Source organism: Bradyrhizobium sp. CW1 (assembly GCF_023100665.1).
Taxonomy (GTDB): Bacteria; Pseudomonadota; Alphaproteobacteria; order Rhizobiales; family Xanthobacteraceae; genus Bradyrhizobium; species Bradyrhizobium canariense_D.
The window spans coordinates 3,364,009-3,418,671 of sequence record NZ_CP064684.1; the positions used below are offsets into that span (position 1 = coordinate 3,364,009).

General features: G+C 63.2%; 60 protein-coding genes, 1 tRNA gene and 2 pseudogenes (2 of these 63 cut by a window edge). 58 read left to right on the top strand and 5 right to left on the bottom strand.

The window, feature by feature from the left end:
- A protein-coding gene (locus IVB54_RS16375) for a serine hydrolase domain-containing protein (protein WP_018456441.1) crosses the window boundary here: on the bottom strand, window positions 1-366 show its beginning. 870 nt of this gene lie to the left of the window's left edge; 366 of the gene's 1,236 nt are visible here — the first part of the coding sequence; its start codon is at window positions 364-366; its stop codon lies off the left edge, out of view.
- Between the two features lie 162 nt (window positions 367-528).
- Here IVB54_RS16375 and IVB54_RS16380 point away from each other — a divergent pair.
- From IVB54_RS16380 to IVB54_RS16440, 13 genes are all read left to right on the top strand, one after another.
- A tRNA-Trp gene (locus IVB54_RS16380) sits at window positions 529-604 on the top strand.
- A 233-nt stretch (window positions 605-837) separates the two neighbouring features.
- Window positions 838-1,065, top strand: a complete 228-nt coding sequence (locus tag IVB54_RS16385) for a hypothetical protein (protein ID WP_198293367.1) — start codon at window positions 838-840, stop codon at window positions 1,063-1,065.
- Window positions 1,066-1,681: 616 nt separating this feature from the next.
- Window positions 1,682-1,873, top strand: coding sequence for a preprotein translocase subunit SecE (secE, locus tag IVB54_RS16390; protein ID WP_007602984.1), 192 nt, complete (start codon window positions 1,682-1,684; stop codon window positions 1,871-1,873).
- Window positions 1,873-2,427, top strand: a complete 555-nt coding sequence (gene nusG / locus IVB54_RS16395; protein WP_007602985.1) for a transcription termination/antitermination protein NusG — start codon at window positions 1,873-1,875, stop codon at window positions 2,425-2,427. Before secE ends, nusG begins: the two co-directional genes overlap by 1 nt.
- Window positions 2,428-2,557: 130 nt before the next feature.
- Window positions 2,558-2,986 (top strand): 50S ribosomal protein L11, encoded by a 429-nt coding sequence (rplK, locus tag IVB54_RS16400; protein ID WP_018456444.1) that lies wholly within the window; start codon window positions 2,558-2,560, stop codon window positions 2,984-2,986.
- A 6-nt stretch (window positions 2,987-2,992) separates the two neighbouring features.
- Complete coding sequence (gene rplA / locus IVB54_RS16405) at window positions 2,993-3,685, top strand: 50S ribosomal protein L1 (RefSeq protein ID WP_007602988.1); 693 nt, start codon at window positions 2,993-2,995, stop codon at window positions 3,683-3,685.
- Window positions 3,686-3,775: 90 nt separating this feature from the next.
- Window positions 3,776-4,723 (top strand): 2-hydroxyacid dehydrogenase, encoded by a 948-nt coding sequence (locus IVB54_RS16410; RefSeq protein ID WP_018456445.1) that lies wholly within the window; start codon window positions 3,776-3,778, stop codon window positions 4,721-4,723.
- A gap of 576 nt (window positions 4,724-5,299) precedes the next feature.
- On the top strand, window positions 5,300-5,818 hold the full coding sequence (gene rplJ, locus IVB54_RS16415; protein WP_027567495.1) for a 50S ribosomal protein L10: 519 nt from the start codon (window positions 5,300-5,302) through the stop codon (window positions 5,816-5,818).
- 54 nt (window positions 5,819-5,872) lie between these two features.
- Window positions 5,873-6,250, top strand: a complete 378-nt coding sequence (rplL, locus tag IVB54_RS16420) for a 50S ribosomal protein L7/L12 (protein WP_007602994.1) — start codon at window positions 5,873-5,875, stop codon at window positions 6,248-6,250.
- Window positions 6,251-6,732: 482 nt separating this feature from the next.
- Complete coding sequence (gene rpoB / locus IVB54_RS16425) at window positions 6,733-10,848, top strand: DNA-directed RNA polymerase subunit beta (protein ID WP_018456447.1); 4,116 nt, start codon at window positions 6,733-6,735, stop codon at window positions 10,846-10,848.
- A gap of 128 nt (window positions 10,849-10,976) precedes the next feature.
- Window positions 10,977-15,173, top strand: coding sequence for a DNA-directed RNA polymerase subunit beta' (gene rpoC, locus IVB54_RS16430; protein WP_026233179.1), 4,197 nt, complete (start codon window positions 10,977-10,979; stop codon window positions 15,171-15,173).
- A 191-nt stretch (window positions 15,174-15,364) separates the two neighbouring features.
- The gene (locus IVB54_RS16435; protein WP_018456449.1) at window positions 15,365-17,425 is read left to right on the top strand and encodes an FAD-dependent oxidoreductase; all 2,061 of its coding nucleotides are present in this window, start codon (window positions 15,365-15,367) and stop codon (window positions 17,423-17,425) included.
- Between the two features lie 132 nt (window positions 17,426-17,557).
- Window positions 17,558-19,579 carry an ABC transporter ATP-binding protein gene (locus tag IVB54_RS16440; protein ID WP_247777369.1) on the top strand — a complete coding sequence of 674 codons (2,022 nt, stop codon included), beginning with the start codon at window positions 17,558-17,560 and terminating at the stop codon, window positions 19,577-19,579.
- On the opposite strand, the gene IVB54_RS16445 is transcribed toward IVB54_RS16440, so the two are convergent.
- Window positions 19,507-20,745 (bottom strand): NAD(P)/FAD-dependent oxidoreductase, encoded by a 1,239-nt coding sequence (locus IVB54_RS16445; RefSeq protein WP_247370498.1) that lies wholly within the window; start codon window positions 20,743-20,745, stop codon window positions 19,507-19,509. The two genes, IVB54_RS16440 and IVB54_RS16445, sit on opposite strands and share 73 nt — an antisense overlap.
- Window positions 20,746-21,384: 639 nt before the next feature.
- Here IVB54_RS16445 and rpsL point away from each other — a divergent pair.
- The 33 genes and pseudogenes from rpsL (at window position 21,385) to IVB54_RS16610 (ending at window position 41,934) form a co-directional block, all read left to right on the top strand.
- Window positions 21,385-21,756 (top strand): 30S ribosomal protein S12, encoded by a 372-nt coding sequence (gene rpsL / locus IVB54_RS16450; protein WP_007603006.1) that lies wholly within the window; start codon window positions 21,385-21,387, stop codon window positions 21,754-21,756.
- A gap of 15 nt (window positions 21,757-21,771) precedes the next feature.
- Entirely contained in the window at window positions 21,772-22,242 is a 471-nt protein-coding gene (gene rpsG / locus IVB54_RS16455) for a 30S ribosomal protein S7 (RefSeq protein WP_007603009.1), read from the top strand.
- 30 nt (window positions 22,243-22,272) lie between these two features.
- Window positions 22,273-24,345, top strand: a complete 2,073-nt coding sequence (gene fusA / locus IVB54_RS16460) for an elongation factor G (RefSeq protein ID WP_026233180.1) — start codon at window positions 22,273-22,275, stop codon at window positions 24,343-24,345.
- A 40-nt stretch (window positions 24,346-24,385) separates the two neighbouring features.
- Window positions 24,386-25,576: an elongation factor Tu gene (gene tuf, locus IVB54_RS16465; RefSeq protein WP_018456453.1), complete on the top strand. Its 1,191-nt coding sequence runs from the start codon at window positions 24,386-24,388 to the stop codon at window positions 25,574-25,576.
- A gap of 82 nt (window positions 25,577-25,658) precedes the next feature.
- Complete coding sequence (gene rpsJ / locus IVB54_RS16470) at window positions 25,659-25,967, top strand: 30S ribosomal protein S10 (RefSeq protein ID WP_002712302.1); 309 nt, start codon at window positions 25,659-25,661, stop codon at window positions 25,965-25,967.
- 53 nt (window positions 25,968-26,020) lie between these two features.
- A complete protein-coding gene (gene rplC / locus IVB54_RS16475) occupies window positions 26,021-26,734 on the top strand; it encodes a 50S ribosomal protein L3 (RefSeq protein WP_007603016.1) in 714 nt (237 codons plus the stop codon).
- Window position 26,735: 1 nt separating this feature from the next.
- A complete protein-coding gene (rplD, locus tag IVB54_RS16480) occupies window positions 26,736-27,356 on the top strand; it encodes a 50S ribosomal protein L4 (RefSeq protein WP_247336076.1) in 621 nt (206 codons plus the stop codon).
- Window positions 27,353-27,655: a 50S ribosomal protein L23 gene (locus tag IVB54_RS16485; RefSeq protein ID WP_007603019.1), complete on the top strand. Its 303-nt coding sequence runs from the start codon at window positions 27,353-27,355 to the stop codon at window positions 27,653-27,655. Before rplD ends, IVB54_RS16485 begins: the two co-directional genes overlap by 4 nt.
- A 12-nt stretch (window positions 27,656-27,667) precedes the next feature.
- A complete protein-coding gene (gene rplB, locus IVB54_RS16490; protein WP_007611609.1) occupies window positions 27,668-28,501 on the top strand; it encodes a 50S ribosomal protein L2 in 834 nt (277 codons plus the stop codon).
- Window positions 28,502-28,513: 12 nt separating this feature from the next.
- Window positions 28,514-28,792, top strand: a complete 279-nt coding sequence (rpsS, locus tag IVB54_RS16495) for a 30S ribosomal protein S19 (protein ID WP_007603021.1) — start codon at window positions 28,514-28,516, stop codon at window positions 28,790-28,792.
- 10 nt (window positions 28,793-28,802) lie between these two features.
- On the top strand, window positions 28,803-29,189 hold the full coding sequence (gene rplV, locus IVB54_RS16500) for a 50S ribosomal protein L22 (RefSeq protein ID WP_007603022.1): 387 nt from the start codon (window positions 28,803-28,805) through the stop codon (window positions 29,187-29,189).
- An 18-nt stretch (window positions 29,190-29,207) separates the two neighbouring features.
- On the top strand, window positions 29,208-29,933 hold the full coding sequence (gene rpsC / locus IVB54_RS16505; protein ID WP_007603023.1) for a 30S ribosomal protein S3: 726 nt from the start codon (window positions 29,208-29,210) through the stop codon (window positions 29,931-29,933).
- A gap of 32 nt (window positions 29,934-29,965) precedes the next feature.
- Window positions 29,966-30,379 (top strand): 50S ribosomal protein L16, encoded by a 414-nt coding sequence (rplP, locus tag IVB54_RS16510; RefSeq protein ID WP_007603024.1) that lies wholly within the window; start codon window positions 29,966-29,968, stop codon window positions 30,377-30,379.
- Between the two features lie 5 nt (window positions 30,380-30,384).
- A complete protein-coding gene (gene rpmC, locus IVB54_RS16515; protein ID WP_007603026.1) occupies window positions 30,385-30,591 on the top strand; it encodes a 50S ribosomal protein L29 in 207 nt (68 codons plus the stop codon).
- 13 nt (window positions 30,592-30,604) lie between these two features.
- Window positions 30,605-30,853, top strand: a complete 249-nt coding sequence (gene rpsQ, locus IVB54_RS16520) for a 30S ribosomal protein S17 (RefSeq protein WP_007603028.1) — start codon at window positions 30,605-30,607, stop codon at window positions 30,851-30,853.
- Between the two features lie 83 nt (window positions 30,854-30,936).
- The gene (gene rplN, locus IVB54_RS16525) at window positions 30,937-31,305 is read left to right on the top strand and encodes a 50S ribosomal protein L14 (protein ID WP_007603030.1); all 369 of its coding nucleotides are present in this window, start codon (window positions 30,937-30,939) and stop codon (window positions 31,303-31,305) included.
- Window positions 31,305-31,619: a 50S ribosomal protein L24 gene (rplX, locus tag IVB54_RS16530; protein WP_007603031.1), complete on the top strand. Its 315-nt coding sequence runs from the start codon at window positions 31,305-31,307 to the stop codon at window positions 31,617-31,619. Before rplN ends, rplX begins: the two co-directional genes overlap by 1 nt.
- On the top strand, window positions 31,612-32,169 hold the full coding sequence (gene rplE, locus IVB54_RS16535) for a 50S ribosomal protein L5 (RefSeq protein ID WP_007603032.1): 558 nt from the start codon (window positions 31,612-31,614) through the stop codon (window positions 32,167-32,169). The genes rplX and rplE overlap by 8 nt, the downstream gene beginning before the upstream one ends.
- Window positions 32,170-32,215: 46 nt before the next feature.
- Entirely contained in the window at window positions 32,216-32,521 is a 306-nt protein-coding gene (gene rpsN / locus IVB54_RS16540) for a 30S ribosomal protein S14 (RefSeq protein WP_007611604.1), read from the top strand.
- Between the two features lie 14 nt (window positions 32,522-32,535).
- Entirely contained in the window at window positions 32,536-32,934 is a 399-nt protein-coding gene (rpsH, locus tag IVB54_RS16545) for a 30S ribosomal protein S8 (protein ID WP_007603034.1), read from the top strand.
- Window positions 32,935-32,950: 16 nt separating this feature from the next.
- The gene (gene rplF / locus IVB54_RS16550) at window positions 32,951-33,484 is read left to right on the top strand and encodes a 50S ribosomal protein L6 (RefSeq protein ID WP_007603035.1); all 534 of its coding nucleotides are present in this window, start codon (window positions 32,951-32,953) and stop codon (window positions 33,482-33,484) included.
- Between the two features lie 11 nt (window positions 33,485-33,495).
- Window positions 33,496-33,858 carry a 50S ribosomal protein L18 gene (rplR, locus tag IVB54_RS16555; RefSeq protein ID WP_007603036.1) on the top strand — a complete coding sequence of 121 codons (363 nt, stop codon included), beginning with the start codon at window positions 33,496-33,498 and terminating at the stop codon, window positions 33,856-33,858.
- 47 nt (window positions 33,859-33,905) lie between these two features.
- Window positions 33,906-34,493 (top strand): 30S ribosomal protein S5, encoded by a 588-nt coding sequence (gene rpsE / locus IVB54_RS16560; RefSeq protein ID WP_007603037.1) that lies wholly within the window; start codon window positions 33,906-33,908, stop codon window positions 34,491-34,493.
- Window positions 34,494-34,518: 25 nt separating this feature from the next.
- A complete protein-coding gene (rpmD, locus tag IVB54_RS16565; RefSeq protein WP_018456457.1) occupies window positions 34,519-34,725 on the top strand; it encodes a 50S ribosomal protein L30 in 207 nt (68 codons plus the stop codon).
- 72 nt (window positions 34,726-34,797) lie between these two features.
- Entirely contained in the window at window positions 34,798-35,283 is a 486-nt protein-coding gene (gene rplO, locus IVB54_RS16570; protein WP_027518586.1) for a 50S ribosomal protein L15, read from the top strand.
- Window positions 35,284-35,435: 152 nt separating this feature from the next.
- Window positions 35,436-36,767, top strand: coding sequence for a preprotein translocase subunit SecY (gene secY, locus IVB54_RS16575; RefSeq protein ID WP_007611601.1), 1,332 nt, complete (start codon window positions 35,436-35,438; stop codon window positions 36,765-36,767).
- A gap of 264 nt (window positions 36,768-37,031) precedes the next feature.
- Window positions 37,032-37,925, top strand: coding sequence for an adenylate kinase (locus IVB54_RS16580; RefSeq protein WP_204511513.1), 894 nt, complete (start codon window positions 37,032-37,034; stop codon window positions 37,923-37,925).
- Window positions 37,926-38,111: 186 nt separating this feature from the next.
- Window positions 38,112-38,480: a 30S ribosomal protein S13 gene (rpsM, locus tag IVB54_RS16585; RefSeq protein ID WP_018456460.1), complete on the top strand. Its 369-nt coding sequence runs from the start codon at window positions 38,112-38,114 to the stop codon at window positions 38,478-38,480.
- Window positions 38,481-38,602: 122 nt separating this feature from the next.
- Window positions 38,603-38,992 carry a 30S ribosomal protein S11 gene (gene rpsK, locus IVB54_RS16590; protein WP_007603045.1) on the top strand — a complete coding sequence of 130 codons (390 nt, stop codon included), beginning with the start codon at window positions 38,603-38,605 and terminating at the stop codon, window positions 38,990-38,992.
- A 111-nt stretch (window positions 38,993-39,103) separates the two neighbouring features.
- On the top strand, window positions 39,104-40,135 hold the full coding sequence (locus IVB54_RS16595) for a DNA-directed RNA polymerase subunit alpha (protein WP_007603046.1): 1,032 nt from the start codon (window positions 39,104-39,106) through the stop codon (window positions 40,133-40,135).
- A 135-nt stretch (window positions 40,136-40,270) separates the two neighbouring features.
- Window positions 40,271-40,687 carry a 50S ribosomal protein L17 gene (gene rplQ / locus IVB54_RS16600; RefSeq protein WP_247362361.1) on the top strand — a complete coding sequence of 139 codons (417 nt, stop codon included), beginning with the start codon at window positions 40,271-40,273 and terminating at the stop codon, window positions 40,685-40,687.
- Window positions 40,688-40,846: 159 nt separating this feature from the next.
- Window positions 40,847-41,631, top strand: a pseudogene (locus tag IVB54_RS16605) (SDR family oxidoreductase).
- A 9-nt stretch (window positions 41,632-41,640) separates the two neighbouring features.
- On the top strand, window positions 41,641-41,934 hold the full coding sequence (locus IVB54_RS16610; protein ID WP_204511511.1) for a DUF1330 domain-containing protein: 294 nt from the start codon (window positions 41,641-41,643) through the stop codon (window positions 41,932-41,934).
- 31 nt (window positions 41,935-41,965) lie between these two features.
- Here the strand turns inward: IVB54_RS16610 and IVB54_RS16615 are convergent, their stop codons facing one another.
- On the bottom strand, window positions 41,966-42,979 hold the full coding sequence (locus IVB54_RS16615; RefSeq protein WP_247377504.1) for a zinc-binding alcohol dehydrogenase family protein: 1,014 nt from the start codon (window positions 42,977-42,979) through the stop codon (window positions 41,966-41,968).
- A gap of 81 nt (window positions 42,980-43,060) precedes the next feature.
- The gene (locus IVB54_RS16620; protein ID WP_247377506.1) at window positions 43,061-44,674 is read right to left on the bottom strand and encodes an OprO/OprP family phosphate-selective porin; all 1,614 of its coding nucleotides are present in this window, start codon (window positions 44,672-44,674) and stop codon (window positions 43,061-43,063) included.
- A gap of 310 nt (window positions 44,675-44,984) precedes the next feature.
- Between IVB54_RS16620 and IVB54_RS16625 the strand changes: the two genes are divergently transcribed.
- The 7 genes and pseudogenes from IVB54_RS16625 to IVB54_RS16650 all read left to right on the top strand — a co-directional run bounded on the left by IVB54_RS16625 (window position 44,985) and on the right by IVB54_RS16650 (window position 49,781).
- Window positions 44,985-46,391: a DegQ family serine endoprotease gene (locus IVB54_RS16625; RefSeq protein ID WP_247362368.1), complete on the top strand. Its 1,407-nt coding sequence runs from the start codon at window positions 44,985-44,987 to the stop codon at window positions 46,389-46,391.
- Entirely contained in the window at window positions 46,388-47,722 is a 1,335-nt protein-coding gene (locus IVB54_RS16630; protein WP_247362371.1) for a replication-associated recombination protein A, read from the top strand. Before IVB54_RS16625 ends, IVB54_RS16630 begins: the two co-directional genes overlap by 4 nt.
- Before the next feature lie 63 nt (window positions 47,723-47,785).
- Window positions 47,786-47,926 (top strand): annotated as a pseudogene (locus IVB54_RS41640) (type II toxin-antitoxin system RelE/ParE family toxin); the annotation flags it as partial.
- A gap of 58 nt (window positions 47,927-47,984) precedes the next feature.
- Window positions 47,985-48,134, top strand: a complete 150-nt coding sequence (locus IVB54_RS41645; protein ID WP_345946252.1) for a type II toxin-antitoxin system RelE/ParE family toxin — start codon at window positions 47,985-47,987, stop codon at window positions 48,132-48,134.
- Complete coding sequence (locus IVB54_RS16640) at window positions 48,134-48,424, top strand: helix-turn-helix domain-containing protein (protein WP_018456469.1); 291 nt, start codon at window positions 48,134-48,136, stop codon at window positions 48,422-48,424. The genes IVB54_RS41645 and IVB54_RS16640 overlap by 1 nt, the downstream gene beginning before the upstream one ends.
- Entirely contained in the window at window positions 48,421-48,570 is a 150-nt protein-coding gene (locus tag IVB54_RS16645) for a hypothetical protein (RefSeq protein ID WP_247392942.1), read from the top strand. Before IVB54_RS16640 ends, IVB54_RS16645 begins: the two co-directional genes overlap by 4 nt.
- Entirely contained in the window at window positions 48,567-49,781 is a 1,215-nt protein-coding gene (locus tag IVB54_RS16650; RefSeq protein ID WP_247362374.1) for an RluA family pseudouridine synthase, read from the top strand. Before IVB54_RS16645 ends, IVB54_RS16650 begins: the two co-directional genes overlap by 4 nt.
- 50 nt (window positions 49,782-49,831) lie before the next feature.
- Here the strand turns inward: IVB54_RS16650 and IVB54_RS16655 are convergent, their stop codons facing one another.
- A complete protein-coding gene (locus IVB54_RS16655; protein WP_247362377.1) occupies window positions 49,832-50,278 on the bottom strand; it encodes a hypothetical protein in 447 nt (148 codons plus the stop codon).
- Window positions 50,279-50,352: 74 nt separating this feature from the next.
- On the opposite strand from IVB54_RS16655, the gene IVB54_RS16660 reads away from it, so the two are divergent.
- The 5 genes from IVB54_RS16660 to IVB54_RS16680 all read left to right on the top strand — a co-directional run.
- A complete protein-coding gene (locus IVB54_RS16660; RefSeq protein ID WP_247362379.1) occupies window positions 50,353-51,147 on the top strand; it encodes an ATP12 family protein in 795 nt (264 codons plus the stop codon).
- Window positions 51,148-51,204: 57 nt separating this feature from the next.
- The gene (locus tag IVB54_RS16665) at window positions 51,205-52,803 is read left to right on the top strand and encodes a flagellar hook-length control protein FliK (RefSeq protein ID WP_247394772.1); all 1,599 of its coding nucleotides are present in this window, start codon (window positions 51,205-51,207) and stop codon (window positions 52,801-52,803) included.
- Window positions 52,800-53,060: an EscU/YscU/HrcU family type III secretion system export apparatus switch protein gene (locus IVB54_RS16670; RefSeq protein ID WP_085351295.1), complete on the top strand. Its 261-nt coding sequence runs from the start codon at window positions 52,800-52,802 to the stop codon at window positions 53,058-53,060. Before IVB54_RS16665 ends, IVB54_RS16670 begins: the two co-directional genes overlap by 4 nt.
- Before the next feature lie 69 nt (window positions 53,061-53,129).
- Window positions 53,130-53,948, top strand: a complete 819-nt coding sequence (locus tag IVB54_RS16675) for a penicillin-binding transpeptidase domain-containing protein (RefSeq protein ID WP_085364670.1) — start codon at window positions 53,130-53,132, stop codon at window positions 53,946-53,948.
- A gap of 62 nt (window positions 53,949-54,010) precedes the next feature.
- Window positions 54,011-54,663 carry the 5' portion of a carboxymuconolactone decarboxylase family protein gene (locus tag IVB54_RS16680; RefSeq protein WP_247362381.1) on the top strand. Its footprint extends 4 nt past the window's final position, so the window shows 653 of its 657 coding nt (coding positions 1-653); it begins with the start codon at window positions 54,011-54,013; the stop codon falls past the right edge of the window.

Genomic DNA, 54,663 nt, shown 5'->3' on the forward strand with positions numbered 1-54,663 from the left:
GATGAATTTCGCGACGGGGTCGGCAAGGAGCAGGTGGCCGTCCTCGACCAGCGTCATGACGCCGACCGACACGATCGGCTTGGTCATCGAGAAAATGCGGAAGATCGAATCATGCGCCATCGGCGCCGCGCCCGTCGGGCTCTGTTTCCCGAGCGCCTCAAACCATCCGACCTGACCGTGCCGTGCCACCAGCACGGTGACGCCCGGCACGGTTCCCTTGTCGATCTCGCGCTTGAAGGCGTCCGACATGGTCTCGAGGCGAGGGCGCGACAGCCCGAGCGTCTCGGGGCGGGATTCCGGCAGAGGCGGGGTCTTCGCGGCGATCGAGGGGCGAGGGGCGGCTGTCGCGGACGCTTGGGCAGTCATGGGTACTCCCGGTGCTTATTATTGTTCGGAGCGGACTGTGGCCCAGAAGGCGCGGCACAAACAAGCGAAGCCAGCGCGCTTCACCCTTGCAATCCGGCCTTGCAATCCGGCCGCCCCTTGTGCTTCAAAGCGGCCTGATCCGCGCGGCAACGCAGGGTCCGTAGGAGTGTAGCTCAATTGGTAGAGCACCGGTCTCCAAAACCGGGGGTCGCAGGTTCGAGCCCTGCCACTCCTGCCAACCAATCAAACACTTAACTGGGATGTGGGCGATTAGCCGTCGGCTGGATATTGCTGGATGGCGCAGCCCTAGCCGATGATCTGCCGTTTCCAGATCGCCTCCGAAGGGCGATGTCGGCCACGGAATCTGCGCCGGAAGCCACGGCGTCCTCTGCTCCACGATATCGGCGACGAATGCCTCGGCCTGACGCCGAAACGCCCAACCTTGCCGCGAGACAATTCCGTGGGTTGTCCTTGCTGATGGAGAACGACCTCCGCCTCCTGCTCGGCAAAAGGCGGTGGCAATTCGATGGTCAGCGCGCCCAGCTCGAACGCGTTGCTCAGCCCCTCGCGCCAGACGCCTTTGGATCCATTCGCGAGCTGCAGCGCGCAGGCGACGCCGTCGAGTCGAGTGTCACGGTCGCCGCGCCCGAGCTCTCGATGTTGCTTTCGGCGACTGCCGGCGGCGATCCGAGCACGTAGCGCGCGAGGTTGATGATATGGCTGAACACGTGTCGTAGCCGGCTCGCATCGTGCCCGGCAGTTCGGCGGCGGAATTGAAATTCCCGAACGTCGGCAAGACGTCCTGACGTTCGTATTAGTTGAAGAGCTTGTCCTCAGCCATGCCGCGACCCTGCGGCCGACTGGAGGCGGCTATTTCGCCGAGGGCGGAAAGTTCGTTGTGCCGTTGCCGAGCATTTCGACGATCGATCGGGCCGACTGACCTTGAGGGGGTCGCCAAAAGGGGCTGCAGGTGAGGGGGCCCCGGTGGTCTCGTTCTGCGAGGAACCGGCTGAGGCGCTGGGACTGCGCTTTGCAGGCGGCAGATAAGCCCTTGATCGGCCTGATCTCTGGTCGTTCGCCCGCGGAGGTCGTTTTGGGCGCGCGGGCCCTCTCTATCTTGACCTTTGGTCCCATCCGAAGTAGATACCGCGCACTCGCAGCCGGCCCGTTAGACGCGGATTTCCGGCGCGGCTTTGAATCCCCGAACAATCGAGCCCGATTTCCGGCTCATCCTTCGACGAGGGCTGGGCCAACGGCGGCTGTTCGGATCCCTGAAATTCATTCGCGTCTGTCGACGGACGTTGGACATCAAACGATGGCAGTCAGCCCGTTCAAGTTCTTGCAGGAAGTCCGCTCGGAGACCGCCAAGGTCACCTGGCCGACCCGCCGCGAGACCACGATCACCACCATCATGGTGTTCGTCATGGTCGCCGTGGCCTCGATCTTCTTCTTCGCCGCCGACCAGATCATCCGCGTCCTCATCACCTTCCTTCTGGGCATTCACTGATGGCAACAGCAACGGCTCAATTGTCTGACAAGCGCTGGTACATCGTCCACGCCTATTCGAACTTCGAGAAGAAGGTCGCCGAATCGATCCGCGAGCAGGCCAAGCAGCGCGGGCTCGAGGAGCTGTTCGAGCTGGTGCTGGTTCCGACCGAGAAGGTCACGGAAGTGCGCCGCGGCCGCAAGATCGACGCCGAGCGCAAGTTCTTCCCGGGCTACGTGCTGGTGAAGATGAAGCTGACCGACGAGGCGTTTCATCTGATCAAGAACACGCCGAAGGTGACCGGCTTCCTCGGCGCGGAAAACAAGCCGATGCCGATCTCGGAAGCCGAGGCCATGCGCATTCTGCACCAGGTGCAGGAGGGCGTGGAACGGCCGAAGGCGTCGGTGTCGTTCGAGATCGGCGAGAACGTGCGCGTGGCCGATGGCCCGTTTGCCTCGTTCTCGGGTGTGGTCGAGGAAATCGACGAGGCGCGCTCGCGCGTGAAGGTCGCGGTGTCGATCTTCGGCCGCGCCACGCCGGTCGAACTGGAATTCGGTCAGGTCGAGAAGGTCTGATCGGGTAGGCGTGAGGCTTCGGTCTCGCGTAACAAGAGGCCGTGGGAGGGAGAGGGCGGTCGCCAGCCGCCTCCGACCCAGACCACGAACCTGAAACCGCCGGCCCAGGCCGGCCCAACAGGAGTGATACATGGCAAAGAAAGTGACCGGATACCTGAAGCTTCAGGTCCCGGCCGGTGCGGCGAATCCTTCGCCCCCGATCGGTCCCGCGCTCGGTCAGCGCGGTCTCAACATCATGGAGTTCTGCAAGGCGTTCAACGCCCAGACCCAGAAGGAAGAGAAAAACACCCCGATTCCCGTCGTGATTACGATCTACGCCGATCGTTCCTTCACGTTCGAGATGAAGACGCCGCCGATGTCCTTCTTCCTCAAGCAGGCTGCCAAGATCCAGTCCGGCTCCAAGGCGCCGGGCCGTGACAAGGCGGGTGCGGTGACCAAAGCGCAGGTGCGCGAGATCGCCGAGAAGAAGATGAAGGATCTCAATTGCGATTCCATCGAAGCGGCCATGAAGATGGTCGAGGGCTCTGCCCGCTCGATGGGTCTGGAAGTGGCAGGGTAAGCGGTCATGGCAATCGGAAAACGTTTGAACAAAGCCCGCGAAGGTATTGATCGCGAAAAGCTTTACCCGCTCGCAGACGCCATCAAGATGGTCAAGGAACGCGCGAAAGCGAAGTTCGACGAGACCATCGAGGTCGCGATCAATCTCGGCGTCGATCCGCGTCACGCCGACCAGATGGTCCGCGGCGTTGTGACCCTGCCGAACGGCACCGGCCGTACGCTCCGCGTCGGCGTGTTCGCCCGCGGCGCCAAGGCCGACGAGGCCAAGGCTGCCGGAGCCGACGTCGTCGGCGCCGAGGACCTGGTCGAGAAGGTGCAGAACGGCACGATCGATTTCGATCGTTGTATTGCGACCCCCGACATGATGCCGCTGGTCGGTCGTCTCGGTAAGGTGCTGGGCCCGCGCGGCCTGATGCCGAACCCGAAGATCGGCACCGTGACCATGGACGTCACCGGCGCCGTGAAGGGCGCCAAGGGCGGCTCGGTCGAGTTCCGCGTCGAGAAGGCCGGCATCCTGCAGGCTGGCGTCGGCAAGGCCTCGTTCACCGAGGAAAAACTGGTCGAAAACATCAAGGCCTTGGCTGACGCTGTCTCCAAGGCCAAGCCGGCCGGTTCCAAGGGCACCTACATCCAGCGCGTTGCGGTGTCCTCGTCGATGGGCCCCGGCGTGAAGGTCGAGCCGGGCACCATTCTCGGCTAAGGTTTGCAAATGACATGAGGCGAGGGGCGGAATTGGGCAACCGATTCCGCCCCTCGTCGTTTGTGACGGCGTTCACCGGAAACAAGAACAATGACTGACAAGGTCCTGATCTACTCGCGCTTTCCCAAGACGATGATGGCGCGCTTCGCCGAGCGGTTCGAGCTGCTCGACACCGGCGGCAAGCCGGCGCGGGAGATGTTTTCGGCCGACGCGCTCGGCGATATCCGTGCAGTGCTCACCGCCGGCGGAACGCCGCTGGGCGCGGAGGCGATGGACCTGTTTCCCAAGCTCGGTGCCATCGTCTGCTACGGCACCGGCTATGACGGTGTTGACCTGAAGGCCGCTGCTGCCCGCAATATTGCGGTCGGACATAGCCCGGGTGCCAATGCGGCCTCCGTCGCCGACATCGCGATGACCCTGATGCTCGCGGCGACGCGGCGAATCCTGGTGGCCGACCAGTACGTCCGAAGCGGCGATTGGGCCGCGTCAAAGCCCTCGCCGATGATGCGCCCGCAGGCCGGGATGCCGGGCCGCCGCATCGGGGTCTACGGCATGGGCGAGATCGGCCGCAAGATCGCAGCGCGCTGCGCGTCCTTCGAGAGCGAGATCGGCTATTTCAGCCGCAGCAGGTACGATCTGCCCTATCAATATTTCCCGACCTTGGAGGCGCTGGCCGACTGGTGCAGCGTGCTGATGATCGCGGTCCGGGCAGGAGCCGAGACCCAGCATGCCGTCAGCGCCGATATCCTCAAGCGCCTCGGGGCGGACGGCTATGTCGTCAACATCTCCCGCGGCTCGGTGATCGATGAGAAAGCCCTGGTGCTGGCGCTCACCCAGAAGACCATCGCTGGAGCCGGTCTCGATGTCTATGACAAGGAACCGCACGCTCCTGACGCGCTGACGGCACTGCCCAACGTCGTGTTCTCCCCCCATATTGGCGGCCACACCCTGGAATCGCACGTCGCCATGCAGAACTGCGTGCTGGCGAACCTGACCGCGTTTTTCGAGGGCAAGAAGTTGCCTTACGCGGTCAAATGAGCGGAAACCGGCCCTTTTCGGCCATGGTTAAGCGCGAGCGGCAACGGATTGGAACTGGTGTGAATTTTGCTCTTGGCAAGCAGGCCCCGAGCGGTTAAAGAACCGCTTCCGGACGTGCCGGCCTCGGCTGGCGCGTTCGTGCACGCATTCCGAAAACAAGCGATGGAGATCATTCCTTTCAGGGCGTCCGTGAGGATTTGCTGGAAAGGGAGGGAAAACCGTCGGGTGTGGGGTGCGGGCAGAGGTCGGGCGGTTCGCCGGCTGACCTTGTCCTGTCCAAGACTGCAGGCGCCCGCGGGGAATTCCGATTTCTCAACGGCTTAATCGCATGGCCTGCATAGACGGGTGAAGACCGGATTTCACTTCGTGGCCACCTTAGGGTCGGTTGCGGAATGGGTTTGGTTCGGACCTCGACACGCCGTGGGCTCTAACGGGCTCTCGGAGGGCAGGCTTTGAATTGTCGTCTTGCCCGGCGTGTCCGATGGGTTTGGCCCTGAGGTTCAGGTTTGGGCGGGACGATGGGTGCAACCCGGCGGTCCCGCTTTCGCGATGACCGCCAACCGGAAAGAGCTTGCTGTGGAACGAGCGGCAAAAAAGGAAGCGGTCGAACAGCTCAATGGGGTCTTCAAGACCACGAGCGTCGCGGTCGTTGCCCAATATTCCGGCCTGACCGTTGCCCAGATGCAGAAGCTGCGCTCGCAGATGAAGCAGGCTGGCGCCTCGGTGAAGGTCTCGAAGAACCGTCTCGCCAAAATTGCTCTTGAAGGCACTGACGTCGTTGCCATCGGCCCCATGCTGAAGGGACCGACCGTGATCGCCACTTCGGACGATCCGGTAGCGGCGCCAAAGGTCGCCGTCGAATTCGCCAAGGCGAACGAAAAGTTCGTCATCATTGGCGGCTCGATGGGAACGACCGTCCTGAATGTCGACGGCGTGAAGGCACTTGCCTCGCTGCCGTCGCTTGACGAACTGCGCGCCAAGATCGTCGGCCTGCTTGTGGCCCCGGCGACCAAGATCGCTCAGCTCGCCAACGCGCCCGCGGGCAAGCTCGCGCGTGTCATTCAGGCTTATGCCTCAAAGGGCGAAGCGGCCTGACGCCCTTCGCAAAACTCAAACCCGAACCAGACTTACATTCAAGGAAACTGAACAATGGCTGACCTGCAGAAGATCGTTGACGACCTCTCGAGCCTCACCGTGCTCGAAGCTGCCGAACTCGCGAAGCTCCTCGAAGAGAAGTGGGGCGTTTCGGCTGCCGCGGCTGTCGCCGTGGCCGGCCCGGCTGGTGGTGGCGCCGCCGCCGCTCCGGCCGAAGAGAAAACCGAGTTCACGGTCGTTCTTGCCGCTGCCGGCGACAAGAAGATCGAGGTCATCAAGGAAGTCCGCGCCATCACCGGCCTGGGCCTGAAGGAAGCAAAGGACCTCGTCGAGGGCGCGCCGAAGCCTGTCAAGGAAGGCGTGAACAAGGACGAAGCCGAGAAGCTCAAGGCCCAGCTCGAGAAGGCTGGCGCGAAGGTCGAGCTCAAGTAAGCAGCGCTTACTGACACGAGATCCCGGTCAGCATCATCGCAACCGGGGTCTCGGTCCGCTCCCTGAAAGGGCGGGCCAGATGCAAAAGGCGTGCGACGGAACGACCCGACGCAGGCCGAACACGAAAAAGTGTGGGGATTTGAGGGTTTGTCCCTCGAATCTGCACTAATGTCGCCCCATATCGGGTCGGCAGCACGAAAGCGCGGTGGGCAGGGATGCCGCATTCCCTGTAAGCCGTTGGGAGAGCAAGCTATTTCGGGCTTTTGCAGTCCGTGAAGAGGTTGGTTGTGACGGGCGGGCGCGCTCCTGCGCCCCGCGCGTCGTTTTGCGTTTTGAAGGTCTGAAGAACAGATTCAGGACATTCCTACCTGAAACTGAGTCTCCGGCCCCCAAGACGGGTTCGAAAAATTCAACCCGGGGAGCGGCGGTCGCCGCGTTCCGGAGGGCGCGCCCAAATCGGGCGACGAAAATGAGAGGCCACGATGGCGCAGCAGACATTCACCGGTCGCAAACGCGTTCGCAAGTTCTTCGGACACATCAAGGAAGTCGCCGAGATGCCGAACCTCATCGAGGTTCAGAAGGCGTCCTATGACCAGTTCCTGATGGTCGACGAGCCCCAGGGCGGTCGATCGGACGAGGGCTTGCAGGCGGTGTTCCGCTCGGTGTTCCCGATCTCCGACTTCTCGGGCACCTCGATGCTGGAATTCGTCCGCTACGAGTTCGAGCCGCCGAAATACGACGTCGACGAGTGCCGCCAGCGCGGCATGACCTTCGCGGCCCCCCTCAAGGTGACGCTACGCCTCATCGTGTTCGATATCGACGAGGAAACCGGCGCGAAGTCGGTCAAGGACATCAAGGAGCAGGACGTCTACATGGGCGACATCCCGCTCATGACGATGAACGGCACCTTCATCGTCAACGGCACCGAGCGCGTCATCGTCTCGCAGATGCACCGTTCGCCGGGCGTGTTCTTCGACCACGACAAGGGCAAGACCCATTCGTCGGGCAAGCTGCTGTTCGCCGCTCGCGTGATCCCATATCGCGGCTCCTGGCTCGACATCGAGTTCGACGCCAAGGACATCGTCTATGCGCGTATCGACCGTCGCCGCAAGCTTCCGGTGACGTCGCTGATGTTCGCGCTTGGTCTCGACGGCGAGGCGATCCTCAGCACCTTCTACAAGAAGATCCAGTACAAGCGGATCAAGGAAGGCTGGCGCGTTCCGTTCGACGCCAATCGTTTCCGCGGCTACTCGACCATCAACGACCTGATCGACGCCGATACCGGCAAGGTCGTGCTCGAAGCCGGCAAGAAGCTCACCGTGCGCGGTGCGCGTCAGATGCAGGAGAAGGGGCTGAAGGCGCTGCGCCTCTCGGATGCTGAGCTCGTCGGCAACTACATCGCCGAGGACCTCGTCAATCCCAAGACCGGCGAGATCCACGCGGAAGCCGGTGAAGAGATCACCGACAAGTCGATCAAGGTTCTCAACGAGCACGGCTACAAGGAGCTGCCGCTGCTCGACATCGACCACGTCAATGTCGGCGCCTACATCCGCAACACCCTCGCGGCCGACAAGAACATGACGCGCGAGGACGCGCTGTTCGACATCTACCGCGTGATGCGTCCCGGCGAGCCGCCGACGCTGGATTCGGCGCAGGCAATGTTCCAGTCACTGTTCTTCGACGCCGAGCGCTACGACCTCTCGGCGGTCGGTCGCGTCAAGATGAACATGCGCCTCGACCTCGATGCGCCCGACACCCAACGCACGCTCCGCAAGGAAGACATCCTCTCCGTCATCAAGACGCTGGTGGATTTGCGCGACGGCAAGGGCGAGATCGACGACATCGACCATCTCGGCAATCGCCGTGTGCGTTCGGTCGGCGAGCTCATGGAGAACCAGTACCGCATCGGCTTGCTCCGCATGGAGCGCGCGATCAAGGAGCGCATGTCTTCGGTCGACATCGACACGGTCATGCCGCAGGACCTGATCAACGCCAAGCCGGCGGCCGCCGCCGTGCGCGAGTTCTTCGGCTCCTCGCAGCTCTCGCAGTTCATGGACCAGACCAACCCGCTGTCGGAGATCACCCACAAGCGCCGCCTGTCGGCACTTGGACCGGGCGGTCTGACCCGCGAGCGCGCCGGCTTCGAGGTCCGCGACGTGCATCCGACGCATTACGGCCGCATCTGCCCGATCGAGACGCCGGAAGGTCCGAACATCGGCCTGATCAACTCGCTCGCGACCTTCGCGCGCGTGAACAAGTACGGCTTCGTCGAGACGCCTTACCGCAAGGTCAAGGACGGCCGCGTCACCGACGAGGTCGTGTACCTCTCGGCGATGGAAGAGGGCCGCTACACGGTCGCGCAGGCCAACGTGCCGCTCGATCCGAAGGGCCGCTTCACCGAAGATCTCGTGGTCTGCCGTCACGCCGGCGAAGTCTTGCCGGTCACCCCGGACAAGGTCGACTACATGGACGTGTCGCCGAAGCAGCTCGTTTCGGTCGCGGCCGCGCTGATCCCGTTCCTCGAGAACGACGACGCCAACCGCGCGCTGATGGGCTCGAACATGCAGCGCCAGGCGGTGCCGCTGGTTCGCGCCGAAGCGCCGTTCGTCGGCACCGGCATGGAAGGCGTGGTTGCGCGTGACTCGGGTGCTGCGATCGCGGCGCGCCGTTCGGGCGTGATCGACCAGATCGACGCCACCCGCGTCGTGATCCGCGCCACGGAAGATCTCGATCCGACCAAGTCGGGCGTCGATATCTACCGGCTGATGAAGTACCAGCGCTCCAACCAGTCGACCTGCATCAACCAGCGTCCGCTGGTGAAGGTCGGCGACATTGTCAAGAAGGGCGACATCATCGCCGACGGTCCGTCGACCGATCTCGGCGAGCTCGCGCTCGGCCGGAACGTGCTCGTCGCGTTCATGCCGTGGAACGGCTACAACTTCGAAGACTCGATCCTGCTCTCCGAGCGGATCGTGAAGGAAGACGTGTTTACCTCAATTCATATCGAAGAATTCGAGGTAATGGCCCGCGACACCAAGCTCGGACCCGAGGAAATCACCCGCGACATTCCGAACGTCTCGGAAGAAGCGCTGAAGAACCTCGACGAAGCCGGCATCGTGTACATCGGCGCGGAAGTACGCGCCGGTGACATCCTGGTCGGCAAGATCACGCCGAAGGGCGAAAGCCCGATGACGCCGGAAGAAAAGCTCCTGCGCGCCATCTTCGGCGAGAAGGCTTCCGACGTCCGCGACACCTCGCTGCGCGTTCCTCCGGGCGTGCAGGGCACCATCGTCGAAGTGCGCGTGTTCAACCGGCACGGCGTCGACAAGGACGAGCGTGCGCTGGCGATCGAGCGGGAAGAGATCGAGCGTCTGGCCAAGGACCGCGACGACGAGCAGGCGATCCTGGACCGCAACGTCTACAACCGTCTTGCCGAGCTGCTCGAAGGACGGCAGGGCATCGCCGGTCCGAAGGGCTTCAAGAAGGACACCAAGATCACCCGTGCGGTGCTCGAGGAGTACCCGAAGTCGCAGTGGTGGCTGTTCGCTTCGCCGAACGACAAGCTGATGGCCGAGATCGAGGCCATGCGGAAGCAGTACGACGAGTCGAAGAAGGGGCTGGAACAGCGCTTCCTCGACAAGGTCGAAAAGCTTCAGCGCGGTGACGAATTGCCGCCCGGCGTGATGAAGATGGTCAAGGTCTTCGTCGCGGTGAAGCGCAAGATCCAGCCCGGCGACAAGATGGCCGGCCGCCACGGCAACAAGGGCGTGGTGTCGAAGATCGTGCCGATCGAGGACATGCCGTTCCTCGAAGACGGTACGCATGCCGACATCGTGCTCAATCCGCTCGGCGTGCCATCGCGCATGAACGTCGGACAGATCCTCGAGACCCATCTCGGCTGGGCCTGTGCCGGCCTCGGCAAGCGTATCGGCCAGACGGTCGATGCCTATTTGTCGAAGCAGGACATCCGGCCGCTGAAGGAAACCTTGAAGAAGGTCTACGGCGAGGACGAGACGATCAAGTCGCTCAACGACAACGAGTTGATCGAGCTCGGCCACAATCTGAGCCGCGGCGTTCCGATCGCGACGCCGGTGTTCGACGGCGCCAAGGAAGCCGACATCGAGGAGATGCTGAAGCTTGCCGGTCTGGACGCTTCGGGCCAGTCGACCGTCTATGACGGCCGCACCGGCGACGCCTTCGACCGCAAGGTGACGGTGGGCTACATCTACATGCTCAAGCTGCACCATCTCGTCGACGACAAGATCCACGCGCGTTCGATCGGTCCGTACTCGCTCGTTACCCAGCAGCCGCTGGGCGGCAAGGCGCAGTTCGGCGGTCAGCGCTTCGGCGAAATGGAAGTGTGGGCGCTCGAGGCTTACGGCGCGGCGTACACGCTCCAGGAGATGCTGACCGTGAAGTCGGACGACGTCGCCGGCCGTACCAAGGTGTACGAGGCGATCGTGCGTGGCGACGACACCTTCGAGGCCGGTATTCCGGAATCGTTCAACGTGCTGGTCAAGGAAATGCGCTCGCTCGGCCTCAACGTCGATCTGCACAATTCCAAGGTCGGACCGGGGACGGCGGAAGCGGCCGAGTAATACGACCCTCATGCCCGGCCTGAATGGCCGGGCATCGGCGCCCAGTCCTGGAATCGCGAGGGCAGGGCGCCCCGCATAGTGATTTTCGAATTTGCTGCCGGAGGCGACCGGCACGCGAGGAGAAGACGATGAACCAAGAAATTATGAATCTCTTTAATCCGACGACGCCGGCTCAGGTCTTCGACCAGATCCGGATCTCGATCGCGAGCCCCGAGAAGATTCTGTCCTGGTCGTACGGCGAGATCAAGAAGCCGGAAACCATCAACTACCGTACCTTCAAGCCCGAGCGCGACGGCCTGTTCTGCGCCCGCATCTTCGGGCCGATCAAGGACTACGAGTGCTTGTGCGGCAAGTACAAGCGCATGAAGTACAAGGGCATCATCTGCGAGAAGTGCTCGGTCGAGGTCACGCTGTCGCGCGTCCGGCGCGAGCGCATGGGCCATATCGAGCTCGCGGCCCCCGTCGCCCACATCTGGTTCCTGAAGTCGCTGCCCTCGCGCATCGGCCTCCTGCTCGACATGACGTTGAAGGATCTCGAGCGGATCCTCTATTTCGAATATTACGTCGTGCTCGAGCCGGGCCTCACCGCGCTGAAGGACCGTCAGCTCTTGTCGGAAGACGAGTATCTGAAGGCGCAGGACGAATACGGCCAGGATTCCTTTACCGCCATGATCGGCGCGGAAGCGATTCGCGAGCTGCTCAAGGGCATGGACCTCGAGAAGCTCGAGCTGACCTTGCGTGCGGAGATGCAGGAGACCGACTCCGACATCAAGCACAAGAAGCTCGCCAAGCGCCTGAAGATCGTGGAAGCGTTCCGCCACTCCGGCAACAAGCCGGAATGGATGATCATGACGGTGGTTCCGGTGATTCCGCCGGACCTGCGTCCGCTGGTGCCGCTGGATGGCGGCCGCTTCGCGACCTCGGACCTCAACGATCTCTACCGCCGCGTCATCAACCGCAACAACCGCCTGAAGCGGCTGATGGAGCTGCGCGCGCCGGACATCATCATCCGCAACGAGAAGCGCATGCTTCAGGAGGCTGTCGACGCGCTGTTCGACAACGGCCGCCGTGGCCGCGTCATCACCGGTGCCAACAAGCGTCCGCTGAAGTCGCTCGCCGACATGCTCAAGGGCAAGCAGGGCCGGTTCCGTCAGAACCTGCTCGGCAAGCGCGTCGACTATTCGGGCCGTTCGGTGATCGTGGTCGGTCCCGAGCTGCGCCTGCATCAGTGCGGTCTGCCGAAGAAGATGGCGCTCGAACTGTTCAAGCCGTTCATCTACTCGCGGCTTGACGCCAAGGGCCTGTCCACCACCGTGAAGCAGGCCAAGAAGCTGGTCGAGAAGGAGCGGCCCGAGGTCTGGGACATCCTGGACGAGGTCATCCGCGAGCATCCCGTGCTGCTCAACCGCGCACCGACGCTGCATCGCCTCGGCATCCAGGCGTTCGAGCCCGTGCTGATCGAGGGCAAGGCGATCCAGCTCCACCCGCTGGTCTGCGCCGCGTTCAACGCCGACTTCGACGGCGACCAGATGGCCGTGCACGTTCCGCTGTCGCTGGAAGCGCAGCTGGAAGCGCGCGTCCTGATGATGTCGACCAACAACATCCTGCATCCGGCGAACGGCCAGCCGATCATCGTGCCGTCGCAGGACATCGTGCTCGGTCTCTACTACGTCTCCATCATGCGCGAAGGCCTGCCCGGCGAGGGCAAGATCTTCGGCGAGATGGCGGAGCTCGAGCACGCGCTGCACGCGAAGGTCATCCACCTCCACACCAAGATCAAGTACCGGTGGGAAGGCATCGACGAGACCGGCAAGATCTCCAGGCGCTGGATCGAGACCACCGCCGGCCGCGTCATGCTGGGCAATTTGCTGCCGAAGAACCCGCGCGTTCCGTACGAGATCATCAACAAGCTGATGACCAAGCGCGAGATCTCCGGCGTCATCGACCAGGTCTACCGCCACTGCGGCCAGAAGGAGACGGTGATCTTCTGCGACCGCATCATGGCGCTCGGCTTCTACAACGCGTTCAAGGCCGGCATCTCGTTCGGCAAGGACGACATGGTCGTGCCGCACTCCAAGTGGAAGATCGTCGACGCTACCCGTACGCTGGCGAAGGATTTCGAGCAGCAGTACAACGACGGTCTGATTACCCATGGCGAGAAGTACAACAAGGTCGTCGACGCCTGGTCGAAGGCCACGGAAGAAATCGCCAAGGCGATGATGAAGGAGATCTCCTCGACCAAGAAGACGGCGAGTGGGGCGGATGCCGACATCAACTCGATCTACATGATGGCTCACTCCGGTGCCCGCGGTTCGCCGGCCCAGATGCGCCAGCTCGCCGGCATGCGCGGCCTGATGGCCAAGCCGTCGGGCGAGATCATCGAGACGCCGATCATCTCGAACTTCAAGGAAGGCCTCTCGGTGCTCGAGTACTTCAACTCGACCCACGGCGCCCGCAAGGGCCTCGCGGACACCGCGTTGAAGACCGCGAACTCCGGCTATCTGACCCGTCGTCTCGTCGACGTCGCGCAGGATTGCATCATCACGCAGGACGATTGCGGCACCAAGCTCGGCATCAAGATGCGCGCCATCGTCGATGCCGGCACCGTGGTCGCTTCGCTCGGCTCGCGCATCCTCGGACGCACGGCCTGCGAAGACGTGCGTGACAGCACGGGCAAGGTGATCTTCAAGCGCGGTACGCTGATGGAAGAGAGCCATCTGGATGCCATCCATCAGGGCGGCGTCCAGGAGGTGAAGATCCGCTCGGCGCTGACCTGCGAGCTCGTCAACGGCATCTGCGGCAAGTGCTACGGCCGCGATCTCGCTCGCGGCACGCCGGTCAACCACGGCGAAGCGGTCGGGGTCATCGCGGCCCAGTCGATCGGCGAGCCGGGCACCCAGCTCACCATGCGCACCTTCCACATCGGCGGTGCGGCGCAGCTGAACGAGCAATCTTTCGTCGAATCCAACTTCGACGGCAAGATCGTGATCAGGAACAAGGCCATCGCCCGCAATAGCGAAGGCCACCTGGTCGCGATGGTTCGCAACATGGTGATCGCGATCGTCGATGCCGACGGCACCGAGCGTGCGACGCACCGTATTCAGTACGGTTCGCGCCTGCACGTCGACGAGGGCGACATGGTCAAGCGTGGCCAGCGTATCGTGGAATGGGATCCCTACACCCGTCCGCTCCTCACCGAGGTCGAAGGTACTATCGGCTTCGAGGATCTGGTCGAGGGACAGTCGATCTCGGAAACGCTCGACGAGGCCACCGGTATTGCCAAGCGCGTGGTCATCGACTGGCGCTCGATGCGCGGCGGCGGGGACCTGCGTCCCGCCATCGTGATCAAGGGCAAGGACGGCAAGGTGCTCAAGCTCGCCCGTGGCGGCGATGCCCGCTACATGCTGTCGGTCGATGCCATTCTGTCGGTCGATGTCGGCGCCAAGGTCCAGGCGGGCGACATTCTCGCCCGTGTCTCGACCGAAAGCGCCAAGACGCGCGACATCACCGGCGGTCTGCCGCGGGTGGCGGAACTGTTCGAGGCTCGGCGTCCGAAGGATGCGGCGATCATCGCCGAAATCGCGGGCACCATCCGGTTTGGGCGCGACTATAAGAACAAGCGTCGCATCTCGATCGAGCCGATGGACAAGACCGAAGAGGCGCGCGAGTACCTGATCCCGAAGGGCAAGCACATCCACCTTCAGGACGGCGACGTCGTCGAAAAGGGCGACTTCATCGTGGAAGGCAACCCGGCGCCGCACGACATTCTGGCGGTCAAGGGCATCGAGGAACTCGCGGCCTATCTGGTCAACGAGATCCAGGAGGTCTACCGGCTCCAGGGCGTGCTCATCAACGACAAGCACATCGAGGTGATCGTCCGTCAGATGCTCCAGAAGGTGGAAGTCACCGACCAGGGCGACACGGACATGATCTCGGGCGAGCAGATCGACAAGATCGAGTTCGACCAGATCAACGCGAAGGCCAAGGAAGAGGGCAAGAAGATCGCCACGGGGACGCCGGTTCTGCTCGGCATCACCAAGGCGAGCCTTCAGACCCGCTCCTTCTTCTCGGCGGCCTCGTTCCAGGAGACCACCCGCGTCCTCACGGAAGCGGCGGTCAACGGCAAGGTCGATCCGCTCGAAGGCCTCAAGGAGAACGTCATCGTCGGCCGGCTGATTCCGGCAGGCACCGGCGCCTCCATGGCGAAGATCCGCGAAGTCGCTGTGAAGCGCGACAAGATGATCCTCGACGAGCGCGAGAAGCAGGCGGCGGTCGTGCCGCCGGCGCCGGAAGTGGAGCCGATGGCGCTGCCACCTGCGGAATGATCGTTCATCCGTAGGAATACCGAGGACACTGAAAAGGCCGGCGAAAGCCGGCCTTTTTGCTGCTTTGTTTCCCTGTTGCGGTGCAGGATCAACCTTTGTTCATCTTTCCTTCAGGCGCAAAAGCGCTTCTGCTAGGAGAGCTTAGACCGGTGGTCCCGTGAAGGGGGCGGGCCGGAGACCACGGAATTCTCATGCTTGATCTCGCAATCGTAGGCGGCGGCCCCGGCGGGCTGATGAGCGCTTGGTATCTGAAGCGCAAGCTTGGCGACCTCTGCCGCGTCACCATCTACGAGGCATCCGACCGGCTCGGCGGCAAGATCGTCACGCGCAAATTCGATTCCGCGCCCGCGATGTACGAGGCCGGCGTTGCCGAGATCTACGACTACTCGATGACCGGGCCGGATCCGTTGCGCGAGTTGATCCAGCATTTCGGCCTGCAGACCATTCCGATGGATGCCGAGCAGGTGCAGTTCGGCGGTGAGCTCCTCAACGACGTCGCGGGCATGCGCCGCAAATACGGTGCCAAGACCGCAGCCGCAATCGAGGCGTTCCGTAAGCGCTGCGCCGAGGCGATGACGCCGATCGAGTACTACGAGGGTGTCGGCGCGCACGACAACGAGAATCCCTGGGCCTACAAGACCGCCGAACAGGTCCTCGACGAGGAGGTCGAGGACGAGACCGCAAAGCGATTCTTCAAGGTGATGGCGCGCTCGGACCTCGCGACCGAGAGCCACAACACCAACGGGCTCAACGCGCTCAAGAACTACCTGATGGATGTCGACGGCTATATCGGCCTCTATTCCATCCAGAACGGCAACGAGCAGCTCATCGAGTGCCTCCAGTCGGAGGTCAATGCCGACATCCAGCTCAATCACCGAATCCTCACGGTCGGCAAGGCGCCGACCGGCCGCTATCAACTCAAGATGATGAACGGCAAGGGGCCGGAGACGCGCGACTTCGACCTTGTGCTGGTCTGTCTGCCGCATTCCTGGCTTGGGACCGTCGGCTGGGAAGGCGAACAGCTCCGCAAGTCGATGGTCAAGCACGTCGCGTACTTCGACCGTCCTGCGCACTATTTGCGTGTCTCGATCCTGTTCGACACGCCGTTCTGGGGCGACAAGATCGCCGGCGCCTGGTTCATGTCGGAAGCCTTTGGCGGTTGCTGCGTCTATAACGAGGGCGCCCGCCATGATGTGGGCAAGCACGGCGTGCTGAACTGGCTGATTCCGGGCTCCGATGCGCTGGCCTTTGCGAATCTCTCCGACCGGGAGCTGATCGATGCCGCGCTGAAATCGCTTCCGGCATCGCTCGGCGATGCACGCGCGCATTTCATGGAAGGCAAGATCCACCGCTGGCTGTCCTCGGTGAACGCGATTCCGGGCGGCTTGCCCGTGCGCGACGTCATGACCAACCACCGGCCCGAGCCGAAGGAACATCCCGGAATCGTGGTGGTCGGCGACTATCTGTTCGACTCGACGCTGAACGGCCTGCTCGATTCCTCGGACGCGGCGACCGACATCATCTTGACCGAGATGATGCGCTTGCGCCGCGAGCGTTCGCAGGACGACAAGCCGCTCTCGGACAAGATCGATCGTGCCTATTTTGACAATTATCGCGGCCAGGGCCCCTACAGCGAGGTGTGGCAACACTTCACGGATCCCGACTATCTCACAAAACTGATCGGCATCGTCTGGGGCAAGGCCAAAGGCACGAAGCTCTTGATCGCGGGCTCGGCCAGCGGCGAGCTTGTCGGCGCGCTACGTGATCGCGGCATCGATGCCTTCGGTATCGAGAACAACCGCACCATTCACGCCAGAACGCCGAAGGCGCTGAGGAAGTACAACAAGCTCGGTTCGATCACCGACATGCCGTTCAAGGATGGTGCGTTCGACTTCGTGTTCGAGACCAGCCTCTGCCATGTTTCCCCGAAGCAGGTGGTCCGTGCGATCAGGGAGCTGAACCGTGTGGTCAAGACCGGGCTCGTGTTCGGCTCGATCACCTCGGACATGGCGCCGGCACTGATCGACCGCTACGACCTTCTGCGCGGCGTCAAGAAGCTCGGCACCTGGTGGGAATGGTCCGAACTGTTCTTCGGCAACGGCTTCGAGCTGTCGATGCACCGCAAGGACTGCACGGACGCGCTCTGGGAGACGACGCTCGCCGCCAACAAGGGACCGGGCCAGTGGTACGCCGACGCCGATTCCTTGCGCTATTCCTTTTTCGACAAGGTCGAGGATGAGGAAGACGACTAGCCGCCTGAAGCGGGCGCCTTCGCCAATTGTTTTGCCGAATTCATCTTGATCGCATAGAATCGATGCAGTAGCGGTTGGCGCTATTTCCTGCTTTCTCTGCGGTCATGCCGGCCGTCAGCATCGGTTGGTTTCATGGCGTCCAAGCCCCTCCCGCCCGACAAACAGAAGCTCGCCGCGGAAGAGGCGGCCGAGCTCGACGACAAGCTTGTCCCTACCGCCAAGCCGGACCTTGAAGACGACGAGGACGATGAAGACGAGGAGGATGGCGGGCTGGAGCTCGATGACGACGATGAGGACGAGGACCTCGTCGTCTTTACCGCGCGCGAGGCCGCCGGCGCGCTCGCGACCATCCTGGGTTTCGTCAAACCCTTCCTGTTAAACTACAAGCAGATGCTGTCCTTCGTGGCGTTCGGCGTCTTCGTCGAGACGCTCTTCAACGTCATCATGCCGCTCAGCCTGAAGTACCTGATCGACGACGCGCTCGGCGAGGAGGATTTTCAGGCGCTGTACAAGATCCTCGGCGTGCTCGCGGTCGCGGGCATATTCACCTCGATCGTCGCGGTCTGGTACGAGCGCTGGGATGCGCGGCTCGCGGCGTGCATCATTTCCGACGTCCGCAAACGGCTGTTCGAGCACGTCCAGGACCTGCCGGCGGCCTATTTCGGCCGCACCAAGCGCGGCGAGATCCTGTCGCGCTTCTCAGTCGACCTCGCGGCCTTCGAGGGTTCGGTCAAGACCTTCGCCAACAGCGCGGCATTGCCGTTCCTGGAGCTGATCGCGGGCATCATCCTGATGGTGTTCCTGAACTGGCAGCTCGCGGCGGTTGCGCTGCTGGTGTTCCCGATCACGCTGATCGGTCCCCGCATGCTGACGCCGAAGGCTGTCCAGGCGAATTACGAGCAGAAGCTCAATGAATCTGCGCTGCTCGGCATGGTGCAGGAGAACGTGGCGGCGCAGGCCGTGATCAAGGCGTTCAGCCTGCAACGCCGGATGTTCGGCTTCTTCAAATTCCGCAACGACGAGACGCGAAACAGGATGGCCTCGGCGGCGTTCCTGTCGACCATGGTGGAGCGGACGGTCACCATCTCGGTGCTGCTCTTGCATCTCGTCGTGCTCGCGATCGGCGCATATCTGGCGACGAAGGGGCAGATTACCATCGGCACCTTCGTCACCTTCGAGAGTGCGTTCTGGGAGGTGTCCTACAACATCGCCCATGTGATGCATTTCATCCCCGTGTCGATCTCCGCGGCAGCCGCGATCCGTCATATGCAGGAGTTGCTCGACGAGCCCACGCGCAGCGCCGATCGTGCCGGCGCGCCCGATCTGCCCCGCATCACCAACGACATCACCTTCGACCACGTGACGTTCCAGTACGAAGGCAGCCAGACGCCAGTGCTGGACAATCTCAGCCTCAAGCTCAATGTCGGCAAGCGCATTGCCATCGTCGGTCCGTCCGGCTCCGGCAAGAGCACGCTGCTGAATCTGATCCTGCGGCTCTATGTGCCGGACGAGGGGCGCGTCACCATCGACGGCGTCGACGTCCGCAAGGTGACGCTGGACTCCCTGCGCCGGAGCATGGCTGTGGTGTTCCAGGAGAATATGCTGTTCAACATGTCGATCCGGGAGAACATTCGGCTCGGCAAGGAGGGCGCGACCGATGAGGAGGTGGAGGAGGCGGCCAAGAAAGCCGAGATCCACCGTTACATCATGAGCCTGCCGCAACGATACGACACGCCGGTGGGCGAGCGCGGCGATACCTTGTCGGGCGGCCAGCGCCAGCGCATCGCGATCGCGCGCGCGGTCATCCGTAATCCTTCCGTGCTGCTGCTCGACGAAGCCACTTCGGCGCTCGACCAGACCACGGAAGCTGCGATCAACCGCACGCTGCTGAAGGTCGCCAAGGGCCGCACCATGATCTGGTCAACCCACCGCCTGACCTCGGTGGTCGAGATGGACGAGATCATCGTGATTTCAGGGGGCAGGGCGATCGAGCGCGGCTCGCATGCCGAGCTGCTCGCCAAGAACGGCACCTATCGCAAGCTGTGGAACGACCAGATCCACCAACCGCATGGCGCGCCGGCTCACGTCGACGAGGACAGCGACGAAGACGACGAGGATGAAGACGACCTCGACGAGGACGATGAGGAGGAGTGACCGAGGAAGTTCGGCTCCAGATCGAAGGCTGCTCCAAGCGGCCGCAATAGTCCCTGAACCGACCAGGCAATGAAGCGTGCCCAGCGCTGCGCCGTCCAATAAGGGCTTGTCGCAATGGAGACTGAGCGGAAATCGAAGGCCTTCGCGGCCGACCAATCGTCGCACTCCCGCTTGACCGGGTCTGCGTAGAAGGCGGCGATCTTGCTTGTATCCATCCCGTCGGAGGCCAGCCACTGCGGGATATAGACGTTGCAGAGCCGCTCGACGTCGGTGAAGACCTTGTCGCACCCGGTGCCGGCGGCCGGGCAGGAGGTCGAGAAGGCATCGCCCACCAGCACGAGACCCGGCTGGACGCTGGCATCGTTCACATAGAGATCGACCGGACGGATTTTCAGCTCACTGGGAATGTCGAATGGTCCGGTGATGTGCTTGAGCCGTGGCAGCGCAGCGTTCAACGTCTCGGCCGGCGCGCGGCGCAGCTCACGCAGCCAGGGATCGTCGAAGCTGCGATAGACGAACAGATTGGCGCGCATCCGCGTCCCGATCGGAAAAAGCGTGAGGTAGGGGATGCGGTCGCTCGGCCGTTCCGAGAAATAGGTCAGCGCAGGGAAGTCGAACGAGTCCCGTCCCGCGGGCACCACGTCGAACCCGATCGAAATCGAATGGCAGGCACTGACGACTTTTCGGGCGATTCCCAGCTGGTGGCGCAGGCCGACATTGAGTCCGTTGGCGAGCACGACCAGCCGGGCGGAGACCATCGCGTCGTTGGAGAGAGTGACCTTCTGCCGCTCCGCACTCGTCTCGACCGAGACAGCCTTGGCGCAGATGCGCTCGACGCCGGCAGGAATTTCGTCGCGGACAGCGTTGACGAGGGAATCGTAGAGGATGTTGAACTGCCGGCTCGGCGCCTTGTCGAGAAGGCGGCCGAAGCGCGCGATCCAGTTCTCACCCACAAAGGTCGCGCGGTGCAACACCGATTCGGCGATTCCCGTCTGCAGGAATCGCCCGACCTGCACGTGACCGCTGAGTTTTTCGACCCGAAAGTCCGCCGAATAGCTCTCATGCGGATCGATCAGGATGGTCGAAATGCCGCTACGGCCGAGCATCGCGGCGGCGGTCGAGCCGGACAATCCCCCGCCGATAATGGCAATGTCGGTGTGCCGCATGGCGCTAATCTCTGCCCAAGGCGGCACATTGGCGCTCCAACAGGAAAGAAAGCCTTAGCCAATGGTTATAAAAGTATATTTAGCCCGGGTATAAATAGGTTTCGAGGTGGCGGACGCGCTCTTCGTTTCCATCTCTCGAAGGCGCAGCGAGCGGCCCAAGAAGCGATTTCGGCAGGTGCGGGAAGCGCTTCTGACTGACGTTTCGCCTTGACTTGACCGACTCCCACTTATAGAACCCCCTCACTTAACGACAGGCGGTGAGCATCGCCAACGTCGGAACGGGCCACCTGTTTGATCCCCTGGGATCACCAAGACAGGCACCAACCTCGACGAATGCCGCTCAAACGCTGTCGATCATAGCTAGGCAATGCCAGTGCGATTTTAGTTCTCTTGAGCATGTTCTCTCGAGATCGAATTCGGATGCATGACCTCGGTGCGCGGGCCGCAGCTTCAAGCTGACCGGTTCAACTACCGCGGTCCTCTGTGGCGTCGAAGCGCTTTCCGCCCGTTGACGGGTGGTTGGCGCGATTTCGCTTTGTGCGGATTGTTCCGCGGAAGGCGGCCTCGTCGGGCGGGTAGCTCGAAAGAATTTGCGGACCCGGTGACGGGCCGCGGCAGAACACAAAGGGTAATGCCAGGATGCCGACGATCAACCAGCTGATCGCTCAACCGCGGGAAGTGCAGAAGTCGCGCAAGAAGGTGCCGGCGCTGCAGCAGTCGCCGCAGAAGCGCGGTGTTTGCACACGCGTTTACACCACGACCCCGAAGAAGCCGAACTCGGCGCTTCGTAAGGTTGCCAAGGTGCGCCTGACCAACGGCTTCGAGGTGATCGGCTACATCCCCGGTGAGGGCCATAACCTCCAGGAGCACTCGGTGGTCATGATCCGCGGCGGTCGCGTCAAGGACTTGCCCGGCGTGCGCTACCACATCCTCCGCGGCGTTCTGGATACCCAGGGCGTCAAGAACCGTAAGCAGCGCCGTTCGAAGTACGGCGCCAAGCGTCCGAAGTAAGCGGGAACCAGGTCCATGTCTCGTCGCCATTCTGCCGAAAAGCGCGAAGTCCTTCCCGATCCGAAGTTCGGGAATATCATCGTCACGAAGTTCATGAATTCGGTAATGTACGCCGGAAAGAAGTCGGTCGCCGAAGGCATCGTCTACGGCGCGTTCGGCCTCATTGAAAGCAAGACAAAGCAGAACCCGCTCGGCGTGTTCGAGCAGGCGCTCGAGAACGTCATGCCGACGATTGAAGTGCGCTCCCGCCGCGTCGGTGGCGCGACCTATCAGGTTCCGGTCGAAGTTCGCTCGGTGCGCCGTCAGGCGCTGGGCATTCGCTGGCTGATCTCGGCTGCGCGCGATCGCAACGAGAAGACGATGACCGAGCGGCTCTCTGCGGAGCTCCTGGATGCGTCGAACAACCGGGGTAACGCCGTCAAGAAGCGCGAAGACGTGCACCGGATGGCGGAAGCCAACCGCGCCTTCTCGCACTATCGCTGGTAACGGCGACACACGGAATCTAAGGAACACTCCATGCCCCGCGTTCATGCCATAGAGAATTACCGCAACTTCGGTATCATGGCGCATATCGATGCCGGCAAGACCACGACCACCGAGCGCATTCTCTATTACACCGGCAAGAGCCACAAAATCGGCGAAGTGCACGAAGGTGCCGCGACGATGGACTGGATGGAGCAGGAGCAGGAGCGCGGCATTACGATTACGTCGGCCGCGACCACCGCGTTCTGGGAAGGCAAGCGTCTCAACATCATCGACACTCCCGGCCACGTCGACTTCACCATCGAAGTCGAGCGCAGCCTGCGCGTGCTCGACGGCGCCGTGTGCGTGCTCGACTCGAACCAGGGCGTCGAGCCCCAGACCGAGACGGTCTGGCGCCAGGGCGACAAGTACAAAGTTCCGCGCATCGTCTTCGCCAACAAGATGGATAAGACCGGCGCTGACTTCTACAAGTGCATGCAGGACATCGTCGACCGCCTCGGCGCAAAGCCGATCGCGATCCAGCTTCCGATCGGCTCCGAGAACAACTTCAAGGGCCTGGTCGACCTCGTTCGCATGAAGGGCGTGGTCTGGGAAGAAGAGAAGCTCGACGCCAAGTTCGTGGACATCGATATTCCCGAGGACATGGTCGAGAAGGCCAAGGAATATCGCGAGAAGTTGTTGGAAGCCGCCGTCGAGCTCGACGACGAAGTTCTCGCCGCTTACCTCGACGGCAAGGAGCCCGATGAGCCGACGTTGAAGCGCTTGATCCGCAAGGCCGTGCTGACTGGCGCGTTCTTCCCGGTATTGTGCGGCTCGGCGTTCAAGAACAAGGGCGTGCAGCCTCTGCTCGACGCAGTCGTGGATTATCTGCCGTCGCCGGTTGACGTGCCCGCCATCAAGGGCGTCGATGAAGACGGCAACGAGGTCGTTCGCCTGCCGGACGATAAGGAGCCGCTGGCTCTGTTGGCCTTCAAGATCATGGACGACCCGTTCGTCGGCACCATCACCTTCTGCCGCATCTATTCCGGCACGCTGCTGTCGGGCACCGGCGTCATCAATTCGACGCGCGACCGCAAGGAGCGCATCGGCCGCATGTTGCTGATGCATGCGAACAACCGCGAAGACATCAAGGAAGCCTATGCCGGCGACATCGTCGCACTGGCTGGCCTGAAGGAAGCGCGCACCGGTGACACGCTGTGCGATCCCGACAAGGCGGTGATCCTCGAAAAGATGGAATTCCCCGAGCCCGTCATCGAGATCGCGATCGAGCCTAAGTCCAAGGCCGACCAGGAAAAGCTGGGCGTGGCGCTGGCGAAGCTCGCCGCGGAGGATCCGTCCTTCCGCGTGTCGACCGATCAGGAGTCCGGCCAGACCATCCTCAAGGGCATGGGCGAGCTCCATCTCGACATCAAGGTCGACATTCTCCGCCGCACCTACAAGGTCGATGCCAACATCGGCGCGCCGCAGGTGGCGTTCCGTGAGCGCGTCACCAAGAGGTCCGAAGTCAAGTACACCCACAAGAAGCAGACCGGCGGTACCGGACAGTTCGCGGAAGTGTCGATCATCGTGGAGCCGAACGAGCCCGGCAAGGGCTACGAGTTCGAGTCCAAGGTCGTCGGCGGTGCGGTGCCGAAGGAATACATCCCCGGCGTCGAGAAGGGCATCAACAGCGTGCTGAGTTCCGGCGTGGTCGCGGGCTTCCCCGTGGTCGACGTCAAGGTTCAGCTCGTCGACGGCAAGTATCACGACGTCGATTCGTCGGCGCTCGCCTTCGAAATCGCATCGCGTGCTGCATTCCGCGAAGCCTTGCAGAAGGGCAAGTCCGTCCTGCTCGAGCCGATCATGAAGGTCGAAGTGGTGACCCCGGAAGATTACACCGGCTCCGTCATCGGCGACCTGAATTCGCGGCGCGGTCAGATCCAGGGTCAGGACATGCGCGGCAACGCCAACGTCATCAACGCGATGGTGCCGCTCATGAACATGTTCGGTTACGTGAATAACCTGCGCTCGATGAGCCAGGGTCGCGCAACCTTCACCATGCAGTTCGACCACTACGCAGAAGCGCCGGCCAACGTGTCGGCAGAAGTCCAGAAGAAGTTTGCCTGATTGTCGTCGGTCTCGAACTGACGATTGAACGGAGAGTCAAATGGCCAAAGCAAAGTTTGAACGTAACAAGCCGCACTGCAACATCGGCACCATCGGTCACGTCGACCATGGCAAGACGTCGCTGACCGCGGCGATCACCAAGGTCCTCGCCGAAGCCGGCGGCGCGACGTTCACCGCGTACGACCAGATCGACAAGGCGCCGGAAGAGAAGGCGCGCGGCATCACGATCTCGACGGCGCACGTCGAATACGAGACCAAGAACCGCCACTACGCGCACGTCGACTGCCCCGGCCACGCCGACTACGTGAAGAACATGATCACCGGCGCCGCCCAGATGGACGGTGCGATCCTGGTCGTGTCGGCCGCCGACGGTCCGATGCCGCAGACCCGCGAGCACATCCTGCTCGCCCGCCAGGTCGGCGTTCCCGCGCTCGTCGTGTTCCTCAACAAGTGCGACATGGTCGACGATCCGGAACTGCTCGAGCTCGTCGAGCTCGAGGTCCGCGAGCTGCTCTCGAAGTACGAATTCCCGGGCGACACCATCCCGATCATCAAGGGCTCGGCGCTTGCCGCCCTCGAAGATTCCGATAAGACGCTCGGCCATGACGCCATCCTCGAGCTGATGAAGCAGGTCGACGCTTACATTCCGCAGCCGGAGCGTCCGGTCGATCTGCCGTTCCTGATGCCGGTTGAAGACGTGTTCTCGATCTCGGGCCGCGGCACCGTCGTGACCGGCCGTGTCGAGCGCGGTATCGTCAAGGTCGGCGAGGAAATCGAGATCGTCGGTCTGCGCGCCACGCAGAAGACCACGGTCACCGGTGTCGAAATGTTCCGCAAGCTGCTGGATCAAGGCCAGGCCGGCGACAACATCGGTGCGCTGCTTCGCGGTACCAAGCGCGAGGACGTCGAGCGCGGCCAGGTGCTGTGCAAGCCGGGTTCGGTCAAGCCGCACACCAAGTTCAAGGCTGAGGCCTACATCCTCACCAAGGAAGAGGGCGGCCGCCACACTCCCTTCTTCACCAACTACCGTCCGCAGTTCTACTTCCGCACCACCGACGTGACCGGTGTCGTGCATCTGCCGGAAGGCACCGAGATGGTGATGCCGGGCGACAACATCGCGATGGAAGTGCACCTGATCGTGCCGATCGCGATGGAAGAGAAGCTCCGCTTCGCGATCCGCGAAGGTGGCCGCACCGTCGGCGCCGGCGTCGTCGCCTCGATCATCGAGTAATTACGAGAATAGGGATCGGCGAATAGCGAATGTGACATTCGCTATTCGCTATTCGCCACCCCATTGAAGAAAGACCACGGCAATGAACGGCCAAAACATTCGCATCCGTCTCAAGGCGTTCGACCATCGTATCCTCGATACGTCGACCCGCGAGATCGTGAACACGGCGAAGCGCACCGGCGCGCAGGTCCGCGGACCCATTCCGCTGCCCACCCGCATCGAGAAGTTCACCGTCAACCGTTCGCCGCACGTCGACAAGAAGAGCCGCGAGCAGTTCGAGATGCGCACTCACAAGCGCCTGCTCGACATCGTCGATCCGACCCCGCAGACCGTCGATGCTTTGATGAAGCTCGACTTGGCCGCCGGTGTCGACGTCGAGATCAAGCTCTAAGATTTTTGGATCACGTTCGCCACTAGCGGACAGAAAGAACAGGAAGCACGCCGATGCGCTCCGGAGTGATCGCACAAAAGGTCGGGATGACGCGGGTCTTTACAGAGGCCGGCGAACATATCCCCGTGACCGTGCTGAAGCTCGGCAATTGCCAGGTCGTAGGCCACCGCACCGAAGAGAAAAACGGTTATGTCGCGCTCCAGCTTGGTTCTGGCAGCCGCAAGACCGTGTACATGCCCAAGGCGGAGCGCGGCCAGTTCGCGGTCGCGAAGGTCGAGCCGAAGCGGCAGGTCGAGGAATTCCGCGTCTCCGCGGATCAGATGATCCCCGTCGGTGCCGAGATCCTGGCCGACCACTTTGTCGTCGGTCAGTTCGTCGACGTCACCGGTACTTCGGTCGGTAAGGGTTTTGCCGGCGGTATGAAGCGCTGGAACTTCGGCGGTCTGCGCGCCACTCACGGCGTCTCGGTCTCGCACCGTTCGATCGGTTCGACCGGTGGCCGTCAGGACCCGGGCAAGACCTGGAAGAACAAGAAGATGCCCGGTCACATGGGCGTCGACCGCATCACCACGCTCAACCTTCGGGTCGTCCAGCTCGATGTCGAACGCGGTCTGATCCTCGTCGAAGGCGCCGTTCCCGGCTCCAAGGGCGGCTGGATCCGCGTGCGCGACGCCGTCAAGAAGCCGCTGCCTAAGGAAGCTCCGAAGCCCGGCAAGTTCAAGGTTGCTGGCGAAGCGGACGCTGCTCCGGCTGCGCAGGAGGCGTGAGATGGAATTGAAGGTCACGACCCTCGAAGGTAAGGAAGCCGGCTCGGTCCAGCTTTCCGACACCATTTTCGGCCTCGAGCCGCGCCAGGACATCATTGCACGTTGCGTGCAGTGGCAGCTCAACAAGCGCCAGGCCGGTACGCACAAGGCCAAGGGCCGCGCCGAGATCTGGCGCACCGGCAAGAAGATGTACAAGCAGAAGGGTACCGGTGGTGCTCGTCACGGCTCGGCCCGGGTGCCGCAGTTCCGCGGAGGTGGCCGTGCCTTCGGTCCGGTGGTGCGTTCGCACGCCACCGACCTGCCGAAGAAGGTCCGTGCGCTCGCCCTCAAGCATGCGCTCTCGGCCAAGGCCAAGGACGGCGATCTCATCGTGATCGACAAGGCCGCGCTGGAAGCTGCCAAGACCAAGGCGCTGCTCGGTCATTTCTCCGGTCTGGGTTTGACCAACGCGCTGATCGTCGACGGCGCCGAGCTCAACAACGGCTTCGCCGCTGCGGCCCGCAACATCCCGAACATGGACGTGCTGCCGATCCAGGGCATCAACGTCTATGACATCCTGCGCCGTCGGAAGCTTGTTCTGACCAAGGCCGCCATCGATGCGCTGGAGGCGCGCTTCAAATGACGAAGAACATCGAGCCTCGCCACTACGACGTGATCCTGTCGCCGGTCGTGACCGAAAAGGCCACGATCGCCTCGGAGCACAACAAGGTGCTGTTCAAGGTGGCCGCGAAGGCGACCAAGCCGCAGATCAAGGAAGCGATCGAGAAGCTGTTCGACGTCAAGGTCAAGAGTGTCAACACGCTGGTCCGCAAGGGCAAGACCAAGATCTTCCGTGGCAATCTCGGCTCGCAGTCGAACTCCAAGCGCGCGATCGTGACTCTCGAAGAGGGTCACCGGATCGACGTGACCACCGGTCTGTAAGGTCGTACGACGATGGCACTGAAGACATTCAATCCCACGACGCCGGGCCAGCGCCAGCTGGTCATGGTCGATCGTTCGGCCCTCTACAAGGGCAAGCCGGTCAAGGCGCTCACCGAAGGCAAGCACTCCTCCGGCGGCCGTAACAACACCGGTCGCATCACCGTGCGCTTCCGCGGCGGTGGTCATAAGCGAACGTTGCGTACCGTCGATTTCAAGCGCGACAAGGTCGATGCGCCCGCGACGGTCGAGCGGCTGGAGTACGATCCGAACCGCACCGCATTCATCGCGTTGGTCAAGTACGAAGACGGCACCCAGGCCTATATCCTGGCGCCGCAGCGTTTGGCCGTCGGTGATTCCGTCGTCGCCGGCAACTATGTCGACGTGAAGCCGGGCAATGTCATGCCGCTCGGCAACATGCCGGTCGGCACGATCATCCACAACATCGAGGTCAAGATCGGGAAGGGCGGCCAGCTCGCCCGTTCCGCGGGCACCTATGCCCAGCTCGTCGGTCGCGACCAGGACTACGTGATCATCCGCCTGAACTCGGGCGAACAGCGCCTGGTGCACGGCCGTTGCCGCGGCACGATCGGCGCGGTGTCGAACCCGGATCACATGAACACGTCGATCGGCAAGGCCGGCCGCAACCGATGGCTGGGCCGCAAGCCGCACAACCGCGGCGTTTCGATGAACCCGATCGACCATCCGCACGGCGGTGGTGAAGGTCGTACCTCGGGCGGCCGCCACCCGGTTACTCCGTGGGGCAAGCCGACCAAGGGCAAGAAGACCCGCTCCAACAAGTCGACCAACAAATTCATTCTCCTAAGCCGCCACAAGCGGAAGAAGTAAGGAACGCCGGACATGGTTCGTTCAGTCTGGAAAGGCCCGTTCGTCGAGGGTTCTCTGCTCAAGAAGGCAGATGCCGCGCGCTCGTCCGGCCGTCACGACGTCATCAAGATCTGGAGCCGTCGCTCGACGATCCTGCCGCAATTCGTCGGCCTGACCTTCGGCGTCTACAACGGTCAGAAGCACGTGCCGGTGGCCGTCAACGAGGAAATGGTCGGTCACAAGTTCGGCGAGTTCTCGCCGACCCGCACCTTCCATGGCCACTCCGGGGACAAGAAAGCCAAGAAGGCTTGAGGATTAAACGATGAGCAAACCTAAGCGCGAACGGAGCCTCGCCGAGAACGAGGCCAAGGCGGTCGCCCGGATGCTGCGGGTGAGCCCGCAGAAGCTCAACCTGGTCGCCCAGCTCATTCGCGGCCGGAAGGCGGCTGCTGCGCTCGCCGACCTGCAGTTTTCGCGCAAGCGGATCGCGGTTGACGTGAAGAAGTGCCTGGAATCGGCTATTGCCAACGCCGAGAACAACCACGACCTCGACGTCGACGATCTCGTCGTGGCGCAGGCCTTCGTCGGCAACGGCCTCGTGATGAAGCGCTTTGCCGCCCGCGGCCGTGGCCGTTCGGGCCGTGTCTACAAACCATTTTCACAGCTGACGATCATCGTTCGTCAGGTCGAAGCCGCAGCAGCGGCTTAAGGGACGCAGGAGAACACGATGGGTCAAAAGATCAATCCGATCGGTCTGCGTCTCGGCATCAACCGGACCTGGGATTCCCGCTGGTACGCCGGCAAGCAGGAATACGGCAAGCTGCTGCACGAGGACGTCAAGATTCGTGAGATCCTGCACAAGGAGCTCAAGCAGGCAGCCGTTGCCCGCATCGTGATCGAGCGTCCGCACAAGAAGTGCCGCGTCACCATCCACTCGGCTCGTCCGGGCGTGGTGATCGGCAAGAAGGGCGCCGACATCGACAAGCTGCGCAAGAAGGTCGCGGACATCACGGCGTCCGACGTGGTCATCAACATCGTCGAAATCCGCAAGCCGGAGCTCGATGCGACGCTGGTGGCCGAGTCGATCGCGCAGCAGCTGGAGCGCCGCGTGGCGTTCCGCCGCGCCATGAAGCGCGCCGTGCAGTCAGCGATGCGTCTCGGTGCGGAAGGCATCCGCATCAACTGCTCGGGACGTCTGGGCGGCGCGGAAATCGCGCGCATGGAGTGGTACCGCGAAGGTCGCGTGCCGCTGCACACGCTGCGCGCAGACATCGACTACGGGGTTGCGACCGCGTTCACGACCTTCGGCACCTGCGGTGTCAAGGTCTGGATCTTCAAGGGCGAGATCCTCGAGCACGATCCGATGGCCCAGGACAAGAGAATGGCCGAAGGTGAGACTGGTGGCGGCGGCGATCGCGGCGGCCGGCAGCGCCGGGACAACGCTGCAGCCTGACGCCAGCACAGAGAATTTGAGGGCTTGAAGCCATGATGCAACCTAAGAAAACGAAGTTCCGGAAGGCGCATAAGGGCCGTATCCACGGCGTTGCGTCTTCGGGCGCGACGTTGGCGTTCGGCCAGTTCGGTCTGAAGGCGACCGAGCCTGAGCGCGTCACCGCGCGCCAGATCGAAGCCGCTCGCCGCGCGCTGACCCGCCACATGAAGCGCGCCGGCCGCGTCTGGATCCGCATATTCCCCGACGTTCCCGTGTCGAAGAAGCCTGCCGAAGTCCGCATGGGTTCCGGCAAGGGCGCGCCGGAATTGTGGGTCGCGCGCGTCAAGCCGGGCCGGGTGCTGTTCGAGATCGACGGCGTCAACACCCAGACGGCGCGTGAAGCGCTGACCCTGGCGGCAGCCAAGCTGCCGATCAAGACGCGCTTCGTCGAGCGCATTGCGGAGTAATGGCCATGGCCCAGATGAAAATCGAAGACATCCGCGCGTTGAGCCCCGATCAGCAGGACGACGCCATCCTGAACCTGAAGAAGGAGCGCTTCAACCTGCGCTTCCAGCGCGCCACCGGGCAGCTCGAGAACACCTCGCGCCTGCGCGAAGCCCGCCGTGACATCGCCCGGATCAAGACCGTCGCCGCGCAGACGCGCGCGAAGAAGAAGTAAGAGGCTTACGAAGATGCCGAAACGTACTTTGCAGGGCGTGGTCGTCAGCGACAAGCAAGCCAAGACCATCGTGGTGCGCGTCGATCGCCGCTTTACGCACCCGATCTACAAGAAGACGATCCGCCGTTCGAAGAACTACCACGCGCACGACGAGAGCAACGAGTTCAAGCCGGGCGACATGGTGTGGATCGAGGAATCGAAGCCGATTTCGAAGTTGAAGCGCTGGGTCGTGATCCGGGGCGAACACAAGAAAAGCGCCTGATCTGTTGGCTTTAGCCGACTGACTTCAGGTTAATGTTGAGCGCCGGCTGGGCTGGCGCAAAGAGAAGAGGACGAGGTGCATCAATGATTCAGATGCAGACCAACCTCGACGTGGCCGATAATTCTGGCGCACGCCGTGTCATGTGTATCAAGGTGCTCGGGGGCTCCAAGCGCCGCTACGCCACGATCGGCGACATCATCGTTGTCTCGATCAAGGAAGCTATTCCGCGCGGCAAGGTGAAGAAGGGCGACGTGATGAAGGCCGTCGTGGTGCGCGTCCGCAAGGACATTCGCCGCGCCGACGGTTCGGTCATCCGCTTCGACCGCAACGCCGCCGTTCTGATCAACAATCAGTCCGAGCCGGTCGGTACCCGTATCTTCGGGCCCGTGCCGCGCGAGCTGCGCGCCAAGAACCACATGAAGATCATCTCGCTCGCGCCGGAGGTGCTGTGATGGCTGCGAAGATCCGCAAGGGCGACAAGGTCGTCGTGCTGACCGGCCGCGACAAAGGCCGCACCGGCGAGGTGTTCGAAGTGCGTCCCGACGCCGGTACGGCGCTGGTGCGCGGCATCAACATGGTCAAGCGTCACCAGAAGCAGACGCAGGCCCAGGAGGGCGGCATCATCTCGAAAGAGTCGCCGATCCAACTGTCCAACATCGCGTATGTCGGCAAGGACGGGAAGCCGACCCGCGTCGGATTCAAGATTCTGGCGGACGGCAAGAAGGTCCGCATCGCCAAGAGCTCGGGAGCTGAGATCGATGGCTGAGGCCGCTTACACACCGCGCCTGCGCGCGGAATACGACGCGAAGATCCGGACGGAAATGACCGAGAAGTTCGGTTATGAGAACGTCATGCAGGTTCCGCGCCTGGACAAGGTCGTGCTGAACATGGGCGTTGGCGATTCCGTCAACGACCGCAAGAAGGCCGAGAACGCCGCTGCGGAATTGACCCAGATCGCCGGCCAGAAGGCGATCGTGACCTATTCGCGGATCGCGATCGCGACCTTCAAGTTGCGTGAGAACCAGCCGATCGGCTGCAAGGTCACGCTGCGCAAGGCCCGTATGTACGAGTTCATCGATCGTCTGGTGACGGTCGCGCTGCCCCGCGTCCGCGACTTCCGCGGCTTGAACCCGAAGAGCTTCGATGGCCGCGGCAACTACTCGCTCGGCCTCAAGGAACACATCATTTTCCCCGAGATCGACTTCGACAAGGTCACGGAATCCCGCGGTATGGACATCACCGTCTGCACCACGGCCAAGACCGACGACGAGGCGAGGGCCTTGTTGACCGCATTCAATTTCCCGTTCCGGCAGTGAGACGCTGACCTAAAGCCTCTCAAACGCGGATACCCAGGAGCCAAGCATGGCAAAGAAGAGTTCAATCGAGAAGAACAACCGGCGCAAGCGGATGACGAAGAACGCCGCCCCGAAGCGCGAGCGGTTGAAGGCGATCATCGCCGACAAGACGTTGCCGATGGAGGAGCGGTTCGCTGCGACCCTGAAGCTGGCGGAAATGCCGCGCAACTCGTCGGCGACCCGCATCCGTCTGCGTTGCGAGCTGTCGGGCCGTTCGCGCTCGAACTATCGCTTGACCAAACTGTCCCGCATCGCAATGCGGGACCTTGGCTCCAAGGGCATGGTCCCGGGCCTCGTGAAGTCCAGCTGGTAAGGAGGGTCGTTTAGATGTCTACGCACGATCCAATCAGCGATCTGATCACCCGCATCCGTAACGCGCAGATGCGCTCCAAGAACAAGGTCTCCACGCCTGGCTCGAAGATGCGCGAGAACGTGCTCGAGGTGCTGAAGAGCGAAGGCTACATCCGCGGTTACGCGACGCTCGAGCATTCCTCGGGCCGCAGCGAGATCGAGATCGAGCTGAAGTATTTCGACGGCGAGCCCGTTATCCGTGAGATCGAGCGTGTCTCCAAGCCCGGACGTCGCGTGTACGCCTCGGTGAAGAACCTGCCGCGGGTCAATAACGGACTCGGCATTTCGGTGTTGTCGACGCCGAAGGGAATCATGGCTGACCACAGTGCGCGTGAAGCGAACGTGGGCGGCGAAGTTCTCTTCACGGTGTTCTGAGAAGGATTTTTGATCCATGTCACGTGTTGGCAAAAGACCGGTAGCGGTGCCGTCGGGTGTGACCGCGACCGTCGACGGGCAGACCGTCAAGATGAAGGGGCCGAAGGGCCAGCTTCAGTTCGTCGTCCATAACGACGTCGAGGTGAAGCTCGACAACGGCCAGGTCAAGGTGAACCCGCGGGTCGAGACCAACCGCGCGCGGGCCCTGTACGGGACCGCTCGCGCCCAGGTCGCGAATCTGGTCGAGGGTGTCACCAAGGGTTTCGAGAAGAAGCTCGAAATCACCGGCGTCGGTTACCGCGCCGCGCTGCAGGGCAAGAACCTGCAGCTCGCGCTCGGCTACAGCCACGATGTGGTCTACGCGATCCCGGAGGGGATCACGATCACCGTGCCGAAGCCGACCGAGATCACGGTGACCGGCAGCGACATTCAGCGCGTCGGCCAGGTCGCCGCCGAGATTCGCTCCTATCGTCCGCCGGAGCCCTACAAGGGCAAGGGTGTGAAGTATGTTGGCGAATTCATCTTCCGCAAGGAAGGCAAGAAGAAGTAACGGAGCCGGTCATGTCGAAAGCCAAGGTTACGAATGCCCGGCGCAAGCGCAGTGTACGACTGAAGCTGCGCCGCTCGGGTGGCGGCCGTCCGCGCCTGTCGGTGTTCCGCTCGTCCAAGCACATCTACGCCCAGGTCATCGACGACCTGAAGGGCGAGACGCTGGCCTCTGCCTCGTCGCTCGAGAAGTCGATGCGCGATGGCGGCAAGACCGGCGCCGACATCGATGCGGCGAAGGCGGTCGGCAAGCTGCTGGCCGAGCGCGCCGCCGAGAAGGGTGTCAAGGAAGTCGTGTTCGATCGCGGCAGCTATCTCTATCACGGGCGCGTCAAGGCTCTTGCCGACGCGGCGCGTGAAAGCGGGCTGAGCTTCTAACAGAATTTGAGGATTGAGGCGTAAGCCTCTGAAGGACTGGAAAAACCATGGCAGAACGCGAACAACGTGGTGGACGCGATCAACGCGGCGGCGGACGTGAACGCAGGGAAGAGCGCGACAGCGAGTTCGTTGACAAGCTCGTCCACATCAATCGCGTCGCCAAGGTCGTCAAGGGCGGCAAGCGCTTCGGTTTCGCAGCGCTGGTCGTGATCGGCGACCAGAAGGGCCGCGCCGGCTTCGGTCACGGCAAGGCGCGCGAAGTGCCCGAGGCGATCCGCAAGGCAACCGAATCCGCCAAGCGCAACCTGACCCGCGTGTCGTTGCGCGAGGGCCGCACGCTGCATCACGACATCGCCGGCCGTCATGGCGCGGGCCGTGTTTACCTGCGCGCAGCTCCGGCCGGTACCGGCATCATCGCCGGCGGTCCGATGCGCGCCGTGTTCGAGACGCTCGGCGTCCAGGACGTGGTTGCGAAGTCGATCGGCTCGTCGAACCCGTACAACATGGTTCGCGCGACCTTCGATGCGCTGAAGCATCAGGATTCGCCGCGCTCGGTCGCTGCCCGCCGCAACATCAAGGTGTCCACCCTCCAGTCCCGCCGTATCGGTGGTGACGCCGAGGCGGTTGCCGAATAACGGAAGCTTTTCGGAGTAGACGCCTATGGCCAAGAGTGCCGTTACGACCGCAAAGACGATCAAGCTCGAGCAGACCGGCAGCGCGATCCGCCGCCATCACTCGCAGCGTTCGACGCTGATCGGGCTCAAGCTCAACAAGATCGGCCGCATCAGCGAACTGCCGGACACCCCGGCGGTCCGCGGCATGATCTTGAAAGTTCACCATCTCGTTCGCATTGTCGACGAGAAGTAAGCAAAGGCGCACGATCCCGAAGCGGGACCCGTTTTCGGTGAAGGTCATGCGCAAGAAACAAGGAGCAGGGCGATGAAGCTCAGCGATATCGCCGACAATGCCGGCTCGCGCAAGAAGCGTATGCGCGTCGGCCGCGGCATTGGTTCGGGCAAGGGCAAGCAGGCCGGCCGCGGTGGCAAGGGCCAGACCGCGCGTTCGGGCGTGCGCATCAAGGGTTTCGAAGGCGGCCAGATGCCCTTGCATCGCCGTCTGCCCAAGCGCGGCTTCAACAACATCTTCCGCGTGGAGTTCGCCGAGATCAATCTCGACCGGCTCCAGGATGCGGTCGATGCCAAGAAGATCGACGCCGGCAGCGTCGTGAACGTCGAATCCCTGGTCAAGGCCGGCGTGCTGCGCCGCGCCAAGGGTGGCCTGCGGCTGCTCGGCCGCGGCGAGTTCAAGGCCAAGCTCAACATCGAAGTGCACGGCGCCTCGAAGACCGCGATCGCGGCAGTCGAGAAGGCCGGCGGCTCGGTGAAGATCCTCGCGCCTGCCAAGGAAGAAGGCGAGGCGGCGTAACAACTGCGTCATCGGCCCGCGGCTCGCGGGCCTTTACGCACGCGGGACGATGGACTTATCGAAGCCGTAGCCCCAGATAATGTCCGGTGTCCGGTATAATGTAGCCCGGCCGCGGGCATAACGGCGCAATAAGCGGCGGGAGAAAGTCCAAGATGGCCTCTGCAGCGGAACAACTGGCAGCCAATCTCAATTTCGGTGCGTTTGCCAAGGCCGACGAACTGAAGAAGCGCATCTGGTTCACCCTGGGCGCGCTGCTCGTTTATCGGCTCGGGACCTACATCCCGTTGCCCGGCATCGATCCCAACATCTGGGAGCAGGTGTTCCGCTCCCAGGCGGGCGGCATCCTCGGCATGTTCAATATGTTCGCTGGCGGCGGCATTCACCGCATGGCGATCTTTGCGCTGAACATCATGCCGTACATCTCCGCCTCCATCATCATCCAGCTCCTGACCACCGTCTCGCCGCAGCTCGAGGCGCTGAAGAAGGAAGGCGAGTCCGGCCGCAAGCTGCTGAACCAGTACACCCGTTATCTCACGGTGATCCTGGCCGCGTTCCAGTCCTACGGCATTGCGGTGGGCCTCGAAGGCGCTGGCAACGTCGTCAGCGACCCCGGCATGTTCTTCCGCCTGTCGACGGCGATCACGCTGACCGGCGGCACCATGTTCCTGATGTGGCTGGGCGAGCAGATCACGTCGCGCGGCATCGGCAACGGCATTTCCCTGATCATTCTCTCCGGCATCGTCGCCGAGCTGCCCGCGGCGCTCGCCAACATGCTCGAGCTCGGCCGTCAGGGTGCGATGTCGACCGGCCTGATTCTGGTCGTCATCATCATGGCGGTGGCCGTGATCGCCTTCATCGTGTTCGTGGAGCGCGCCCAGCGCCGGCTCTTGATCCAGTATCCGAAGCGCCAGGTCGGCAACAAGATGTTCGAGGGGCAGTCCTCGCATCTGCCGCTCAAGCTCAACACCTCGGGCGTGATCCCGCCGATCTTCGCGTCCTCGCTGCTGCTGCTGCCGACCACGGTCGCGAACTTCAACGCGGGCAGTGGGCCGGAATGGTTCCAGTGGATCAACACCCAGCTCGGCCACGGCCGTCCGCTGTTCCTGATCATGTATCTGGCGCTGATCGTGTTCTTCGCCTTCTTCTACACCGCGATCGTGTTCAATCCGACCGAGACCGCGGACAATCTGAAGAAGCACGGCGGCTTCATTCCGGGTATCCGCCCGGGCGAGCGTACCGCGGAATATATCGACTACGTGCTGTCGCGGATCACCGTGCTCGGCGCGGTGTATCTGGCGATCGTCTGCTTGATTCCGGAAATCCTGATCTCCTACGCGTCGGTGCCGTTCTACTTTGGCGGCACTTCGCTGTTGATCGTCGTCAGCGTCACCATGGACACGGTGGCGCAGGTGCAGGGCTATCTCCTGGCGCATCAGTACGAAGGCCTGATCCGGAAGTCGAAGCTGCGCGGCCGCCGCCGTTAAGCGCGGCGTCCCTCGGGCGGCGCGATTGCGCCGCCGATTCGCCGCGCGTGCAATGCGCGCGGACGGCGAGCCGGCCATTCGGTCGCCTCGGCAGAGTCGCTCTTCCTGTCGTGCAAGCATTGATCTCAAAGGCTTCTTGGCGTCTGGCCATTTGCTCCCCTATGATATGGGTAGCGGTGCGGCGCTGATTATGATTTGCACTGTAACTGGACTTCAAAACACGGGCGCGCGACGTATCGCGCACCAATCGGGGGGCGTACGCCGATGAGAATTATACTTCTGGGGCCACCGGGATCGGGCAAGGGCACCCAGGCGCAGCTGCTGGTGCAGCGCTATGGCATCGTCCAGCTCTCGACCGGCGAGATGTTGCGTGCAGCGGTGGCGGCCGGAACGCCGGTCGGGCTCAAGGCTAAGGAGATCATGGCCAGCGGCGGTCTCGTGCCAGACGATGTCGTGGTGGGGATCATCTCCGATCGGATCGATCAGCCGGATGCCAAAAACGGTTTCATCCTTGACGGTTTCCCGCGGACCGTGCCGCAGGCCGAGGCGCTGGATGAGCTGCTCAAGCACAAGCACCTCAAGCTCGATGCCGTGATCGAGCTCCGCGTCAACGAAAGCGCGCTCCTGAATCGCGTCGAGACTCGCGTCGCCCAGATGCGCGAGCGCGGGGAAGAGGTCCGGCTTGATGACACCCCGGAGGTGCTGACCAAGCGACTCGCCAGCTACCGCAGCCAGACGGAACCGCTGATTCACTACTATTCCGAGCGGCGCAAGCTCTCGACCATCGACGGCATGATGGCCATCGATGAGGTCACCCGCGCCATCCATCGCCAGCTCCTGGCGCTCGGGGCGGTCGAGCCCAAGACGCATGGCAAGGCACATGGCAAGACGCGCGCCCGGAGTGCGACAAAGGCGGCCCCGGCCAGAAAGGCCAAGGCGGCGAAGAAATCGGCCAAAAAGTCTGCGAAAGCGGCCAAAAAGGCTGCCAAATCCGAGAAGGCGGCCAAGAAGGCTACGAAGGCGGGCAAGAGAATCGTCAAGAAAGCCGCCAAGAAGGCAGGAAAGAAGATGGCAGCCAAGAAGACCGCCAGGAAGGCTGTCAAGAAAGGTGCCAAAAAGGCCGCAAAAAAGGTCACGAAAAGGCGAGCTAAGCGCTAGCAGCGGTTGACGAAAGCCCCCTGAATCCCCTAATAAGCCCGCATCCAAGTCGGATAGTTTCAAACGATGCCGGGCCCCAGGAAGACCAGGGGTGGGCGTCGTGTTCGCGTTTGTGAACACCTGCCCGAGAAACCAAGCACTTAAAGCCCGATTCCTGACGAGGGATTGGCGACAGGAGAGAAGGCCGTGGCCCGTATTGCCGGCGTGAACATCCCGACCAACAAGCGCGTGCTGATCGCGCTCCAGTACATCCATGGCATCGGTCAGAAGATCGCCGGTGAGATTCTGGAGAAGGTGAAGATCCCGGTGGATCGTCGCGTCAATCAGCTCAGCGACGCCGAAGTGCTCCAGATCCGCGAAGTGATCGACCGCGACTATATGGTCGAGGGCGATTTGCGTCGTGAGGTCGGCATCAACATCAAGCGTCTGATGGACCTCGGCTGCTATCGCGGCCTGCGCCATCGTCGCGGTCTGCCGGTGCGTGGCCAGCGTACCCACACCAACGCGCGTACGCGCAAGGGTCCGGCCAAGGCCATTGCCGGCAAGAAGAAGTAAGTTTTCGCATCCAATCACGGCGTGTGGCGACCCGGGGATGACCCGTTCGCCACGCGCCTTTCGTTCCACAGGTGTAGCCGCTGGCATTACGGCGGCGTTGAGATCTTCAGGAAAGGTAGTCTATGGGCAAGGAAGCCACCCGCGTTCGTCGTCGTGAGCGCAAGAACATCGCCTCCGGCGTCGCGCACGTGAACTCGTCGTTCAACAACACGACCATCACCATCACCGACGCGCAGGGCAACACGATTGCCTGGTCCTCCGCCGGCACGATGGGCTTCAAGGGCTCGCGCAAGTCGACCCCGTATGCCGCACAGGTTGCCGCCGAGGACGTGTCGAAGAAGGCGCAGGAGCACGGCATGCGCACGCTGGAAGTCGAAGTCGCCGGTCCCGGTTCGGGCCGCGAATCGGCGCTCCGGGCGCTGCAGGCCGCGGGCTTCACCGTCACCTCGATCCGCGACGTGACCACGATCCCGCACAACGGTTGCCGTCCCCGTAAGCGTCGGCGCGTTTGATACCAGATTGCGGGCGCATTGGCGCCCGCGATGATTTTTTGCAAAGCCGTGGAAATGATCTGCGGCCTTTCTCCAACGCCAGTGCCTGCAACAGCAGTCTGACTGGCCTGTATGGGTGAAACAGTGACGATCCAGAAAAATTGGCAAGAACTGATTCGGCCGAACAAGCTGCAGGTACAGCCCGGCAGCGATCCGACCCGTTTCGCGACCATCGTCGCCGAACCGCTCGAGCGCGGCTTCGGCCAGACGCTCGGCAACGCGCTACGCCGCATCCTGCTGTCCTCGCTCCAGGGCGCGGCAGTGCAGTCGGTGCACATCGACGGCGTGCTGCACGAGTTCTCCTCGATCGCGGGCGTCCGTGAGGACGTCACCGACATCGTGCTCAACATCAAGGACATCTCGATCAAGATGCAGGGCGAAGGCCCCAAGCGCATGGTCGTCAAGAAGTCCGGACCGGGCGTCGTCACCGCCGGCGACATCCAGACCGTGGGCGACGTCGTCGTGCTCAATCCCGACCTGCAGATCTGCACGCTCGATGAGGGCGCCGAGATCCGTATGGAGTTCACGGTCGCAACCGGCAAGGGCTACGTTCCCGCCGAGCGCAACCGCCCCGAGGACGCACCGATCGGCCTGATCCCGGTCGACAGCCTGTACTCGCCGGTCCGCAAGGTCTCCTACAAGGTCGAGAACACCCGCGAGGGCCAGATCCTCGACTACGACAAGCTGACCATGACGATCGAGACCAACGGCGCACTGACGCCGGATGATTCCGTGGCCTACGCGGCGCGCATCCTGCAGGATCAGCTCAACGTGTTCGTCAACTTCGAAGAGCCGCGCAAGGAAGTCGCCCAGGAGATCATCCCGGACCTCGCCTTCAACCCGGCCTTCCTCAAGAAGGTGGACGAGCTCGAGCTGTCGGTGCGCTCGGCCAATTGCTTGAAGAACGACAACATCGTCTACATCGGCGACCTCGTGCAGAAGAGCGAAGCGGAAATGCTCCGCACTCCGAACTTCGGCCGCAAGTCTCTGAACGAGATCAAGGAAGTGCTGGCCCAGATGGGTCTGCACCTCGGCATGGAAGTGCCGGGCTGGCCGCCGGAGAACATCGACGAGCTCGCCAAGCGCTTCGAGGATCACTACTGATCCGAACGACGACAGGCTGAACGACAACAGGCTGAGGCGCGAATTCATCGCGCCTTAGCGGGCGAACGCAGGCAGCCCACCTGAGCAACTGGTCCGACGAACCGTCGCGACGGATGAAATTCAAGGAATAGATAAATGCGTCACGGCAAGGTTCATCGCAAGCTCAACCGCACCGCTGAGCATCGCCGCGCGATGTTCGCCAACATGTGCGCCGCGCTGATCAAGCACGAGCAGATCGTCACCACGCTGCCGAAGGCGAAGGAATTGCGTCCGATCGTCGAGAAGCTGATTACCCTCGGCAAGAAGGGCGGGCTGGCCATGCGCCGTCAGGCCATCTCGGAGATGCGTGACAAGGATCAGGTCAGGAAGCTGTTCGACACGCTCGCGCCCCGCTACAAGGATCGCCAGGGTGGCTACACCCGCATCATCAAGGCCGGCTTCCGCTACGGCGACAACGCCCCGATGGCCGTGATCGAGTTTGTCGATCGTGATGTCGATGCCAAGGGCCTGGATTCCGGTCCGGTGCGGGAAAAGGAAGCCGAGGCGGCATAAGCCGACCGGCAGAGAGTTTTCAGAAAGCGGCGCCTTCGGGCGCCGCTTTTTTATTGGCCGTCCTGTTGGTTACGTCCCGCTCCTCACGCGTCGGTGAGTGCCGATTGCTATCGTGCCGGCAGCGCCCAATATCTCCGCAAGCATCAACGGAGATCACGCATGAACATCGACCTATCCGGAAAGACCGCCCTCGTCACCGGCTCGACTGCCGGCATCGGCCACGCCATCGCCAAGGGCCTTGCCGGCTCGGGTGCGAGCGTCGTGATCAACGGACGCGGCCAGGACAAGGTCGATGCGGCCGTGCGCAAGCTGGAAGGGGCGGGCGGAAAGGTCCGCGGCATCGCCGCCGACGTCTCGACCGCGGCGGGCTGCAAGGCGCTGGCCGCGGCGCTGACGTCGACATCCTCATCAACAATGCCGGCATCTTCGAGCCGAGGGACTTTTTCGACATTCCGGACGAGGACTGGAGCCGCTTTTTCGAGGTCAACGTGATGAGCGGCGTGCGTCTCTCGCGTGCGTATATGAAAGGCATGCTCAAGCGCAACTGGGGCCGAATCGTCTTCATCTCCTCGGAGTCCGGGCTCAACATTCCCGTCGAGATGATCCACTACGGCATGAGCAAGACGGCGCAGCTCTCGGTCGCGCGGGGCCTGGCGCAGCTCACACGGGGCACCGGCGTCACCGTCAATTCCGTGCTGCCGGGCCCGACAATGTCGGAGGGCGTCGAGACGTTCGTGAAGGATCTTGCCAAGCAGAACGGCCAGTCGGTCGATGAGGCCGCGGCCAATTTCGTCAAACAACATCGCCCAAGCTCGCTGCTCCAGCGCTTCGCCAGCGTCGATGAGATCGCCAACATGGTGGTGTATGCGGCTTCGAAGGAAGCCTCGGCGACCAACGGCGCGGCGTTGCGTGCGGAGGGCGGCATCATCAATACGATTGCCTGAGGCCTGCGGATGCCGGCCTATGTGATCTCCGAGGTCGAGGTACGCGACAGAGCCGCGATGGAAGCCTATCGCGAGCTGGCCGCAGCAACCATCGCGCAATATGGCGGCCGCTATCTCGTGCGCGGCGGCGCCGCCGAATTGGTGGAGGGCGGCCCGCCGCCCAAGACCATCATCATCGTGGAGTTCCCATCGATGGCGCGGGCGCAGGAATGGTATGCCTCGGCCGAGTACGCCGAGGCGCTGAAGCTGCGGCACACGGCGCTGGAGCGTCGGCTGCTGTTTGTCGAGGGCGTGGCACCGTAGACAAGCCCGGGCATGACGGAGTGAGTGGCCGCTACCACCCCTCCAGCACGATCTTGCCGCGCGACTTGCCACTCTCGAGCAGTGCATGCGCGCGCTTGAGGTTGGCCGCGTTGATGGTGCCGAAGGTCTGGTCGAGCGTCGTGCGCAAGACGCCCTTGTCGATGAGGTCGGCGACGTCGTTGAGCAGATGATGCTGCGCGATCATGTCGGCGGTTTGAAAGGAGGAGCGCGTGAACATCGATTCCCAATGCACCGAGATGGCCTTGCCCTTGAACGCGCTCACAGTGAATTCCGGGGGATCGTCGATCAGGCCGAATCTGCCCTGCGGCGCCATGAACTCGGCGATGCTCTTGTAGTGCTGGTCGGTGAATGTGAGGCTCGCCACCAGCGCGACGGGCGGCAGCTTGAGCTTCTCGACCTGCTCTTTCATCGGTTGGCCGTGGTCGATCACCGCATGCGCGCCGAGACCGAGGCACCATTTTTGCGACTCCGGCCGCGTCGCGGTCGCGAGCACCGTCAGCCCGGTGAGGCGGCGGGCGAGCTGGATCAGGATCGAGCCAACGCCGCCAGCGCCGCCCGTGATCAAGAGCGTGCGCGGATCGACACTCTTGCCGGGCACCGCACCGAGCCGATCGAACAGCAATTCCCAGGCGGTGATGGAGGTGAGCGGGAGGGCGGCGGCCTGCACGAACGACAGGCTCTTCGGCTTGTTGCCAACGATGCGCTCGTCGACGAGGTGGAATTCAGAATTGGTACCCTGGCGCAGGATCGAGCCGGCGTAAAATACCTCGTCGCCTGGCTTGAACAGCGTGACGTCGGGACCGACGGCGTCGACAACGCCGGCCGCGTCATAGCCCAGAATCTTGGTCTCGCCCTCGGGCGGGGCTGCGCGCTTGCGCACCTTGTAATCGACCGGATTGGCCGAGATCGCCTTCACAGCCACGCGGATATCACGGCCCTTGGGTTCGGGCTTGGCGGTCTCGAAATCGAACAGCGCGTCCTGATCCTCGATCGGAAGCGACTTCCTGTAGCCGACGGCCTTCATGGCTTGTCTCCTTCAGATAGTGTTGCAGATGCCGGGTCCCGGGTTCGCGTTTTCGCGCGCCCCCGGGATGACAAGCGAGACCTAGAACGCGAACTGCGTCCGCATCGCGACCGCATCGAACTTCGAACCGACATCAGCGGTCGAGATCGGCGTGGCCTGCCTCGATACCGTGCCATGCAGATAGTCCAGCATGAAACGGACGTTGCCGTTGACATACCAGTTCAGCGCTGCCGTGTAGACGGTCTGCCGGCCGCCTGCGATGCCGGTTGCGGTCCCGAGTTGATCGTTGAGGTCGATCGTGGAGAAGCGTCCCGCGACCTCCCACGCGCCCCAGCCGCCGCCCTCGAGGGAGAACGGGTGTGCCGGCTTGACGCCGCCATAGGCCGCATTGGCCGCATTATAGCTGCGACCCTCGCCCGTCAGCACGTAGCCGGCTTGCGCATAGCCGCCCTGGAATTTGAGGCTTGGCGCACCCAGCGGCGGCAGGCCGGTATTGGCGCTGCGATCGATGTTGTACCAGAAATACTCGCCTTGCAGGATCAGCGGTCCATAGGTGGCGGCCGCTTCGACGCTGTAGACCTGCGCGCCGGAGGCATTGGCGATTGCGCCGGTCGTAGCCAGCGCCGTGGGATCGATGCGCAGTTCCGGACGATCGTTCAGCGTCACCGTCTGTGCACCCGTCACCAGATTGCGCGTCGGCTGGATCAGCCATTCGGCATTGCCGCCGAGATGGACCGAGTAGTCTTTGCCGCTGACGACTTGGCCGGCGACACGCGCGACCGCGCCGTATTGTTCCGTGGTGCCGTTCGGCGCAACGCTCGACGCTGAGTGGATCGCACCGGTGGCGGGACCGGTGACATAGGCGCCAGCCCAGAACACGTCGTTGTACCAGCGCGTGCCGACCGCCGAACGGAAGTCGCCCGCAGCGATGCTCGTGGCGACGATCCCCGCCGAGGCGCGTTCCATGAACATGATGTCGTTGGAGCTCGTGGCCTCATCGAGGGTGTAGGGCAGGTCCATGATGCCGCCTTCGATGGCCATCTTGCCGCCGAACGGTTTCAGGCCGGTATAGCTGAGATAGGCGTTCTCGATGCCGGAGACGCCGCCGCCGGGCAGCGAACCCGGAGCTGCGCCGCCAAAACCGTCGGAGGAGCCGCCGAAGTCGTAGACCAGCGCGAAATTCCAGTCGTGGAAGAACTTGCCGGCGACACCGATGCGGGCGCGGCGGACATTCTCGCCGCTGTCGAGCTTTTGCGGCACGGTCGCCGCCGTGTTGGGCCGATAGTCGTAGCCGCCGACATCCCAATGCACACGGCTTGTGATCCCGACGCAGTTAGCCCCATCGGCAGTGCAGATGGTCGGTCGGTTGTTCGGCATTGTCACGACGACGCCGGATGCGGGCGCCGGTCCCTTGAGCGGGATCGCCGCGTTGGCGTTGGCGACGGCGGCCTTCGCTTCGGAACGCGCTTCAGCTTTCGCCTCCGCCTTCGCCTCAAGCCTGGCCTTCGCTGTGGCCGCGGTATTCGCGGCGGTCTGGCTCTGGAGCTTGTCGAGCTTCTGCTCCAGCATCTTCAGCTGCTGCTTCAGGAGCGCGATCTCCTGGTCGCTGCTGCTCGCCGATTGGGCCTGGGCCTGCGAGGCTGCCAGTGCGGCGGCGAGACCCATCGCCGTGGCTGCAATTCTTGTCCTGCTCACGTCATGACTCCATCGTTTGACGAACTTCCCCAAGTCGCTGGCGGAGAGCCTAGGTTTGATCGATGACTACCCCGCGACGCTGCGGCCGGTTGCGCGGTTCCCACTGGTGTAAATTCGCCGCAACCGAATCCGCCTTGCACCACCATGCAAGATGACGCACATCATGCCAATCCACAGCCCCGGCAAATTGCTATTTCGCACGCACAGCTTGCAGGCCGGACACGCCAAAGGGGGTCGAATATGCCGCCGGGCGCCCTTCTAATGGGGGGCGAACGCGCCTATATTCCGGCGTCTTTTCCAAGAGGTAGGAATGTTTCGATCGACCTGGAGCGCCGTCGCCACGGCACTGTGCATAGCCTTTTCGGCCAACTTCAATCCGGCCGCTGCGCAGGACCGCCGAGTGCCGTCCTCGCCCGCCGAACTGCGGCTGTCCTATGCGCCGATCGTGCAGCGGGTGCAGCCGGCGGTTGTCAACGTCTACGCCGCCAAGGTGGTGCAGAACCGCAACCCGCTGCTCGACGACCCGATCTTCCGCCGGTTCTTCGGCGTGCCCGGCCAACAGCAGGAGCAGGTGCAGCGCTCGCTCGGTTCGGGCGTGATCGTCGATGCGTCGGGGCTCGTTGTCACCAACGTCCACGTCATCGAAGGCGCCGACCAGGTCAAGGTGTCCCTGTCGGACAAGCGTGAGTTCGAGGCCGAGATCGTGCTGAAGGACTCTCGCAGCGATCTCGCGGTGCTGCGTCTGAAGGACACCAAGGAGAAGTTTCCGGCTCTCGAATTCACCAATTCGGACGAGCTGATGGTAGGCGACGTCGTGATGGCGATCGGCAATCCCTTCGGCGTCGGCCAGACCGTGACCCACGGCATCATCTCGGCCTTGGCGCGCACGCAGGTCGGTATCACCGACTACCAGTTCTTCATCCAGACCGACGCGGCGATCAATCCTGGCAATTCCGGCGGCGCGTTGGTCGACATGAACGGCAGGCTCGCGGGCATCAACACCGCGATCTATTCGCGCTCCGGCGGCTCGCAGGGCATCGGCTTCGCGATCCCCGCCAACATGGTGCGCGTCGTCGTCGCCTCCGCCAAGGGCGGCGGCAAGGCGGTGAAGCGGCCCTGGTTAGGGGCGAAATTGCAGGCGGTGACGCCGGAGATCGCCGAGAGTCTCGGCCTGCGTTCGCCGACCGGTGCGCTGGTCGCAAGCGTCGTTCCGAACGGACCGGCGGCCAAGGCCGGGCTGAAATCCTCCGACCTGATCGTCTCGATCGACGGCCAGACCGTGGATGATCCCAACGCCTTCGACTATCGTTTCGCCACACGGCCGCTTGGCGGCACCGCGCAGATCGACGTGCAGCGCGGTGGCAAGCCGATCAAGCTGACGGTGGCGCTGGACGCCGCGCCCGATGCCGGCCGCAACGAGCTCGTCATCACCGCGCGCTCGCCTCTCCAAGGTGCGAAGGTCTCGACCATCACCCCGGCGTTGGCCGACGAGCTGCATCTGGATGCCGACACCGAAGGCGTCGTGGTCACCGATCTCGGCGGCGACAGTGCGGCCGCGAATGTCGGCTTCCAGAAGGGCGACGTCATCCTGGCGGTCAACAACCAAAAGATCAGCAAGACCAGCGATCTCGAGAAGGCGGCGGCCGAGCGCCAGCGCATCTGGCGCATCACGCTGGTGCGTGGCGGCCAGCAGATCAACGTCACGCTGGGCGGATGAGTCCGAAGCGACCACAGGAGACGCCAACTCTCTTCGCCGCGGCGGGGCTCGATCACGAGGCTCCGCATCCGCTGCCGGATCGGCTGCGGCCGCGCGCGCTCTCGGAGGTCGTCGGCCAGGATCACATTCTGGGTCCCGACGGCGCGCTGACGCGCATGCTGGAAACGCGTACGCTGGGCTCACTGGTGTTCTGGGGCCCGCCCGGCACCGGCAAGACCACGGTGGCGCGGCTGCTCGCGGACGCCACCGATCTGCATTTCGAGCAGATCTCTGCGGTGTTCTCCGGGGTCGCCGATTTGAAGAAGGCCTTTGAGGCCGCGCGTGCACGCCGCGAGATGGGCAAGGGCACGCTGCTGTTCGTCGACGAGGTCCATCGCTTCAACCGCGCCCAGCAGGATTCGTTTCTGCCGGTCATGGAAGACGGCACGGTGGTGATGGTCGGCGCCACCACCGAAAACCCGTCCTTCGAACTCAACGCGGCGCTTTTGTCACGGGCGCGCGTGCTGGTGTTTCGCTCGCTCGACGCGGCCGCGATCGAAAAGCTGTTTGCGCATGCCGAGGAGGTCGAGGGCCGCAAGCTGCCGCTCGACGAGGAAGCGCGCGCCGTGCTGGTGCGCATGGCCGATGGCGACGGCCGCGCGTCGCTGACGCTCGTCGAGGAAGTCTGGCGCGCCGCGCGCAAGGACGAGATTTTCGACGCCGCGCAGTTGCAGGAGATATTGCAGCGCCGCGCGCCGATCTACGACAAGTCGGCCGACGGCCATTACAATTTGATCTCGGCGCTGCATAAGTCGGTGCGCGGCTCCGATCCCGATGCCGCGCTGTATTATCTCGCGCGCATGCTCGATGCCGGCGAGGACCCTCTGTTCCTGGCCCGCCGCGTCGTGCGCATGGCAGTCGAGGATATCGGGCTTGCCGATCCGCAGGCGCTGGTCATCGCCAACGCGGCCAAGGACGCCTTCGACTTCCTCGGTCATCCCGAGGGCGAGCTCGCGATCGCGCAGGCGGTGGTCTATCTCGCCACCGCACCGAAATCGAATGCCGTCTACACCGCCTTCGGCAAGGCGATGCAGGTCGCAAAGCAGGCCGGCTCGCTGCTGCCGCCGAAACACATCCTCAACTCGCCGACCAAGCTGATGAAGTCGGAAGGCTACGGCGCATCTTACGAATACGACCACGACACGCCCGACGCCTTCTCCGGCCAGGATTATTTCCCGGAAGCCCTGGGCCGCCAGACCTTCTACGACCCGCCCGAGCGGGGGTTCGAGCGGGAGATCCGCAAGCGGCTGGATTATTGGGCGAAGTTGCGGAAGGAGCGGGGTGGGAAGTAGGTTCTGCGTCGCTGAGAAGGCGCTTGCGTTTACGTGTCAAAAATGACACATAAGCGCAGCCGAATGATCGATCGCACGAAGAAGCTTCCCGCGAGATTCTACGTCAGCTCGACAGGTCGAAATCCTGTTCGCGAGTGGATATTGGATTTGCCTTCTGAAGATCGAAAAACTGTCGGGAAGGATATTCAGAAAGTCGAATTCGGTTGGCCGATCGGACGCCCGCATTGTGCCCCGCTGGGGGATGGATTGTGGGAGGTTCGAAGTGATCTCGACGAGCAACCGGATTGCGCGAGTGATCTTCTGTTTGGAAGACGGTCAGATGATCCTGCTCCACGGCTTTATCAAGAAAACGCAGAAAGCGCCAAAGCGGGATATTGACCTTGCGCTGAAGCGCAGGCGAGAGGTGACGTGATGACGAAAAGCAAAGCGCACGTGAGCAAAGAAACGTTCGACGAGTTTCTTACCGAGCAAGGTATACTTGGGACTTGTGAGGAGCGTGCTCTCAAGGAGCTTATCGCTGAGCAATTGACGGAGGCGATGAAGACGCAGGGAATCACGAAGACGGCGATGGCCGCACGCATGAGGACCAGTCGTCGTCAGCTCGATCGGCTCCTTGATCCCGCGACCCCCTCGGTGACGCTGGATACACTGCAACGCGCCGCAAGTGCGGTTGGCCGTACTCTACGAGTCGAATTGGTATGACTTCGCTCGTGCCAGGCGCCGTCCTGATGAACCTGCAACAGCAATATGACCTGCGGCTGGCGGAGAACGAGATGGGCGCGGAAGTCGCGTCACTGCCTCGGCGCGCCGATACACAGTTGACACCAAAGCTTGGAAACACCGCATGAGCCGCCGCATCAAGAGAATGAACCCGAAACCTCGCGAGCGCGATGAGCGCAAGGAGGCGCGTCCGTTCAAGGCGCGCAGCGCGAAGCCTGCTGGGCTGCGGCCTGGCGGCAAGCCGGGCACGAAGCCGCCGCGCTTTGCGAGCGAGCGCGTTGACCGGCGCGCGCCCAAAGCCGAACCGGAAAAGGCTGCACCGGCAAAGCCCGTCGAGGCATTGCTGCCGACCAAGGTGCAGACCGTCAAGGTGACGGCCGACGAGAACAACATGCGCGTCGATCGCTTCCTTGAAGCGCACTTTCCCGGCCTGTCGTTCTCCCACATCCAGCGCGTGGTTCGTAAAGGCGAGCTGCGCGTCGACGGCAAGCGCGTCGACAGCAAGGACCGCCTGGAGGAGGGCCAGAGCGTCCGCATTCCGCCGCTGAAGCTCGACACGCCAAAGGCACCCAACCCGCAGTCGGAGGCGGCGCAAAAGACGCTTGCCGCGCTGAAGGAGATGACAATCTACGAGGACGACGACGTTCTCGTGCTGAACAAGCCGGCCGGACTTGCCGTGCAGGGCGGCTCTGGCATGACGCGACACATTGACCAGATGCTGGAGGTGATGCGCGATTCCAAGGGCCAGAAGCCGCGCCTCGTACACCGCATCGACAGGGAGACGTCGGGCTGTCTCCTAGTCGCCAAGACCCGCTTTGCCGCCTCGCATCTGACCGGCGCCTTCCGTTCGCGGTCGGCGCGAAAGACCTATTGGGCGCTGGTGCCGGGGCTGCCGAAGCCAAAGCAGGGCCGCATCTCGACCTTCCTTGCCAAGGAGGAGAGCGAGGACGACACCATCATGCGCATCGCCCAGCATGGCGATGAGGGCGCAAGCCACGCGGTGACATATTATGCGGTGGTCGAGACCGCCGGCAACAAGCTGACCTGGGTGTCGCTGAAGCCGGTGACGGGGCGCACCCACCAGCTGCGCGCCCACATGGAACATATCGGCCACCCCATCGTCGGTGATCCCAAATATTTCAACATCGAGAACTGGCAACTGCCGGGCGGCCTGCAAAACCGGCTGCACCTGTTGGCGCGCCGCATCGTCATCCCGCATCCCCGCGGCGGCTTCATTGATGCCACCGCGCCGCTGCCGCAGCACATGCAGCAGTCATGGAACCTGCTCGGGCTCGATGCGAGCCGGTTTGATCCGATCGAGAACGCGCCGGAGGAGTAGTTGAGTTTGCTATTGGGTTGCTTCGCTGCGCCCCGAATCATGAAACCCGCTCAATTCCGAAACTGCTCCAGAAACATCCGCAGGCTATCGTGCGGGCTCTGGACATCCGTGATCAACCAGCCCTCGGGTCCGCTGACCAGGATGAAGTTCAGAGTCACCGGCCGGCCGCGATTGTCGAAACTCGCCGCGACATAGGTCTTGTCGTATTGCCTGCGAACGACCGCGATCGCGACGGGGCCGAGCTTCCAGCTCGGGCTCTGCACTAGGAAATCGTAGGGCTCGACCCGCGGCGCGGACCACACCTTGCACAAGGAGGGGTCGAAGAATTGCCGGGCGGTGGCGCCATCCCGCGGCAGGCCTTTTGAGAGCTCCGGCGCGCCCTGGCCGTAATGAGCGTAGACGTTGCGGACCACCGATTCCGGAGCCCGAAAGCCGGCCTGCGCCGCGGCCGGCCAAAACCCGGCAAGGAGAGCCGCAATGCCTGCAAGTTCCCTCATACCTGCCGCTCGCTTTATCGGTCGTCGCTCTTACCTTACAAGCCTAGCATTGAGTGATCAGGGCCGAAAACCAGATGCGCGAATTGTTCGATGAAGCTGCGGGGCGATCCCCGCTTGATCCGCAGGAGTTGGTCCGCCAGGCCTCGCGCGTGCCGCTGCGCAAGCGCTTCTACAAGGAGGTGGGGGTCGCTGAGGCTGAGGGCGGCTTTGCCATCACGCTTGACGGCAAGGCGATCCGCACGCCGTCCGGCCGCCAGGTGATCATCCCTGCGCGCGTGCTAGCCGACGCAGTGGCTGCCGAGTGGGCGGATCAGAAAGAGACGATCAATCCCATGACGATGCCGCTGACGCGGATCGCCAATAGCGTGGTCGAGGGCGTCGTCGACCGCGTCGATCTCGTCAGCGACGACCTCGCAAAGTATCTCCAGTCCGATCTGCTGTTCTATCGCGCCGGCCATCCCGAGGGGCTCGTCGCCCGCGAGGCCGCGCATTGGGACCCCGTGTTGTTCTGGGCCGCGGAGACGCTGGGAGGGCATTTCATCCTGTCGGAAGGCGTCATGCCTGTGACGCAGCCGGAGGCGGCCGTCCAGGCCGCGCGTGCGGCGCTGCCGAGGGATGCCTGGTCGGTCGCCGCCCTCCACGTGATCACCACCCTGACCGGCTCGGCCCTGCTGGCGCTGGCGCTGGCCCATGGCGTGCGCGATGCCGGCCAGGTCTGGGCGGCGGCTTATGTCGATGAGGACTGGAATGACGAGAAATGGGGCGTGGACGAGGAAGCGGTCGGCCGCCGCGCCGCCCGCCTCAGGGACTTTCAGGCCGCCGTGACGGTTTTGGCCGCTGTGAACCCGCCGGCGGCCAAAGGTCCTTAACGAGAGGTTTACGAGGGCGGCCTTAGGGTAGGGCCTACGCTCCCCGGGCCCCTCGCCATGCCGACGCCGATAAGCTCGATCGTTCCCGTCAGTGCCGCCAGCCCTGTTGCTGACGCGGTGACTCCCGATCTTGTGCTGCAGGCCGGCAGCGTCGTCGACGCAAGAGTCGTCAGCGTGCTCGCCGATAATCTGGTGCGGATCGCGATCGCCAACCTGTCGATGGATGTGATGTCCGAGGTGGCGCTGGCACCAGGCCAAAATCTCCAGCTTGCGGTGTCGCAGAACGGCGGCACCATCCGGCTCGCCGTCATGGGCGGGGCAGGCGAGGCGAGCGCCGATCAGGTCACGCTGACGCCGGCTGTGGCCTCGCTGGTTGACAGCCCGCCGATTGCTCCGTCGGCGAGTGCGGGACGCAACGTGCTGACGCCATCGGAGCAGGTCGCCGTTACCGCAGCTTCGGCCGAGGCGGTCACAAAGCAGGGCAGCCAGGCGCCGCTGTTCGCCAATCTGGCCGCGGTCGTCACCGGCAGCGATCTTCCGGCGGGGCTGAAGCAGGCGATGCTAGGCGTGCTGGCGCAGCAGACGCCGCTCAACACCGGCCTCGATGGCGGCGACATTGAATCCGCATTCCAAAAATCCGGCCTATTCCTCGAAGCCTCGCTCGCCGAGGGCGCGACGCCGTCCTCCGGCACGATGCCAGACCTGAAGGCGGCATTGCTGGTGCTGCGCCAAACGCTGACGACGCTCGAGGCGATCGCGCCACAGGCGCAAGGTGCCGCCCTTCCGGCTGGTACCGTGGCGACACCGCAGCTCGCTGCCGCGGAGACGCAAGCCGCATTGCCCGCAACCGAACCCGAGATCGCCCAATCACCGCAAATGCCGCGCAGCGTCAATCTCGCAGCCTCTGTGTTGGCGGACATCGCTGGCGGTGCTCCGCAGGCCGCGGTGCCGCGGGGCATGACCGCAGGCCTTGCCGCCAGCCTCCTGCAAGAGATCACGCAAAGCCTGCCGCGAATGACGGGAAACGTGCCGGGCTCGAACAAGGCCGTACCCGAGGGACATATTTTCGAAGCCGCCGCGCGCGCGACGCCACCACCGGTTCGCGGCGCGCTGCCGTCGCCGCAATTCATTGCCTCGCCGTCACTCGTACCGGATACGCCTCTTGCCGCGACCGTGCATCGCCTGCTCGACGACACCGATGCCGCGATCGCGCGCCAGACCTTGCTCCAGGTTGCTTCGCTCCCCGATCGCACCGACGCCAGCGGTCACAGGATCGATCCGAGCGTGCCGCAGTGGAATTTCGAGATTCCGTTCGCAACGCCGCAGGGCACTGCAATGGCGCAGTTCGAGATCTCGCGCGACGGCGGCAATGAATCCGCCGATCCCGCCAGGCGCACCTGGCGTGCGCGCTTTACACTCAATGTCGAGCCCGCCGGCCCCGTGCACGCTTTGATTACGCTCAACGGTGACAAGACCTTCGTGCGGATGTGGGCGGAGCGGCCGACGACCGCACAGCAGCTTCGCGCCGGAATCGGCGAGCTCAACCAGGCACTGACCAGGGCCGAGCTCAAGCCCGGCGACATCCTGGTCCGCGATGGCACGCCGCCACAGCCCGCACCGGCCCGCGCCGGCCACTTTCTGGATCGCGCTACATGAGCGACCCGTCGAAGCTTGCGATTGCGCTGCATTACGAGAGGGGCAGCAACGCGCCGGTCGTCGTCGCCAAGGGCAAGGGCACGATCGGCGAAAAAATCGTCGAGATCGCCAAAGCCAACGACATCCCGATCGAGGAGAACGAGATCCTGGCCGGTGCGCTCTCCAAGGTCGAACTCGGCGAGGAGATCCCGCCGGACCTCTACAAGGCCGTCGCCGAAGTGCTGGTGTTCGTGCTGCGGCTGTCGGGCAGGCGGTAGCTGTCATCGTTTCACCACGTTAGCGGCTGCATGGTCGCGGCCATCTTCATCGCGTAACGGACACCGCCAGTGCTCACCCGCCGTTCCACTCTCGGCCTTCTCGCCGCAACCGCGATCCTGCCATCGCGTGCATTCGCTCACGTCGCGCCACCGCGAAATGAAATCCGTGACAGCCTCGCAAAGCGCTTCACTGACCTCGGCACGGCGGGGACGTTCGTCGGCTACAAGGTCGAGGACTATCTGGTCGTCGCCAGCGACAAGGAACGTTCGGGCGAGGCGAAGCTGCCGGCTTCGACCTTCAAGATTCCGAACTCGTTGATTGCGCTCGAAACCGGCGTGGTCACTGACCCCGACAAGGACGTATTTCCCTGGGACGGCGTGAAGCGTCCGATCGAGGCCTGGAACAAGGACCACACGCTGCGCAGCGCGATTCTCGTCAGCGCGGTGCCGGTCTATCAGGAGATCGCGCGCCGGATCGGGCAAGAACGCATGCAAAAGTACGTCGATCTGTTCGACTATGGCAATCGCGACATCGGCGGCGGCATCGACCAGTTCTGGCTCACCGGCGCCTTGCGCATCGATCCGGTCGAGCAGGTCGATTTCATCGACCGGCTGCGCCGCCGCGCATTGCCGATCTCGAAACGCAGCCAGGATCTCGTCGCTGACATCCTGCCGGTGACCAAGGTCGGCGATAGCGTCATTCGCGCCAAGTCCGGGCTGCTTGGCGCCGAGCGCGGCGAGCCATCGCTTGGCTGGATGGTGGGCTGGGCCGAGAAGGGCGAAGCGCACACCGTGTTCGCGCTCAACATGGACTGCAAGGAGCCGCGCCTGGTCGGAGAGCGCATGCCGCTGACGCAAGCCTGCCTTGCCGAGATCGGCGCTATCTAGCGATACCGCGCTGGCGCCGCTCGACTAGCATCCCCCGGGTCAAGAAAAACCGGGAGGAGAACATGAACTCAACGCCACTCTGGCTGCCGTCGCTCACGCTTGCCGCCGCAGGCGGCTGGCTCGCCGCCACGATGTTTGCCGGTCCCGTCACCAGCAGGGAGCCGCGCTTTCCTCAGCTCACCATGGACCAGCTCGACGCCAAGCAGAAGCCGCTCGGCGAGCAGATCATGAAGGTCTCGAGCGTCGGCATCGGCGGTCCCTACAACCCGATGATCCGCAGCCCGGTGCTCGGCCAGCGCCTGTTCGACCTGTTCCATTATCTGCGCTGGGAAACCTCGGTCCCGACAAAACTCAACGAGTTCGCCATCCTGATCATCGGGCGGCAATGGCGCTCGCAGGTCGAGTGGTACGCCCATGCGCCGCTCGCGGCGAAGGCGGGCCTGTCGCCCGACATCATCGCGGAGCTGAAGGCCAATAAGCGGCCTGCGAACATGGCCGAGGAGGAGGCCGTCGTCTACGACTTCGTCACCGAGCTCACCACGACGAAGAAGGTCGGCGACGAAACCTATGCGCGCGCGAAGAAGGTCTTCAACGACCAGCAGATCGTCGACCTCACCGCGCTCGCCGGCAATTACGTGATGGTCGCGATGTTGCTCGCAATGGCCGAAGAGACCGTGCCGCCGGACAAGCAGGAGCCGTTCAAGCCGGGCGAGCC

What these genes read in the sequence shown, in the direction of transcription:
- secE (WP_007602984.1), top strand. Translation starts at nt 1,682, where the DNA reads ATGGCAGTCAGCCCGTTCAAGTTCTTGCAGGAAGTCCGCTCGGAGACC.
- nusG (WP_007602985.1), top strand. Translation starts at nt 1,873, where the DNA reads ATGGCAACAGCAACGGCTCAATTGTCTGACAAGCGCTGGTACATCGTC.
- rplK (WP_018456444.1), top strand. Translation starts at nt 2,558, where the DNA reads ATGGCAAAGAAAGTGACCGGATACCTGAAGCTTCAGGTCCCGGCCGGT.
- rplA (WP_007602988.1), top strand. Translation starts at nt 2,993, where the DNA reads ATGGCAATCGGAAAACGTTTGAACAAAGCCCGCGAAGGTATTGATCGC.
- IVB54_RS16410 (WP_018456445.1), top strand. Translation starts at nt 3,776, where the DNA reads ATGACTGACAAGGTCCTGATCTACTCGCGCTTTCCCAAGACGATGATG.
- rplL (WP_007602994.1), top strand. Translation starts at nt 5,873, where the DNA reads ATGGCTGACCTGCAGAAGATCGTTGACGACCTCTCGAGCCTCACCGTG.
- rpoB (WP_018456447.1), top strand. Translation starts at nt 6,733, where the DNA reads ATGGCGCAGCAGACATTCACCGGTCGCAAACGCGTTCGCAAGTTCTTC.
- rpoC (WP_026233179.1), top strand. Translation starts at nt 10,977, where the DNA reads ATGAACCAAGAAATTATGAATCTCTTTAATCCGACGACGCCGGCTCAG.
- IVB54_RS16435 (WP_018456449.1), top strand. Translation starts at nt 15,365, where the DNA reads ATGCTTGATCTCGCAATCGTAGGCGGCGGCCCCGGCGGGCTGATGAGC.
- IVB54_RS16440 (WP_247777369.1), top strand. Translation starts at nt 17,558, where the DNA reads ATGGCGTCCAAGCCCCTCCCGCCCGACAAACAGAAGCTCGCCGCGGAA.
- IVB54_RS16445 (WP_247370498.1), bottom strand. Translation starts at nt 20,745, where the DNA reads ATGCGGCACACCGACATTGCCATTATCGGCGGGGGATTGTCCGGCTCG.
- rpsL (WP_007603006.1), top strand. Translation starts at nt 21,385, where the DNA reads ATGCCGACGATCAACCAGCTGATCGCTCAACCGCGGGAAGTGCAGAAG.
- rpsG (WP_007603009.1), top strand. Translation starts at nt 21,772, where the DNA reads ATGTCTCGTCGCCATTCTGCCGAAAAGCGCGAAGTCCTTCCCGATCCG.
- fusA (WP_026233180.1), top strand. Translation starts at nt 22,273, where the DNA reads ATGCCCCGCGTTCATGCCATAGAGAATTACCGCAACTTCGGTATCATG.
- tuf (WP_018456453.1), top strand. Translation starts at nt 24,386, where the DNA reads ATGGCCAAAGCAAAGTTTGAACGTAACAAGCCGCACTGCAACATCGGC.
- rpsJ (WP_002712302.1), top strand. Translation starts at nt 25,659, where the DNA reads ATGAACGGCCAAAACATTCGCATCCGTCTCAAGGCGTTCGACCATCGT.
- rplC (WP_007603016.1), top strand. Translation starts at nt 26,021, where the DNA reads ATGCGCTCCGGAGTGATCGCACAAAAGGTCGGGATGACGCGGGTCTTT.
- rplD (WP_247336076.1), top strand. Translation starts at nt 26,736, where the DNA reads ATGGAATTGAAGGTCACGACCCTCGAAGGTAAGGAAGCCGGCTCGGTC.
- IVB54_RS16485 (WP_007603019.1), top strand. Translation starts at nt 27,353, where the DNA reads ATGACGAAGAACATCGAGCCTCGCCACTACGACGTGATCCTGTCGCCG.
- rplB (WP_007611609.1), top strand. Translation starts at nt 27,668, where the DNA reads ATGGCACTGAAGACATTCAATCCCACGACGCCGGGCCAGCGCCAGCTG.
- rpsS (WP_007603021.1), top strand. Translation starts at nt 28,514, where the DNA reads ATGGTTCGTTCAGTCTGGAAAGGCCCGTTCGTCGAGGGTTCTCTGCTC.
- rplV (WP_007603022.1), top strand. Translation starts at nt 28,803, where the DNA reads ATGAGCAAACCTAAGCGCGAACGGAGCCTCGCCGAGAACGAGGCCAAG.
- rpsC (WP_007603023.1), top strand. Translation starts at nt 29,208, where the DNA reads ATGGGTCAAAAGATCAATCCGATCGGTCTGCGTCTCGGCATCAACCGG.
- rplP (WP_007603024.1), top strand. Translation starts at nt 29,966, where the DNA reads ATGATGCAACCTAAGAAAACGAAGTTCCGGAAGGCGCATAAGGGCCGT.
- rpmC (WP_007603026.1), top strand. Translation starts at nt 30,385, where the DNA reads ATGGCCCAGATGAAAATCGAAGACATCCGCGCGTTGAGCCCCGATCAG.
- rpsQ (WP_007603028.1), top strand. Translation starts at nt 30,605, where the DNA reads ATGCCGAAACGTACTTTGCAGGGCGTGGTCGTCAGCGACAAGCAAGCC.
- rplN (WP_007603030.1), top strand. Translation starts at nt 30,937, where the DNA reads ATGATTCAGATGCAGACCAACCTCGACGTGGCCGATAATTCTGGCGCA.
- rplX (WP_007603031.1), top strand. Translation starts at nt 31,305, where the DNA reads ATGGCTGCGAAGATCCGCAAGGGCGACAAGGTCGTCGTGCTGACCGGC.
- rplE (WP_007603032.1), top strand. Translation starts at nt 31,612, where the DNA reads ATGGCTGAGGCCGCTTACACACCGCGCCTGCGCGCGGAATACGACGCG.
- rpsN (WP_007611604.1), top strand. Translation starts at nt 32,216, where the DNA reads ATGGCAAAGAAGAGTTCAATCGAGAAGAACAACCGGCGCAAGCGGATG.
- rpsH (WP_007603034.1), top strand. Translation starts at nt 32,536, where the DNA reads ATGTCTACGCACGATCCAATCAGCGATCTGATCACCCGCATCCGTAAC.
- rplF (WP_007603035.1), top strand. Translation starts at nt 32,951, where the DNA reads ATGTCACGTGTTGGCAAAAGACCGGTAGCGGTGCCGTCGGGTGTGACC.
- rplR (WP_007603036.1), top strand. Translation starts at nt 33,496, where the DNA reads ATGTCGAAAGCCAAGGTTACGAATGCCCGGCGCAAGCGCAGTGTACGA.
- rpsE (WP_007603037.1), top strand. Translation starts at nt 33,906, where the DNA reads ATGGCAGAACGCGAACAACGTGGTGGACGCGATCAACGCGGCGGCGGA.
- rpmD (WP_018456457.1), top strand. Translation starts at nt 34,519, where the DNA reads ATGGCCAAGAGTGCCGTTACGACCGCAAAGACGATCAAGCTCGAGCAG.
- rplO (WP_027518586.1), top strand. Translation starts at nt 34,798, where the DNA reads ATGAAGCTCAGCGATATCGCCGACAATGCCGGCTCGCGCAAGAAGCGT.
- secY (WP_007611601.1), top strand. Translation starts at nt 35,436, where the DNA reads ATGGCCTCTGCAGCGGAACAACTGGCAGCCAATCTCAATTTCGGTGCG.
- IVB54_RS16580 (WP_204511513.1), top strand. Translation starts at nt 37,032, where the DNA reads ATGAGAATTATACTTCTGGGGCCACCGGGATCGGGCAAGGGCACCCAG.
- rpsK (WP_007603045.1), top strand. Translation starts at nt 38,603, where the DNA reads ATGGGCAAGGAAGCCACCCGCGTTCGTCGTCGTGAGCGCAAGAACATC.
- IVB54_RS16595 (WP_007603046.1), top strand. Translation starts at nt 39,104, where the DNA reads ATGGGTGAAACAGTGACGATCCAGAAAAATTGGCAAGAACTGATTCGG.
- rplQ (WP_247362361.1), top strand. Translation starts at nt 40,271, where the DNA reads ATGCGTCACGGCAAGGTTCATCGCAAGCTCAACCGCACCGCTGAGCAT.
- IVB54_RS16610 (WP_204511511.1), top strand. Translation starts at nt 41,641, where the DNA reads ATGCCGGCCTATGTGATCTCCGAGGTCGAGGTACGCGACAGAGCCGCG.
- IVB54_RS16615 (WP_247377504.1), bottom strand. Translation starts at nt 42,979, where the DNA reads ATGAAGGCCGTCGGCTACAGGAAGTCGCTTCCGATCGAGGATCAGGAC.
- IVB54_RS16625 (WP_247362368.1), top strand. Translation starts at nt 44,985, where the DNA reads ATGTTTCGATCGACCTGGAGCGCCGTCGCCACGGCACTGTGCATAGCC.
- IVB54_RS16630 (WP_247362371.1), top strand. Translation starts at nt 46,388, where the DNA reads ATGAGTCCGAAGCGACCACAGGAGACGCCAACTCTCTTCGCCGCGGCG.
- IVB54_RS16640 (WP_018456469.1), top strand. Translation starts at nt 48,134, where the DNA reads ATGACGAAAAGCAAAGCGCACGTGAGCAAAGAAACGTTCGACGAGTTT.
- IVB54_RS16645 (WP_247392942.1), top strand. Translation starts at nt 48,421, where the DNA reads ATGACTTCGCTCGTGCCAGGCGCCGTCCTGATGAACCTGCAACAGCAA.
- IVB54_RS16650 (WP_247362374.1), top strand. Translation starts at nt 48,567, where the DNA reads ATGAGCCGCCGCATCAAGAGAATGAACCCGAAACCTCGCGAGCGCGAT.
- IVB54_RS16655 (WP_247362377.1), bottom strand. Translation starts at nt 50,278, where the DNA reads ATGAGGGAACTTGCAGGCATTGCGGCTCTCCTTGCCGGGTTTTGGCCG.
- IVB54_RS16660 (WP_247362379.1), top strand. Translation starts at nt 50,353, where the DNA reads ATGCGCGAATTGTTCGATGAAGCTGCGGGGCGATCCCCGCTTGATCCG.
- IVB54_RS16665 (WP_247394772.1), top strand. Translation starts at nt 51,205, where the DNA reads ATGCCGACGCCGATAAGCTCGATCGTTCCCGTCAGTGCCGCCAGCCCT.
- IVB54_RS16670 (WP_085351295.1), top strand. Translation starts at nt 52,800, where the DNA reads ATGAGCGACCCGTCGAAGCTTGCGATTGCGCTGCATTACGAGAGGGGC.